The organism is Nitrobacter sp. TKz-YC02, assembly GCF_049852135.1.
In the GTDB taxonomy this organism is placed as follows: domain Bacteria; phylum Pseudomonadota; class Alphaproteobacteria; order Rhizobiales; family Xanthobacteraceae; genus Nitrobacter; species Nitrobacter vulgaris.
In genome coordinates, this window is record NZ_CP180728.1 from 3,753,608 (window position 1) to 3,811,278 (window position 57,671).

Below are 57,671 nucleotides of genomic sequence, written 5' to 3' on the forward strand. Positions count from 1 at the left end.
ACGGCACTATCGCGTGGCCTTCGGCACCACGACGCTGCGGTGGGAGCAGCATTCCGAATTTACGACCTACACTTGGGAATTGCACTCTCCTGCCGAGGGCATTCCGTTTCACCCGCCCGCCGCCGCGCTGGCTGCCCCAATGCAACTTGTGCCGCAGCCGGGGCCGTTGCTTGTGGCGATCGACATGCATGTGCTCGCCGACGGGCCCGCTGTTCAGCCGCCAGAGCGACTGTTCGAGCGAACCAGTCTGGCGCTTGCCGAAAACAACGATGGCGCAGCGATTTACGCCACGGACTTTCAGCCCGACCCGTCCGGATTCGTGAAAATCCTGGTGGTCGACCGCAAGCTCAATCCCGATCGCGCCGGCGCGCTGGCGCAACGCGTGATCGAGATCGAAACCTATCGCACGCTCGCTTTGCTCGGCCTGCCCGAGGCGCAGCGGCTCGCACCTTCGATCAGCGAGGTCGAGCAGCGTCTAGCCGAAGTGACCGACAAGATGCGCAATAACGGCAATCTCGCGGACAACCGCCACTTGCTCGACGAACTGACGGCGCTGGCCGCGGAAGTGGAGGCCGGCGCAGCGGCGAGCGTGTTTCGTTTCGGCGCCAGCCGCGCCTATTACGAGATCGTTCAGCAGCGGCTGACGACCATCGGCGAGCGAAAGGTGTCCGGTCTGCCGACATGGACGTCGTTTCTGGCGCGGCGAATGGCGCCGGCGATGCGAACCTGCGTGACCACCGAGGCGCGTCAGGAGACCCTGTCGTTCAAGCTGTCGCGTGCGGCAAACCTGCTGCGCACGCGGGTCGATGTCGAACTCGAACAGCAGAATCAGGAACTGCTAAAATCGATGAACGCCCGTACCCGGATGCAACTGCGGCTGCAGACCACCGTTGAGGGGCTGTCGGTTGCGGCCATCACCTATTATGTGGTCAGCCTGTTCGGCTACGTCGCCAAGGCGCTCCATGAGTCCGGAACGGTCGCGATCGAGCCGGGCTATCTGACGGCGGGCTTCATTCCGGTAGCGGCGTTAACGATCTGGTCGATCGTGCGCCGCATTCGCCACAAGCACATTGGTCACGACAGCTAAGTTTTCGAAAGCGCCAAGGCCACAGCCGATTCTCGAATTCGCTAAGCCATAGCCATTTTGCCGTCGAGCAAACCTGTCAGCCGCTGGCGGATGATGCGCTCTGCACCGCCCATGATGCGATCGATCAGCTCCTTGCAGCTCGGCACGTCGTCGATCAAACCAGCCGTCATGCCGCAGCTCCAGGCGCCGGCATCCAAGTCGCCTTCGACCATTACCTTGGGATAGATGCCGGCGACTTCCTCGATAATGTCGCCGATCTTGAGACTCTCGCCTTTCTCCCGCTCGATCTCCATAAGCCTCTCGACCTTGCGGTTATTCAATACACGCTCAGTGTTGCGCAGCGCGCGCATGATCAGCCGGGTATCGCGCTCGGAGGCCGCGACCAGCGCCTTCTTCACGTTGCCATGCACCGGCGCCTCTTTCGTCGCTATGAAGCGCGTGCCCATGTTCATGCCGTCGGCACCGAGCGCCAACGCGGCGACCAAGCTGCGCGCATCTGCCATGCCGCCCGACGCCACGAACGGAATCTTGAGTTCGTCGGCTGCGCGCGGCAGCAGAATCATATTGGGGATGTCGTCCTCGCCGGGGTGACCGCCGCACTCGAAGCCGTCGACGCTGACCGCATCGCAACCGATCTGTTCCGCTTTCAGCGCGTGTCTCACCGAGGTGCATTTGTGGATCACCTTGATGCCGGCAGCCTTGAGCGCGGCCATGTACTGCTCCGGATTGCGGCCCGCCGTCTCGACGATCCTGACGCCGCCTTCCACGATCGCCTGGATATATTCAGGGTATGGCGGCGCGGTGAACGCGGGGAGAAACGTCAGATTCACACCGAACGGCTTGTCGGTCATGCCACGGCAACGCGCGATTTCCTTCGCCAGCAGGTCCGGCGTCTTTTGGGTCAATCCGGTGATGATGCCGAGACCGCCCGCATTCGAGACCGCGGAGGCAAGCTCGGCGAAGCCGACATAATGCATACCGCCCTGGATGATCGGATGCTGGATGCCGAATAGTTTTGTAATGGCCGTTTTCACACATAGCTCCCGGTTCGCTTGCGGTGGCAGACGCTCCGGCAAGGTCCCATTCTGTCATCAATCCGACAAGCGCGTTCCGCGCTGCTGACTACGCAAGGGCAGGCAGACCCTTAGACCCTTCATATGGGATCACTTGACAGGCCGCTTTGCGTCGGTTTCACTTGCCCTCATAGACCATTCCGTGGCCTGCCTGTCGTAATGAGGCAGCGTATTGCTGATCGTGACGCCGCTCTGAAACAGCACCAGCGACTTTCTCCGCGCCGGAAAAAGCGCGGGGCCGGGAAATGAGCAACGCAAAAAGAACCGAACAGCGATCAATCAAAACAAGAATTCAAGACATGGCTGATGCAGAAGAGGGAACGATGGAGCGGCGCCCTGCTCCCCAAATTTCTGCCGAGCATACGGACCCCGGCCTGAGGCCGATCGGGGTGGTGGCTTACGATGACGGTCTCGTCAGGGATGCTCTGATAGCTCAATGCGCTGCCGCTCTGATCGCTTCCAGTTACAAGCTCGGTGGCGTCGTCCAGTCAAACCCGCACCGGGAAGGCCGGCGTCGATGCGACATGTATGTCAAGGATCTGTTGTGCGGTGACGAGGTCAAGATCTCGCTGGACCGCGGTAACGAAGCAAGGGGCTGCCGGCTTGATCAGGACGCCTTCGCGCGCATCGACGCCTGGATCGAGCGCGCAGTGCTCGAACACGTCGATTTGGTGGTCATCAACAAGTTTGGCAGGGAAGAAGCGCACGGCCGGGGGCTGCGAGCGGTCATTGCCGAGGCCCTGATTGCCGATATCCCGCTTCTCATCGGTGTTTCCACGCAAAACCTCGGTGACTTTCTGGCTTTCGCCGGAGATTCAGCCACGCGTCTGAAACCTGAGATCGAGACAATAACGGCCTGGTGCCGGAACGCGATTGAACGCCGGGCTCACGATCGATGCGAGCCGGGACTTCCGTCGGTGGGAGCCTAGTCAAAAGCCCGATTGCAATGGATCGGCAAAGAAAGAAAGGCTGCTGGCTGGATGAACTGGAAAAGGCTAGTCTCGAGTCTGGCGCACCTTTGTTAGAGAGCGGACGGCGCCATGCCACCACCGGCCCGCGCCCAGAACGACTCCAAAGGCTCCAAACGGCACCAGACAAACAGCAACCTCTAAATTCTCTGACGCAAACAGATGAAACGACGCAATGGATGATAAACAGATCCTCCAGAATGCAACTCGCAGTGCAGCCCAGGCGGGTATGATCACGCTTGTGTTCGAGAATTTTACCGCCCAACTGATCCGATATGTCCTCAGTGGGCACCTCCTCGATGATACGTCTCTCATGACACTCCGAGACAACTGCCTCCGCGACCTGAAGAACTCCACAATCACTGGAATGTCGTTGGAAGACGAGGCGGAGATCTTCAGGCAGGCCGTCGAAAACGCGGAGAAGCTACTCGACGCGGCGATCGCAAGGGGACGGGAGATCTAGCATCTGCGGCCGGTTCCAACCTCCATCCCGGTAACGGGGCGACTTATTAGCCAAGAGAATGGCCGTTGGTCGGAGGTCGCGCCCCGCCCGAACCGCAGCGGGCGTATCTCCTTTCCCTCGCCGTTCTGAATTCCAGCCTGGCCGGGCACGTTGACGCCATGGTTTCAAGCCCGTACAGACGCTGGAGCGCCGCCGGTCCGGACTTGAACACCTGCCGGCGGACACCGACTTTGTACGACGCATGCTCCCAGCGATCGTTCGAATGCGGACCATGCCGAGAGCTTTTCACGAGGCGCCAGTCAAGATCTTCGCGCCGGCGGTACGGCGCTTCGGCGCGAATTCGACGATCGTCTTTTTGGCGGATGTCGCGGCCAGGTCGGATTTGTCCGACTCCACGACGATGTTATAAATATAAACTAGTTGTTCAGTGAGGTTTCCACGATGTCGGTATCCGTTAGCAGCACGATCGAGGAGATGCAGGCGGAGCGCAACGTGCTCCAAAGCTTTGCCAACGATCGCGCACGCGACTTCGTCGGCAGGCAGTCGGTCCTTGCGCGCGTCACCGACCTCTGTCTCTCCCCTGCCAAGGAGCTTTCCCCCACGAGGGAAGGCGCGCCATGGGGGATCTGCATCACCGGCGATCCGGGCTCGGGCAAGAGCGCACTGTTCGGCGAGCTTCTCCGCCGCATGAAGGAAACCGATGCCTTCGTTCTCGCACATGCTGCGGAGGCGGCCCCGCGGGCTTCATCGATCGATGCCATGCTGCGCCGCTGGATTGCCGAACTCGGCAGCGCCCTCGGCGCCGGCGATGTTGACCTCGCCGCCAATATCGACCCGGAGATTGTCGAGCGGGCTTTCGCCTCCCTGCTCGCGCGGATGGCTTCGCAACGGCGCGTGATTATCCTGATCGACGCGATCGATCAGTTCAAGAAGACCTCGCGCGGGAAGTTTACCACCTGGTTGCCACGGCTTTGGCCGATCAATGCGCGCCTGGTCGCAACCGGCCTTGCCGGAGGCGCCTCCAAGGCGCTGGCCGAACGTTCAGGCGTGGAAGCGTTGACTCTACCGCCACTGGAGTCGCCCGAGGCGATCATCGACGCGGCATGCAAGCGCAACCAACGCAAACTGGCCTCACCTGTGATTGACGCGCTGCTCGCGAAAAAGCATGCGGGCGGGCCGGCTTGGGGCAGTCCGTTGTGGCTGGTGCTGGCCCTCGAGGAACTCGAACTGCTCGCTACCAGTGACTTTGCCGACATGCAGCGCGAATATACTGGCACTCCGGAGGAGCGTCGGCAGAATGCGATGCTGGATGCGGTCGGCGCCATGCCTACGGACATCCTGCTCCTCTATCGCGCAACATTCGATAGCGCGGCCGAGCTGTTGGGTCCGGCGATCGCGGCGGCGTTTATCGGTCTCCTTTCGGCAGGCCGGACTGGATGGCGAGAGAGTGATTTTCGTCAATTGTTGCCTCAGGTCAGCGGCGAAGCCTGGGACCAGAAGCGCTTTGCTGCGCTGCGCAACCTGTTCCGCGGCCAGATTCACCAGCATGGCGATCTTGCGCAACTGGATTTCAACCACGCTCAGGCGCGGGCTGCCGCCCGTTCGCGCCTTGCCGCGCTACGCGTCTCGAATCCCGAACTGCACCTGCTGATCGCAGATCATCTTCTGACGCTTGCACCCGGCGACCCGCTGCGGGTGTCTGAAACCATGATCCATCTTTTGGCAAGCAAGAACGACGTCCGTGCTGCCCGGTACTATGGCGATCCAGCGCTTGGCGAAAAGGAGCTGCGAGGCGCCACACAAGCGCTCGCTGATGCGATCATCTCGCCGGCTGCCGGCACTTCGGCGAGCGCGGCCCGAGAGATATGCCGTCTGCTTGAGAACCCCGATAATTCTGTCCGCGCAAGCGCGGCCGAGCGTTTGCTCGTCAGTTTTGACGATGTGGCGGGTCGGCACCTTCCTTCCGATGTTCGCCTGATCGTTCTGAATGCGATCGAACAAACGTTTCAGCAACTACTCCGCGCCGAACCCGACAATGCCGGCTGGCAGCGCAATCTGTCGGTTGCGCATGATCGTGCCGGCGACGTGCTGGTGGCGCAGGGCAAGCTGCCTGAAGCGCTCAAGTCGTTCCGTGAGGGACTTGCGATCCGAGAGCGGCTGACGAGCAAGACTCCCGACAATGCCGGGCTGCAACACGATTTATCAGTCTCGCACGAGAAGGTCGGCGACCTGCTTGCGGTGCAAGGCAAACTGGACGAGGCGCTGGAATCGATCCGCAAGCAGCTCGCCATTGTCGAACGGCTGGCGAACGGCGCCCCCAGCGACACCGATCTGCAGAGCGAGCTGTCGCTGTGTCACGAGAAGATCGGTGAAGCGCTGATGGCGCAAGGCAATCTTCCGGAGGCGCTGGGAGCGTTCCAAAACCAGCTCGAGATCACTGAGCGGCTGGCGCGCGGCGCCGACACCGACGACAACAAATGGCAACGCGATCGGACGCTCGCCTACGACCGCGTCGGCGACGTGCTGATGGCGCAGGGCAAGCTGCCGGAGTCTCTCGAATTTTTCCGCAACGGGCTCACGATCAAGGAGCGGGTCGCAAAGGCCCATCCCGATAACACGAGCTGGCAGCGCAGTCTGTCAATCTCTCATGATCGTATCGGGGATGTGCTGGTAGCGCAGGGCAAGCTGTTCGACGCGTTGAAATCCTTCCGCACAGGGCTTGAGATCGCGCAGCAGATGGCACGTACCGAGCCCGAGAATGTCGGCTGGCAGCGTGACCTGTCAGTGTCGCACGCCAAGATCGGCGACGTGCACGTGGCGCAGAGCAGTCTGCCCGACGCGTTGAAAGCCTTCCATGAAGGGATGACCATCAGGCAGCGTTTGGCAAACGCCGACCCCGACAATGTTGACTGGCAGCGCGGTCTGGCGGTGTCCTACGATCGCATCGGCGACGTGTTGATGGCTCAGGACAACATGGCCGATGCGCTGAAGGCCTTCGAGGATCAGTTCGCGATTGCCGAACGACTAGCGCGGATCGACCCGGGCAACGCCGGCTGGCAACGCGATCTGTCTGTATGCCATGAAAAAGTTGGCGACGTGCAGATGGCGCAAGGCAACCTGCCCGAGGCGTTGAAATCCTATCGCGCGGGACTCGCGATCAGAGAGCGGCTGGCGCGCAACGATCCCGATAACGTCAGCTGGCAACGCAGTTTGTCGGTGTCACACGATTGTATCGGCGACGTGTTGGAAGCACAGAGCGAAGTAGAGGAAGCGCTGAAAGCCTTCCGCGAAGGGCTTGAAATCAGGAAACGGCTGGCGCAGCGCAGTCCTGATAACGTCGGTTGGCTGCGCGATCTGACGGTATCTTACGATCGTATCGGCGAAGTGCTGGAAGCGCAGGGCAATGTGGACGAGGCCGAGAAATCCTTTCTTGAAGGGCTTGCGATTATGGAGCGGCTGTCGCTTGCCGATCCCGGCAACGTCGATCTGCAGCGCGGTGTTGCCGTGAGCCAGGGGCACTTGGCGGAGATGTATCGCCGGTCCAACAATCACAATAACGCGCTGGCTGCGCTGCGGCAGGGACAAGCTGCCATGGAACGGGTTGTCATGCGCGCACCCGACAATGCCGGCTGGAAAAAAGATCTGGACTGGTTCACCGAACAGATTGCGACCATGACCGAATAGTCGGTCTCTCTTCCCGATAAACGAAGATCAGCACGGCGCTTTGCAGCCGCGCTGGCGATCGCTTGCGCCTCGTTAAAAGCGCACAATGGTTCTGCCCGCGCGTGGGATTCTGCCCGCGCGCGTCGCGTTCGATTCGCGCGCGGCTACCCCGGCCTCGCCGTTGCACGATATACAGATATCTGATATGCATTTGAGTGATAACGGCGCTGCCTGAACGGGCGGTGATCGGAAAAATCAAATACACAGGGGGGAACGCAATGGCCGATTATGCGAACGCCAGCGTTGTGATCGAAACGGTGCCGCCGTCCGATATGGGCGCCGCGATTGCGGCGGATGCCGCCAAGAAAGCTAAGTTCGGTACCATTCACCTACTCATTCGCGGCTTCTTGTGTACGCCCTTTCTGGCCTATGGAGCCTGTGTGACCTTCGCCATGGTTGCAGCGGGCATACCGCTCGCGGTAGCCGGACTTGTCTTCCCGGCGGGCTACGTCACACTGAGCTTCCTCGGCCTGGAGATGGCGACGGGCAGCTTCGCGACGATGCCCATCGGCATGTACGCCGGGACGATTACGCCGTTCCAGTTAGTCCGTAACTGGACATGGACTATGGTGGGCAACCTTCTGGGAGGCATATTCTTCGGCTGGCTGCTGTGGTTCTCATTGACCAAAGGCGGGTCCATCGAGCCGGACAGCATGCTCAAAGTGATCGCCAAGACCGCCGAGAGCAAGGTGAGCTATATCCATTACGGCGCGATTGGCTGGTGCGCCGCCATTGGCAAAGGCGTCCTTTGTAACTGGCTGGTGAGCCTCGGGTCCGTCATGTCCAAAGCCACGCGCAGCACCCTGGGCCGGGTGGTGCTGATGTGGATCCCGATCGGGATGTTCTTCGCGCTGGGATTCGAGCACACCGTGGTCAACATGTGGCTGTTCCCAACCGCTATCCTCTCGGGTGCCAACGTGAGCATCTACGAGTGGTGGGTATGGAATCAGATCCCGGTCACCATCGGCAATATCCTGGGTGCGATGGTGCTCAACGGCACGCTGTGGTACTTCACGCATACCCTGCAGAGGGACTAGAGCTTTTCCGCTTCTGATTCCGATGGAATCAGAAGCGGAACTCTATCTTTATGTTTTGACGCGTTTTCTTTACGCGAACCGGCATCCACTTCGCTCGAAAACGCTATAGAACGATTGCCGATTGCATAGACCCGATCTGTGCTCTTGCAATATGCGCGGGGATGGCCGGTTCGAAGAACGATGTTGTTCGACCGCCTATGACCCGCGCATCCTGATAGTTCTCGAAAGAAGAATTGCGGGTTGAACCTGCAAGAACGGTTATCGAGTTTTTCCGTGAAGAGCGCTCTCGCAGCTAACGTCGTTAGTCGACACAGCATCGAGAAAGAAACTACGCCGTCCTTCTCGGCGGCGCCTTTCGGCAAGCTAAAAGTCCTGAGCCATGAGGTCTTGAGCTTCGGTCAGCGCCCAGACATCTTCTGATCAGAACAAGCTGCGAGCTATGGCTGCCTGTCTCCGATCCAGCAGACAGCTTGAATCAGATCACAAGCCCTTTGAAACTCATCAACGATTCAGTTCGCTCGGAAAAGGCTCTGGAGCTTTCAACAAGGTTGTCCATCTGAACTGGGCCGAGGAAGCTGAGGTTGCAAAGCTTCAATATCCCCGGAGAGCACACATCCACAAGAATGCGCCTCTGACGCCGAAAGGTCGAGCGGCGCTGGTGCCGGGCATGACCAAAGGCGGCCTCACAAAGGCCGCGGCCGCGCTCCGTTATGCCGCGATCGTCCCCACCAACCCGATCACTTCAAAGCGTCGCCGCGCCAGCTTCGTTTTACGCAAGGCTATTTCCTCGGCATCGCCGCACGGGCAAGGACATCCAGCAGTCCCTCCGTAGCATCCGCGTCGGCCTCCTTCTGCCTTTCCGCAACTCCGAGAGCCTGCCGCCAGCGGGTGACGCGCTCGCCGAGAGCCTTCAGACGATTTAGGACGGCATCGGCCCGATCACGATGCTGCTCAAGATAGGCGCGGCCTTCGTCCGTGATGGTGAAAAGTCTCGGGGGATCAGCAGATGAGGTCAGACAGCGCTCTTCCACAAGCTTGGCCAGCATCGGATGAACGACGTTGGGACCGGGTAAAAACCAGTCGGCCGTCATTTTCTCGATCGTTTGGATGACGTCGTAGCCGTGACGGGGCGCCTCGGAAATCAGTGAGAGCGCAATGAGACGCAGATCGTCTTCGGCCACACCCTTCGATGATGGAGCCGTCATTTCTATTCTCCGTGAAGATATCTTTGCTCGAAAGAAACCCATATTATGGTGTAACGCAAGATATTTCCTTAGCTATCCTGACTGCCCGGTCGCGTTCCGTGCCGGTTCCAACAACCGTCGGCGGTTCAGCTGCGCGCGGATGCGAACCTTTTGCGAAACCTTCGCCAATCCCGCACGGTCCACTGTGACAGCCGGATCAGCGCGGCACCGCCCTGACACTGCACGATCGGACTATTGCTTGCGCCTCTGAAAAGCCGACCGGAAAGAACTGTGTCAATCATGTCGCAGCCGAATCAGCAAACATGGGCCATTCTTGCCGCGTATGGCTGCAAACAAGGTAACGGCAGTACACAGGGCTGGACGACCTCCATAGCTCGCCTTTAGCCATTCCTGAAAGGGAATGGCTTTTTTCTTGATCCCCTTAAAACATCCGCGCACGAATTCTCCGCGTCGCCGGCACGTGAGCTTGACGCGAAACACGCAACCAGCATCACTTCGGCGTCTGCAACCCCGATGAATTTGCCCAGCCCTCTATATGGGCCGCAATGTCCGATAGACGGCGTTTCCTCAAGGCTTCATCTCCGCGCGCGTACGGAGGAAGTTCGTCGGTAGCCTTGCGGACACCTGCCACAAACTCGGCCAGACGATCTTTCAAGGACTTTAGCTGACGAGAACCACGTTGCACCCTCATGGCGTTGCTCCCTGCTTCAAAGGGGGCGGAGCGCGGGCAGCGTTCTCCGGAACCTTAAGAGTATGCACCTGGCGCTGTCGGAAAGCGAGTCGGTTTGTTCGGAAATGAGATCGTCCGTCCACCGCCCTGCGGGATCCGCTGGCGGTTCAGGTTCAGTGATGGCCCGCTGACAGACGTAGACGGCTGGACCGCAGTGACTGGTTATGGTTCGGAACTGCCTTGGCTTCCCTTGGCTTCGAGCGGCAGGTACAAGTTCGCTTGACACTCCTGCCCTGCATTCCCTAAATCGCGGCTTCGTCGCCGCGCCGGGTCGGATTCGACACCGAGGCCTGGAAATCCTTCACGGCAGATGACGATTCCGGGCGCATAGCTCAGCGGGAGAGCGTTCCCTTCACACGGGAGAGGTCCAAGGTTCGATCCCTTGTGCGCCCACCATTTTGGATTTAGCCACGCGGCGCGCCCTCATGGCCCCGCCCGATCAGTCACAACAATTTTGTTCGCGCGAACAAAGCTCGCAACGCATCGGTCGCCTTGCGGCTCAGCATCGCGTTGTCAGCGGCGGCCTCGAGCGCGGCGCACGCGTCTTCGTGCAGCGTATGAAACTCCACCCACTCGGCGGTGCTCAGGCGGGTAATGAAGTCGTAGGCCTGTCCGACCGTGGCGATGGCGACGGACTCGCCGTTCAGCGTGATGCGGAACGTCGCCTGCAGTTTCGTAACCGAGTTCGAGACCTTGTCCATTGCCACACGAAGACCTGCGCCGCGCGCAGCCGTCAAGATAAACCATCCGGCTATCCCACGAAACCGACCGTCTTCTTTTCCCAAAGGTATCCGAGAGGCGCGCGGTTCCAGCCTTAACCCTTTCAAAGCCGGAGTCACGAGATCCCTTGAGTCGAGCCATGAACGACGATGAAATCGACCGGCCCACCAGGAAATGCATCGTCGAACACGCCAGTCACGAGGCGGCCGGTTCGCCATGCCCTGGTGTCGAGATTGGTCCGGCCTTGGTACATTTCCGGTCCCTCAGCAAACGAGTTGTGTCCATGCACGACATGACGGCCCTCGAATCCGACCGCATCACCTGCGGGATAACGTTTCCAGAGCAGCGTGATTTCGGGCTGCGCGTCAAGTCCGACTCCGGGATCGAGCCCGGCATGAACATAGATGCGGTGCGCATCGATATGCATGAGCGGCAGCGCCTCGAGCCAGGCAATGTCCGCCTCCGGAATCACAAAGGGGTCGCTGCCGTAGGATTCCAGGACCGCATCGCCACCGTGCTCCAGCCAGCGCGTCATTTCCGCGGGGTCACGCCACGCCGCGACCATCATCGCATCGTGATTGCCCTTGAGCGGAACGAAGGTCCAGCCGTTCGGCATTCCGCGCCGCAAGCGGGCGATGACCTTGCTGCTGTCCGGCCCCTTGTCGACATAGTCGCCGAGCATGACGAGCGTCCCCCCATTGCCAGCGGCGTGGGCATGAACTCCGTGCAAGGCCTCGCTCAACAGATCGAAGCGGCCGTGGATGTCGGGAATGACATAGGTCAGGCTCATTAAGGCTCCCGCACCCGGGGCACCTCCCCGCCGCGCTCAGCGCATCGACCATCGTTGACGACTGCATCCTGCATCGTCGTCACATCTGTACTTCGATCAAGCGCGGCCCCTGCTCGGCCATGGCCTCGGCAAGCGCCTTGTTGAACTCGTCGGTTGTGGTCACGGCGCGGCCCTGCACTCCCATGCCCCTGCCAAGCGCTATCCAGTCGAGCGCGGGACGGTCGAGGCTCAGCATGTCCATCGCCTTCTTGCCAGGTTCGCCAGCGCCAACACCGTCGAATTCGCCTCGCAGAATTTGATACATGCGATTGGAAAAGACGATCGTAAGGACGTTGAGGCCTTCGCGGGCCTGCGTCCATAGCGATTGCAGCGTGAACATCGCACTGCCGTCGCCGACCATGCAGATCACTTTGCGTTCGGGGCAAGCCACCGCGGCGCCGATCGCCACCGGCGTCGAAAATCCGATCGAACCGCCCATGTTCTGCAGCCAGTCATGCGGCGCGGCGAAGGCTGTCGACGGAAAGAATTTACGGCCCGTCGTGATCGCCTCGTCGACGACGATGGCATTTTCCGGAATCGTCATCGCGATCGCCTGCGCGATGGACACGTGATCGAGCGGCCCCTTCGGCCACCCAATTTCCATTGACTGCTGCGGTTTCGCGTCTCGCAACCTGGCGCCGACAGCACCAGCCAGTGCTTCCAGCGCCGCTATCGAGTTTTCGCCATTCGCCGTCATGCGGTGCACATCGCAGCCCTCAGGCTTCAAGAAGCTCGGCTTGTCCGGATAGGCGAAGAAAGCAACGGGATCGTTGGCCTCAACCAGGATGATGGTCCTGAACGGCTTCAGAACGTGCAACGCCTGTTCGATCGGGTAGGGAATGCGATCCACGAAAAAGCGACCGCGACCGCGCGCCATGCGCGCGTTAAAGGTTTCTCCCATCACTTTGCAGCCTGTCTTGCCGGCGATGCCAGCAGCCAGCGCCAACCCCCTTTCAGTCAGCGCGTTACCGGCGAGTAGAAGCAGGGTCTCTCCGCTGCCGCGCAGGATCTTCGCTGTGCTCTCGATCGCCTGCGGCGAATAATCCGGGCGCTGCAACGTCTCGGTTACGTCGGCAACGTCATCGGCATCGCTCCATGCGGCTTCGGCGGGCAAGATCAGCGTTGCGATTTGCGGCGGCGAACTCTTGGCCGCGGCGACGGCCGCGGCACCATCTCGAGCGACCGATCTCGAATCCGGCGAGGTGCGGACCCAGGCCGACATCGGCCGGGCAAGCCCCTCGATATCCGACGTCAGCGGTGCGTTGCATTCGATATGGTGGAGCGCGTGCTGGCCGACAATATTAACGATGCCTGAGCTGGCCTTCTTGGCGTTGTGAAGGTTGGCAAGACCATTGGCGAGGCCCGGACCGAGATGAAGCAGGGTACAAGCCGGCACACCCTTCATACGGAAATAGCCGTCTGCCGCGCCGGTCACCACGCCTTCGAACAACCCGAGCACGCAGCGCATTCCCTCCACCCGGTCCAGCGCTGCGACAAAATGCATTTCCGACGTGCCAGGATTGGCGAAGCAAATATCCACGCCGTTTTTGATCAGCGTTCGGACCAGACTTTCGGCGCCGTTCATCGTTGCGCTCCGGTTTCATTTTTCGGTAACCCTGAGATCAACATTGTTCCCGCCACGTCCTTACCCGGGCTTGCCCTATGACTGTTGGCGGTCCCGCATAAACCAGGACTCGGAGCTGGTGCTTTTTCGCAAACGACGGCGGAGAAGGGGTATCCTTGCACGGCCGCGGCTTGCGAAATCGGGCGAATTATGGCCTGTTTCACAGTGAAATCGATTGATGCGAGGAAATAATGACGCGCATTCTGGCTCTTTTGATTGCCATCGTTTTTGTTTTCAATGGGAAGTCCGCTTTCGCCCAGTACGTTGATACGGGCGACTTCATGAATTTCGGCCCCAATTTTACATCCGCAAGTCCGGTCCCGCGACAGCTTGTCTATTTCCCGAGCCGGTATGCGCCGGGCACCATTGTCATAAGGACCGGGGAACGGAGGCTCTATCTCGTCCTCCCCCAAGGCCAGGCGCTGAGATACGGTATCGGCGTCGGCCGCGCCGGCTTCCGCTGGAGCGGCGTCCACCGCATCAGCGCCAAGAAGGAATGGCCGAGTTGGACCCCGCCCGCGCAAATGATCGCGCGTCGCCCCGATTTGCCGCGCCACATGAAGGGCGGAATCGAAAACCCTCTCGGCGCGCGCGCAATGTATCTCGGCTCCACGCTCTATCGCATCCACGGCTCCAACGAGCCAGAGACGATCGGTCAGGCGGTGTCCTCTGGTTGTTTCCGCATGACGAACGAGGACGTGGTGGACCTTTATAACCGCGTGCCAATTGGCACGACGGTCGTCGTCGTCAATAACTAGACTATCGCAACTAGACTACGCCCCGCGACACATGGATCGGAACGCGCGCGACGCGCTGAGTGTCGCGGCGCGGGCTGAGGAAGCGCGGGCGGAAAGCCACTGCGCCCTTTTCCTCATTCCGCTCTAGGCGCTCTTCTCGAACAGCTCGCGACCGATCAGCATGCGGCGGATTTCGCTGGTGCCGGCGCCGATTTCATAGAGCTTGGCATCGCGCAGCAGGCGGCCAGCCGGATAGTCGTTGATGTAACCATTCCCGCCCAGCAACTGGATCGCGTCCAGCGCGCATTGCGTCGCCTTCTCCGCGGAGTAAAGGATCGCTCCTGCCGCGTCCTCGCGCGTGATCTCGCCGCGATCGCACGCCTTTGCCACCGCATAGACATAGGCGCGGGAGGCATTCATGGTGACATACATGTCGGCAACCTTGCCTTGAACGAGCTGGAAGCTGCCGATCGGCTTCCCGAATTGCTTCCGCTCGTGCACATACGGCATCACGACATCCATGCAAGCCTGCATGATGCCGAGCGGACCGGCAGCGAGCACGGCGCGCTCGTAATCGAGACCGGACATCAGGACGTTGACGCCGCAGCCGGCTTCACCGAGGACGTTTTCCTCTGGCACCTCGCAATTCTCGAACACCAGTTCACAGGTGTCGGAGCCGCGCATGCCGAGCTTGTCGAGCTTCTGTGCAGTTGAGAATCCACTCATGCCTTTCTCAACGATAAAGGCGGTGATGCTTCGTGCGCCCGCGGCGGCATCGGTCTTGGCGTAGACCACGAGCGTTTCCGCGAGTGTCCCGTTAGTGATCCACATCTTGCTGCCATTAAGAACGTAGTGGTCACCTTTCCTGTCAGCACGCGTCCTCATTGAGACAACGTCCGAACCCGCGTCCGGCTCGGACATTGCCAGCGCGCCGACATTCTCGCCCGAAATCAGCTTCGGCAGATATTTGCGCTTCTGCGCGTCGCTGCCGTTGCGGCGCAATTGATTGATGCAGAGATTGGAGTGAGCACCGTAGGACAATCCGACCGAAGCCGAACCGCGCGAGATTTCCTCCATCGCAATGCAGTGTTCGAGGTAACCGAGACCGGCGCCACCATAATCTTCCTCGACAGTAATCCCGTGGAGACCGAGTGCGCCGAGCTTCGGCCAGAGATCGCGCGGGAACTGGTTGGACCTGTCGATCTCGGCAGCACGCGGCGCGATCTCATTCGCGGAAAAATCACGGACCATCTCGCGGATTGCATCGGCGGTTTCGCCGAGATCGAAATCGAAAGCACCAGGACTATTGGAAATGGCCACGCGAAGTCTCCCGCAGGCGCGACCGGAGACCGATCGCGTTCTGTCCCGGAAGCAACCATGCCATGGCGAGATGACGGAGAGAAGAGCCGGCGTGACGGCCTTTATACCAACGCTTATGCCACTGCGCGAGATGCGTCCTTGACTTTGCGGGTTGCGGCGTCGACGGACTGCGTGACGTGGGCTATCTCGCTCATGCTTGCCGTGATATCGGCAACGCTCTTGGCGGCGACCTGCATATTAGATGAGATACTTTGCGTCACAGACGCCTGTTCCTCGACCGACGCAGCGATCGCCGCAGATATTTCGTTGATCCGCGATATGGTCTGGGTGATGGCCTCGATGACGCCCACCGCGCTTCCGGTGGTGTTTTGCACTTCGGCAACCTGACCGCTGATTTCATCTGTCGCCTTGGCGGTTTGTGATGCCAGGCTCTTCACCTCCGACGCGACCACCGCAAAACCTCGACCGGCCTCGCCTGCGCGGGCCGCTTCGATCGTGGCGTTGAGCGCCAGCAGATTGGTCTGCTCGGCAATGCTGTTGATCAGCTTGACGACGTCGCCGATTTTCTGCGCGGCGGTCGCAAGCCCGGCAACGATGGTGCTGGTCTCGTTCGCCTGCGTGACCGCCTGCTGGGAGATAGCAAGCGCATCCGCTGCCTGCCGACTGATCTCACCGACCGACGCCGCAAGTTCTTCGGCACCAGCCGCGACAGCCTGCATGTTGGCGGACGCTTGCGTGGACGCATCGGCGGCTGAACTGACGCGCCCCGACGTCGCGGCAACGGACTCGGTGATCTGACCGAGGTCCGTATCGATGGATTTCTGCAAATCCGTACGACGCATACGGTCTTGGACTTGAGCTGTCACATCGGTCGCAAACTTGACCACCTTCATGACCGACCCCTCCGCATCCTGGATTGGATTGTAGGATGCTTGGATCCAGATCGCCCGGCCGCCTTTGCCGATCCGCTTGTACTCGGCGGCCTGATATTCACCGCGCCGGAGCATGTCCCAAAACACCTGATAAGCTACGCTGTCGCGCTCGTCCGGCTCGACGAACATCCGGTGATGGTGGCCCTGGATCTCGTTCAGACTGTAACCAACCGTCTTAAGGAAATTGTCGTTCGCTGTGATGATGCTGCCGTCAGGATTGAATTCGATCACGGCCTGCGACTTGTGGATCGCCTTCAGCTGACCTTCATAATCGGCATTGCGCAGCTTCTGCATCGTGATGTCGGTCGCAAACTTGACGACCTTGTAAGGCTTGCCTCGCGCGTTCATCAGAGGATTATAGGAAGCCTGAATCCACACCGTTCGCCCGCCCTTGGCGACTCGCTTAAACTCCTGCGCCTGATATTCGCCGCGACGCAACGAATCCCAAAATTCGCGATATTCAGCATTGTCACGACGTTCCTTGTCGACGAACATGCTGTGATGCTTGCCGCGGATTTCCTCGAGCGTATATCCCATCGCGTTGAGAAAATTCGCATTCGCGGTGATGATCGTCCCGTCGAGATTGAACTCGATGACAGCCTGAGATCTGCTCAGCGCGTCGAGTTTCGCGTTCGCATCGCGAGATGCCGGTAGAAAGCTCATGATTGTCGTCCCCAAATGCCCGAAAATACAATCTACGCGAGTAGTTAAACTTCTTTTACTACAACCGGATGGAGGGGAAATTTTACGAAAACGGAACACACAGCACGCCGAAGTGGTAAACTCATGCAGGACTGCCGAGATCGTCGATGTTGCGCTCGTATGAACAGCACACGCGGGCAACCGTTAGCAGCGCAAAGATGTCTGGGAGCTCAATCGCGACCATTTCGAGGAGTCGTCCGCGTCGTTCCACTCGCGCATAAGATGCACGGGCCAGGACGGGGTTCGATCACAGCCGTACAAGACAGGCGCCGCCAAGTTCTGAAGATCACGCCGCAGTCGTAGAGCGCCCGCGGGTCAACGAAACCTCAACCTAATTGATGTAGATCTTACGTGGATACGGAACTTGATTCAGGCTCGGCAGTCGCCACTTTCCGGTTGCCACAAACCATATGTGCGCCATTGCAGGCTTCATCACCGACATCACATCAATATGGCCGCCAGCTTTTCCGATATCTTTGAAGAAGCGCGCCTTTCGGCACGCGCGCTGCTGGACTACGGCGAAAACTTCTTCAATCCGACGATCAGGCTCGGCGTGACGGGCCTGTCACGCGCTGGCAAAACCGTGTTCATCACGGCCCTTGTGCATGGTCTGTCGCGTGGCGGCCGGTTTCCGGTTTTTGAATCTCTCGCCAGCGGTCGCATCGCCCGCGCGCAGCTTGCCCCACAGCCGGACGACGCCGTACCGCGATTTAGCTATGAACATCACGTCAACACCCTGATCGCGGAGCGGCGCTGGCCAAGCTCGACGGTCGACATCAGTGAATTGCGGCTCGTAATCGGCTATCAGCGGCAGAATGGTTTGGACCAAACGCTGACGCTGGATATTGTCGACTACCCCGGAGAATGGCTGCTCGATCTGCCGCTGCTCGACAAGAGTTATGAACAGTGGTCGGCGGAGAGCCTTGCGCTATCGCGGCAACAGCCACGAGCGCGCCTTGCACACGCATGGCACGATCATCTCGCAACGCTGCGGCCCTCGGCCCGCGAGGATGAACAGGCGACACTCGCCGCCGCCCGGCTGTTTACCGACTATCTTCGCGCGTGTCGGGACGAACGTTTCGCCATGAGCCTGCTGCCGCCCGGCCGTTTCCTGATGCCGGGCAACCTTGCAGGCTCGCCCGCGCTCACTTTCGCGCCGCTTGATTTGCCCTCCGGCGGAATCCCGATTGATGGATCGCTTTGGACGATGATGCGGCGGCGATACGAGGCCTACAAGGATCTCGTGGTGCGGCCGTTTTTCCGCGATCACTTTTCGCGGCTCGACCGCCAGATTGTGCTGGTCGATACACTCGCCGCCTTCAATTCGGGGCCGGAAGCCTTATATGATCTCGAGGCGGCACTTGCCGGAATCCTCGATTGCTATCGAGTCGGCCGCAGCACGTTACTCAGTACACTATTGCGGCCGCGGATCGATCGCATCCTGTTCGCCGCTACCAAGGCCGACCACTTGCATCACACCAGTCATGACCGGCTTGAGGCGATCCTTCGGCGCATTGTGGAACGCGCCGCCTCGCGGGCCGAAGTCGCCGGCGCCGCCATTGATGTCGTCGCCCTGGCAGCGGTCCGCGCCACGCGCGAGGCGCAGGTGCGATGCGGTCGGGAGAAACTGCCGTCCATACTCGGCACACCCCTTGCCGGCGAAGCCGCCAATGGCGAGACCTTCGACGGCAACACCGAAGTCGCAACATTTCCCGGAGACCTGCCCGAGGATGTCAAGGAACTTTTCAGCGGAAACGGCGCTTTCCGCGGGCTGTCGACATCCGCTATGGATCAGGCCGACTTTCGTTTTCTGCGCTTTCGTCCCCCGCGCCTCCAAAACGAAGGAACTGGCGAGCCATCGTTGCCCCACATCCGCCTCGACCGGGCGCTTCAGTTCCTGATCGGAGATCGACTGCAATGAGTGAGCGTTCCGGCCTGCGTCGTCCCGTTACCTTCAAGCTCGACGATCCGCACGTCATAGTCCTGGAGCACGACGAGGCCGCGAGCCGGGTTGCTCGCGGCAGCATCAGCATCAAGCCGGAAGCGGAACCCGAGCCTGAGCCCGTGCTCCTGCCGGAACCGGCGGAGATGCCTCCGGTTCCGGCGCGGAAGGGATTTCGCTGGGGAGTGCTGTTCTGGTCATCACTCGCCGGGCTCATCCTGCTCGGCACCGTACTCGGCGCCATCAACCTGATTGGTGACCTGTTCGCACGCAGCGAGGGGCTTGGTTTCCTCGGACTGATGCTGGCGGCGCTGTTTGTCGTCGCCTCGATCGTCATCGCGGCACGCGAGATCGCGGGCCTTGCCCGTCTCGCCACCATCGAAAATCTGCATCGGCGAGCGCTGGCTGCAATCGCGACTGACGATCGCAAGGAAGCCAATACGGTCGTGCACGATCTGGTGAAACTTGCCCACAACAACCCGCACCAAGCGCGGGCGCGGGCGATGCTGAGGAGCCATCGCACTGACATCATCGACGGCGCAGATCTGGTGCGGCTCGCCGAACGCGAACTGATGGCTCCGCTGGACCAAGAGGCGCGCCGACTCGTGTCGGTGGCGGCGCAGCGTGTGTCGATCGTCACCGCGGTCAGCCCCCGCGCCGTCGTGGATGTGTTGTTCGTATTTGCCGCAGCGATGCGGCTGGTGCGCCAGCTCGCGCGCCTTTATGGCGGGAGGCCAGGTACGCTCGGGATGATCCGGCTGATGCGCCATGTCATCGCGCATCTGGCAATCACCGGCGGCATGGCGGCGAGTGACACGCTGATCCAGCAGATGCTCGGTCAGGGCATCGCCGCGAAACTGTCGACGCGTTTGGGCGAAGGCGTCCTCAACGGATTGTTGACCGCCCGTCTCGGGCTGGCGGCGATCGACGTTACCCGGCCAATGCCGTTCACGGCACTGCCGCGGCCCGCGCTCGGCGACCTTGTAAAAGATCTGTTGCGCAAGCGAGACAGCGGCAACTGAGCTCACGCGTATTCCGCAAAAGTGAGTAGCGGTTTTCGGATAAGATCATCCTTTCTCACAAGGATGTGGCCAGAGTCTGATTCACTCCCGTTGAAATAGACCCTAGACGGCAAACCGCCCCGCCCTCGGCCAGTTGTCGCCATTTGTAAAATGGCGAGTCCGGTGGCGGCGAAAGCTCCGGCGTCCAGCCCGTCAGCTTTTCCAGCACATAGGTGGCCATGACCCGCCCCCGCCAGATCCGCTGGACCTGACCGAGGGGTGTGAGCACCGCCGCGGTCGAGGCCAGAATCGAGACATCATCCGGCTCTCGGGCGACATAGAGACCAGCATGCCCGGCAATCATGTCGCGACCCGGATCCCGAAAGCCCAAGAAACGGCTGCGCTCATTGATCTGGATCACCGGCACGCGATCCCTGAGATACCAGCGCAGCATCGCATAAACGCGGTAGTCGACTGTTGCGATCCAGGTTGCACCGGAGTTTTGCATTTCGCTTTCAGCGCGGCTCGCGAGCTGCGCGAAACCCGCCTCACCGCCGATCGGATCGGTCTTGCCGATGAAATTCCACGGACTGACGGTGTAATAAAGAAAGATCGCGACGACGAGACAGAGACCCGACACAATCGCGGCGTTGGCCCAGAACGTTGACCATTTCAGCATCCACGCCGGCCAGTTTTCGCGCCATCGCATTGCAATGTCGATCGCCGCAGCCGCGAAACCCAACGGCCAGATAAACATCGGCCAGGTGTCGCCGACCCGAAGCGTCAGCGATTTCCAGAGGAAATACCCGAACGGTACGAGTACGGCGGTAGACAACAGCACGGCGACCGGATCTCGGTGCCGGTAGCCACGCCATGCCGTGACACCTACCGCGAACAGCACCACAGGCAGCAGAATCGGTCCGACCTGACCGAACTGAAGGCCGATGTAATCGCCGAGCGTGCGAAGTGTAAGATCATGTGCCGACGTCGCGCGAACGAACTGAAACCTGAACGAGGCCCAGTCGTGCATCCCGTTCCAGATCAGGACCGGCGAGAACACCGCAATGGCGATCAACGCCGCGGTCCATGGGTACGGACTGCGTAGCCAGCGCCAACGCCAATCCGGCACGAGGATGAAGGCGGCAATGGCGGGAACCAGCATCAAAGCAGTCAGCTTCGACAACAGCGAGAGCCCCCCGAAAACACCGGCCGCGAGCCACCAGCGCGCGTCGCCGCTCTCCGTGAGCCTCACCAGCGACCAGACCATCGCCAGTTCAAACGGAATCAGCGCAATGTCGGGCGCGACCTTCGCCATCAGCAGGCCGTAGTACAGCGCCGCTTCCATCATCAGAACCGCCAGCATGGCGGCACGGATGTCGTGCGTAACGCGGCGGACGATGTCGGCAAGCAGCAATTGTGAGATCGGCATCGCCAGCAGCCCGGCAAACCTGACGCCGAAATTTGTATCGCCGAAAATGGCAGTACCTAAACGAATGAACCACGCGATCATCGGGGGATGATCGAGGAAGGACAGCGCGCTTTCCTTCGACCAAGTCCAGTAATAGGCCTCGTCGGTGCGCAAATCCAGCGTGCCGGCAAAGACGCATCGCATCGCGGTCATCACAGCGATCAATGCCGCGACCCAAAGCAGCGACGAAAGCGCGGGACGCTCCGGTGGCAACGCGGGTTTATCGGACTGTGCGATTGTCATCTGGATGTCGAGGATTACACCTGTCGCGCGTCCTTGCATGGTTCTCCGGCAGCTTCCTCGCGTTTCTTGACCACCCGGTCCTCGGTGTCAATCTAGGGCGAGGTCGGCCCGTCGCCGCTTGGTTCACGCATATTTTTCAGCGGCATTCGCACCGTGTGAGATTTCACACACGCATAGGGCTCGAAACCCCGCTTGTCTGAACGTCCATTCAGAAAAATGTCGGACTCACCCCGCCGGATTCTTCGAACCGCCTTTTCAAAGCAAGCGACGAACTTGCGACGGGCAAGAGCGAGACCAGGCAAGAGCCCTCAACTCGAAACTGAAAATCGCTTTGAACCTGAAACCCGCGCATCACGCGCTTCATCTAAAAGGAGAACGACCATGTTTCGTAAGATTGCTCTCGGGCTTGTTGCCGCAGCATCCCTCAGCGCGATGGCGCTGTCTCCGACCGCCGCTTCGGCTCACGGTTGGCATGGCGGAGGACACGGTGGATGGCATCACGGCCACCACTTCGGCCACAGCCATTTCGGCCACAGTTTCGGCGTTGCCTATATCGGCGGTTACGACGACGGCTGCTACGTCGTGCGCCGCGTGCCGACCCCGTTCGGCTTCCGCCTGCGGACCATCAACGTCTGCGACTGATCGCACCTTCCTGTCCGGTCAAAAAGCCCCGGCCGCCCAGCGGCCGGGGCTTTTGCGTTGAGAGCAACGGGCTGTTGTCATACCGCCGCATCAAAATCTCGCGATCCGATCCATCGATCGCATCGAACGGCATATTCGGAGCTCGTCGATTGACTTGCCGCTGTCCGGTGACAAACTTGCAGAGCTGTGACCCGTGATGACGGGCCAGGTCAATAAAGCTTCGGAGGAAGCCAATGCTCGACAGACGAGAAATGCTGAAACGCATCGGCGCTGGACTGACGCTTAGCATCGGCCTGACCCCTTTCAAAGCCTTGGCGCTCGACAGCGTGACGATGCCCTTCGACAACGGCGAACGTCCGCTGGTCAAATATCCACAGAAGCGTCCGATGATCGGAATCACCAGCCGGCCACCACAACTCGAAACACCGTTCTCGGTTTTCAACGAAGGCCCAATCACGCCGAACGACGCCTTCTTTGTCCGCTATCATCTTGCCGACATCCCGCTCAACATCGATCCCGACACCTTCACGCTCGAGATCAAGGGCAAGGTTGATCGTCCACTCAAGCTGTCGCTTAAGGACATCAAAAAGATGAAGCAGACGGAGATCGTCGCGGTCAATCAGTGCTCGGGCAACAGCCGCGGGTTAGTCAATCCCCGCGTCGCAGGCGGCCAGCTCGGTCACGGAGCGATGGGCAACGCACGCTGGCGCGGCGTTTCGCTCAAGACCCTGCTCGATCAGGCCGGCATACAGCACGATGCCAAGCAACTGGTTTTCGGGGGCATGGATGGCCCCGTCAGCGACAAGACCCCGGATTTTGCCAAGGCGCTTGATGTCGATCACGCACGCGACGGCGAAGTTATGCTGGCCTATTTGATGAACGGAAGAGACCTGCCGTTTCTCAACGGCTTTCCGCTTCGGCTCGTCGTTCCCGGATATTACGGCACCTACTGGATAAAGCATCTCAATGAGATCACCGTCATCGACAGCATCTATGACAATTTCTGGATGAAGACGGCCTATCGCATTCCCGACAATGCCTGCGCCTGCGTCGAACCGGGCACCACGCCGACAGCGACGGTCCCCATCAACAGGCTCAATGTCCGCTCCTTCATCACCAACGTCACCGAGGGCGCGCAACTCAGGCGCGGCGGAAAAATTCTGAAGGGAATCGCGTTCGATGGCGGCACGGGTATCAAGAATGTCGAGGTTTCAGTCGACGGCGGCAAGACCTGGAAGAGCGCGCGGCTCGGCCGGAACTACGGTAAATACTCGTTCCGCGAATGGAAGGTTCCGGTCAAGCTTACTGCCGGTCCACACGAATTGAAGGTGCGCGCGACCAGCGATGGCGGTCAGGTGCAGCCGTCTGATGCCACGTGGAATCCGGCCGGTTACATGCGCAACGTCACCGAGACTGTTCGCGTCTCGGTCTCTTGAGGGAGAGGCTCATGACGCGTTCAGTTGTTCTTGCCCTCGCGACCGGCATCGGACTGGCCGCGAGCGCCTGCGCCTACGAGTCGACGGGGGCCATCGCCGAACCGCTTTCCTACAAGCTCCCGCGCGAAACGATCGAATTCAAACCAGGACTCAATGTCGACGTCGTAAAGAACAATTGCCTGGCCTGCCATTCGGCGGATTACATCGCGATCCAACCACGCGGCCCGAAATTCAAAAAGGATTTTTGGCAGGCGGAAGTGAACAAGATGATCAAAGTGTACGGTGCGCAGATCGATGAGCCCGACATCAGCAAGATCGTCGACTATCTCACTGCTACGTATTGACGTCGCAAGGGTATTCGCCGAGAGCCCCCCGGAAAGCTTGGGACACCGGCCGCTGCGATCCCCCGGCGCTACCCCGGTCGGGCGAGCCCCCTTGTACTTGGCGGTCTGAGGCCTCTCAGAATTGTGGCAAAATGGTACCGGCCTTCATGTTTGATCTATCAAGCCGGACCGAGACCGCGTATCTTGTGCGCCGTCGGACAAGCCGGTTCCGGGGGCCGACGACTGTTTCAATCCTGCGGAGACTTGGGAATGGCTAAGGGTACTGTGAAGTGGTTCAACCCGACCAAAGGTTATGGTTTCATCCAGCCGGCCGGGGGTGGCAAGGATGTGTTCGTCCATATTTCAGCCGTGGAAAGAGCAGGTCTTTCGACCCTCAACGAGGGGCAGACGGTTGAGTTCGAAGAAGTTGCCAATCGAGGCAAAACTTCGGCCGAAAACCTGAAGGTTTGACGCGGCGACGCGATCCTTCAGGCTCGGATAAAAGCGCGTCCTGACAGGCGCGATCCATTCCGGGCGAACGACATGGGCTCCGCCGACGCCATCAGGTTTACGCTATCCGCGCAGACTGAATCCGCCGGCGACGACGATCGGTAATCTTCTGGGCAAAGTCGCGCAGGAAAGCATTGCCTCAATCCTGCTTGATCCATTGATTTACGGTCATGACATCGGGCAGTTGCGCAAAGCCGCGCGTCCACATGTCAATGGCCCACTCGACACCCGTGGTGCGCTCCACCAGCACCGCGGTGTTATGCGGGGTCTGCAAGACAAGCGCGTTGCCGCGATAATGCGGATCTCCCACGGTGTGAAATTTGAGAAGCCTCCAGCCCTGCAGGACTAGCAACAGGCTCGTCACGTTGCGCGTCGTGTCCCAGCAATCGAAATTATGCTTGTCATCGCCGGCGCGGAAATCAGCCCGCGCCACACGCCTGTCGGTTCCCAGGATCGATCCCATGTGGCGATCGAACCAGACCACCGCATTCTGGACAGCCCGGCGTTCCGCAGCGGCCGATGAGCGGCCGGCCGCCAGAACTCGCCCTAACGCAGCACGGTCGGCGGACGTGAAGTCAAGACTTTCGCGGCGCCGGCAGACGAAACCGTAGCAGACCGTCATGGATTCCGCGGTCGGGGGATTGATCGAAACCGAGGTATAAAGCTGCGAGATTCCCGGACTGAGTTCTGCGGCTTCGACAGGATGATCCACGCCGTTAGCCATGAGCAGCATCGCGCCCACCACAAGCAGACGAGACAGGCGGCGCACGCGGGCGCGGTCATGTTGTCGTTCCGGAAAGCCCGCCATCGTCCCTCGACCTGATATCCGATCCCGGACTGAGATTAGCCTGTTCGCGCGGAGAGAGGGTCGCGCAGGCGCAACAGCGATCCTATTTATCGATGACGCGTGCCGCTCACATGCTGCTACCAGAACCGGAAAGTTTGTGCACGGAACTTAGCGGGACCGCTCCCGCTCAAAAATCGGGGAATCGATCACGTTCGTGATTTTGCATCGATTCAATCCAGAATCATCGTGATCAGGAATCGCCGATGTCGCCCCAGCTTCCACTGCCGTTCTCGGTTCCCTACGCTCCGGATGACCAGCCAATCGCGGAGCGGCTGCTCGCCGAGGCTCGGCTGACACCTGAGCGGGAAACGCGGATCGATCGAACGGCGCGACGCCTGATCGATGCGATCAGGCAAAACGACGACCCACTCGGCGGCGTCGAGGATATGCTGCGCGAGTTTGCACTATCGACCAAGGAAGGCCTCGCGCTGATGGTGCTCGCCGAGGCGCTACTGCGGGTGCCCGATGCCGAGACCGCGGACAGATTCATCGAGGACAGGCTCGGGCAAGGCAATTTCATCCACCACGAGACCAAATCCAGCGCCTTTCTTGTCAACGCGTCCGCGTGGGCGCTCGGGTTGTCGGCGCGGGTCATCCAACCGGGCGAGACGCCGCAGGGAACCATCGGGCGGCTCGCGAAACGGCTCGGCGTTCCGGCGATTCGCGCGGCGACGCGGCAGGCGATGCGGCTGATGGGCAGTCACTTCGTACTGGGCGAAACCATTGAGGCTGCGCTCGAGCGGGCGCGCGCGCATTCCGCGGGATGCACCCGCTACTCCTTCGACATGCTCGGCGAGGGCGCGCGCACCGCTGCGGATGCGGACCGCTATTTCAGTTCCTACGCCGCCGCCATTGAGGCGATCGGCCACGGCGCGGGCGACAGGCCCCTGCCCGACCGCCCCGGCATTTCCGTCAAGCTGTCGGCGCTGCATCCGCGCTTTGAGGCAGTGAGCCGAGGGCGGGTGATGGCGGAGTTGGTTCCGCGCGCCATCGATCTTGCCAAGCGCGCCAAAGCGCTCAATCTCGCCTTCACGGTCGATGCGGAGGAAGCGGATCGGCTGGAGCTTACGCTCGATGTGATCGCCGCCATTGCCGCCGACCGCTCGCTCGCTGGCTGGAGCGGCTTCGGCCTCGCCGTCCAGGCCTATCAGAAGCGCGCCGGCGCCGTGATCGACTATATCGACGACCTCGCAAGAGCCCTGAACCGGCGGATGATGGTTCGTCTGGTGAAGGGCGCGTATTGGGACACTGAGATCAAGCGCGCGCAGGAGCGCGGGCTCGACGGCTATCCCGTGTTCACCCGCAAGGCGATGACCGACCTGAACTACATCGCCTGCGCGAAAAAACTGCTGACGCTGCGGCCGCGCCTGTTTCCGCAGTTCGCAACCCACAATGCCCTCACTGTCGCAACGCTTCTCGAACTGACGGACAGAGAGACCGGCTTTGAATTCCAACGCCTGCACGGCATGGGCGAAGCCCTCTACACCACGCTCTGCAAGGATCGCCCCGGGATCGCTTGCCGCATCTATGCGCCGGTCGGCAGTCACCGCGACCTGCTCGCTTATCTGGTGCGCCGCCTGATCGAGAACGGAGCCAACTCCTCCTTCGTCGCGACGGTCTCCGATCCCAATATGCCGCTAGACACGCTGCTGCGCAGACCGGTCGATATCATAGGAAGCGCCGACAGCGCCGAGTACGCGAAGATTTCACTACCGCGCGACCTTTTCCAGCCGGAGCGCATCAATTCGCGCGGAGTCGAATTCGGCGAGCGCGCCGCGGTGAACCGGCTGGTTGCCGAGGTCGCGGCTGAGCACGTCTCAATCATGCCGGTGAACGATAGCGGCCCGGACGACGTGAACCGTGCCGTTGCCGCGGCGCGCAGCGGGTTTTCATCGTGGAGCCGCGCATCCGCGGCTGTGCGAGCCGCCGCCCTGGATCGCGCAGCCCACCTGTTGGAACAACGATCGGCGCGTTTCATCGCGCTCTTACAACGGGAAGGCGGCAAGACGCTGGACGATTGTGTGTCGGAGGTCCGCGAAGCCGCCGACTTCTGCCGCTACTATGCCACGGAAGGGCGCAAGCTGTTCGGCGAGGCGCAGCCGTTGCCCGGGCCGACCGGCGAACGCAACACGCTGCGGCTGCGCGGGCGCGGCGTTTTTGCCGCGATCTCGCCCTGGAATTTTCCGCTGGCTATCTTCTCGGGGCAGGTGACGGCGGCGCTGATGGCCGGAAATACCGTGGTTGCGAAACCGGCTGAACAAACGCCGAGGATCGCCACGGAAGTTGTGCGCCTGCTGCATCAAGCCGGGATTCCGGAGGCGGCGCTTCACCTCATTCAGGGCGACGGACACATCGGGGCTGCGCTTGTCGCGCATCGCGACATCGCGGGCGTGGTCTTCACCGGCTCAACAGAAGTGGCGCGATCGATCAACCGCACGCTCGCCGCCAAGGACGGCCCGATCGTGCCGCTGATCGCCGAGACCGGCGGCATCAACGCCATGATCGCCGACGCCACCGCGCTGCCCGAGCAGGTCGCCGACGATGTCATGACTTCGGCATTTCGCTCGGCCGGGCAGCGTTGCTCCGCGCTGCGGCTTCTGTTCGTGCAGGAGGACGTGGCCGACCGCATGATCGAGATGATCGTTGGCGCAGCGCGCGAATTGAGGATCGGCGATCCGTCCGATCCCGCCACCCACGTCGGCCCGGTGATCGACCGCGAGGCAAAGGATCGGCTCGATGCGCATATCGCGCGCATGACGCGCGAGGCTCGGGTACATTTCGCAGGACTTGCCCCGTCATCAGGCAATTTCGTCGCGCCGCATATCTTCGAGCTGGACAACGCGCGGCAACTGACCGAAGAGGTGTTCGGACCGATCCTCCACATCGTGCGCTATAGCGCCTCCGGTCTCGATGGGGTTTTGGACTCCATTGCCGACACCGGCTATGGCCTGACGCTCGGCATCCACTCGCGCATTGACGATACGATCGAGATGGTCGCTGACCGGCTTCAGGTCGGCAACATCTACGTCAACCGCAACATGATTGGCGCTGTGGTCGGAGCGCAGCCATTCGGCGGCCATAGGCTGTCAGGGACAGGACCCAAAGCCGGCGGCCCTCACTATCTCACCCGGTTTGCAAGCGAACAGACCTTAACGGTAAATACCGCAGCCGCCGGCGGCAATGCCGCATTGATGACCGAAGTAGGCTAGAGCTTTTTGATCAGGCGCGTTTTCTTCACGCGAACCGGATTCCACTTCGCTCAAAAACGCTATAGTGACAGCAGGACAAGCCGCGCCGTCTCACGCTTTGCGAAGCCCTCAGACGTGCAACGACCATTATCGATTCAACCCTGGCCGCCCGAGGCCTCTGCTTGGGATTGCAGGCTGGCGCCAGCGACGATGGGCACTGCGCGGTTCGCTTGCGGTTTTCCGATAATCGCTCAAGCGCGGGGAGGTCGCCCGAACGCAAACCGGCCCGAACATCATGCATCGGGGCCACTGCTAGGCGGGCGATCAGCGGAATTAAGTAGTTGGTCAGGCTGCTAGTGTTGCGAGGCCCGCCACTTTCAAAAGCGCTGCGAGTTGTTTGCGGGCATAGAACATACGGGTCTTCACGGTGCTTGGCGGAATGCCGATGATCTCGCCGGCTTCTTCGACCGTCTTCTCGTGATAGTAAACGAGATGGATGATCTCGCGATGAGCCGGGGACAGCTTGGCGATGCAGGCTCGCAGAATTTCGCTGACGTTGCTGCGATCGAGCGACGCCTCGGGCGTATCGGCGCCATCGGCGATTTCCCGGACATTCTCCTGGTCGATATCCTCATGCCGGCGCTGGCGCATCGTGGTCAGCGTTTTGAACCGGGCGATCGAAAGCAACCACGTTGATACCCGTGAGCGGCCTTCGAACTGGCCGGCAGTACGCCAAACATCCAGGAATACCTGGCTGACAATATCTTCGGCCGCCGTCGTGTCGCGCAAGCTGCGGAGCACGAAGCGATAGACCCGGACGTTATGCCGCAAATATAGGGTATGCATCGCCGCCCGGTCGCCGTGGGCGATCCGCTCAAGAAGCATCTCATCTGTGGTTGCCTGGGCAGCGATAATGCCTTGGCAAGCGGCTGCGTTAATCGCGATGACATTTTGCATGACGGCTCCCCTTATCGTTGGGCAGAATATTAGCCGTCTCACGTTTCAGAACGCCTGCACGGAAAGCAGAAAATGGTTTCGCGGGAAGGTGCAATTGTTTCGTCCCCTCCCTAGCGATGAAACAATCAGCGAAACCCAGCGTATACTCCGCAAAAAAATGCATACCGGTTCTGTGGCGCAAACTGTTGAATATTAAGGTATTTTTGTCAGTTTCGACTGAGCTGGGAAAGCACTGTTCGTTGGAACGTCGTTAGACTTAGCCGTTGGAGCAACTCAGGATTTGTCGCCGGAAGGTGAAAACAGATAACCGCCACCCCGGATGGTCCGAATCACCGCGGGCTTTGCGGGGTCGGGCTCGATCTTCCGCCGGATCCGCATGATTCGCAGATCAATCGCCCGATCAAAGGCTTCGCTGTCGCGTGCATTGGCCAGTTCCAGCAGCCGCTCGCGCGACAGAACCCGTTTCGGATTGGCGGCGAAGACCTTCAACAGACCAAACTCCGACGCCGTAAGCGGATGTTCGTTGCCTTCGTCGTCCCGCAAGGCCTGAGCCTCCAAATCGAGCCATTTGGTGCCGAAGCGAACGAGTCGACCTGCCGGCGTGGCGGCGACGACATCGGGCGCGCCCTCCATTTTTGGCGCACTTCGCCGCAGCACCGAGCGGATACGCGCCATCAGTTCGCGCAACTCACAGGGTTTTGCCACGTAGTCGTCGGCGCCGAGTTCGAGGCCGACCACACGATCAATCGGGCTGGCCGTCGCCGTCAGCATGATCACCGGAATGTTGGTGCGGCTCTTGAGATCGCGGATGATCGAAAGGCCGTCCTCCTCCGGCATGTTCAGATCGAGTACTACGAGATCTGGCGTTGTCCTGCCGATCGCGTCGCGCAAACTTCGGCCGCCGTCGCACAACGTGATGGCGAAGCCATGCATCTTGAGATAGTCACCCACCATCTCCCGGGCAGGCGCCTCGTCGTCAACCACAATGATATACGGATTCCTGTTCATGTCAGATTGTCGTAGGCAAGATGATGGTGAAGGTCGATCCCTGTCCGGGGCCACCACTATCGGCTTTGATCTGACCATCATGCATTTCGACGATCCGTTTCACGATCGACAGGCCAAGGCCGGTGGAGCTTTCACCGGCGGTGGGTTTTGCGGACAATCGCTGGAAACGGCCGAACAGTCGTCCTAGATCCTCGGGCGACAGGCCGGCGCCCTCGTCCGTGACGCGGATGATTGTGTGGTCCGCGTCCTGGCCGACCAGCAGCGTGATTCTGCCCCCCACCGGACTGTACTTGATGGCGTTGCTGACGAGATTGTCGATCGCCTCGCGCATCCGGTCTTGGTCGCAGATCGTGACGTGCCCGGTGGGCGCCGACACGGCGATGGTTTGCTGCTTGTTAACCGCTGATAGCTGATTGGCCTCGGAGACCTCGGCGACCAGCGCCGCGATATCGACCGGCTCGCGCTTTATAGTGATATCGAAGGCGTCGGCCATGGCGTCTGAAATCAGGTGATCGACCATCGTAATCAGGCGCTTGGTGGCGTCGCGAATGTGATCGACCTGCACGGTGACGGTGTCCCCGTACGAGCCTGCGCTGACAAGTTCGGCGAGCATTTCGGTCCGCCCCAGGATGACGCCGAGAGGATTCTTCAGGTCGTGCGCCACGGTTCCCAGAATCTCATTCTTGAACCCGTTGGCCCGCTGCAACCGCAGCCATTGCACGGAAAGCCTGCGATTGGCTTGCATCAACGCGCGCGTGCGCTGCGCCACGCGGTCTTCGAGCTGCGCGTTGGCGTCCTGCAATTGCTCATAGAGGATCACGTTGTCGAATGCGATCGACAGCCGGCTGCCGAAGATCTCCACGAGGGACCGATCAGTATCCGATAGATCGCGCTCGGCCTGTAACAACACCACGACTTCGCGTCCACTGCCGGTGCGGATATAGAGGACCGAACGGTGATCGGCGAATTCGTGCTTACGCCGCCTGAAGGCGTCCTCGACCGTCTGCTTGAGATCGGAATCGAGCGATGCCTGGCCGTCGACCCCGCTGAAGCAGCTGTAACAGCCGGACCCCGCAAGAACCGCAAAGTCATCATCGACCGCGCCGCCGTCGCGCAACACCAGAATGCCCGCACAGTCGATGTTCAAAAGCGACGCGATCTGCGTCAGGACGCCTTCGGCCAAACGCTGCATCGACTTAAAATCGTAGAGCGTGGAAGCCGCATCTATGATGATCTCGAGGCCGCGACGGGTCTGCACCATCCGTTCGAGCTGCTGATTGCTGCGCAGCGCCGCGGTCAAGGAGGTGAACAGTTTGTCGGCGGTGAGTTCCGTTTTGGCCTTGTAATCGTTGATGTCGTAGTCGACAATAACGCTACGCTCCGGCGCTTGTCCCGGTTGCCCGGTGCGCAGGATGATGCGCACGGTTTCGTTCCGCAGCTCGTTACGGATGAATTCGACGAGATCGAGGCCGGCTTCGTCGGTCTCCATGATTACATCGAGGAGCACCGCGGCGATGTCAGGGTGCGCGCGCATCAGCTCACGTCCCTCGGCAGCCGAATAGGCCGACAGAATCTCCAGCGTCTGTCCGTTAAGACTGTAATCACTCAGCGCAAAGCGCGTACCTTCATGCACCGCCCGATCGTCGTCGATCACGGCGACCTTCCACTTGCGGACCGTCGACGCCCCGGGGCGATCAGCTCCAGAATCGTCGATCAGGTCGAGGAGATCATCCTGGTAGGCCATTGTACTGCCCCGCTGTCTGTTTCCGTGCCAGCGCCGGCGCCGGATCGCGGCATGATAATGCGAAAAGTTGTTCCTTGTCCCAGCCCTGATTCCACCGTCATCCGACCGCCAAGTTGCTGTGTGACAAGGTTGTAGACAATGTGAAGCCCAAGGCCGGTGCCACCCTCGTTGCGGCGTGTGGTAAAGAAGGGCTCGAACGCCTGCCGCTGGACGTCCGGTGTCATGCCGATACCATTGTCGGAAAAAATGATCTCGATGTCATCATTGGTGCGCAGGCTCGCCGCGATGGAAATCGTACCCGACTGCCCATTCGGGAACGCGTGATTGGCAGCGTTGAGAAAAAGATTAGTCAAAATCTGCCCGTACAAGCCGGGAAACCCATCGATAATCAGACCTTCCGGGACATCGACAGCGATGTTTATCGGGGATCGCTTCAGCACCGGACGGAGGCTGGCGACGATCTGGCCGGTGGATTCACTCAAGCTGAACTGGCGGCGCTCAGCGTGAGATCGATCGACGGCAACCTGCTTGAAGGACTGGATCAGTTCGCCGGCCCGGTGCAGATTTGCAACCAGCTGACGAGCTGCATCGCGACAGGTGCTCACGAATTCCTCAAGCTGCGAGCGCTTCAGTGGCGTCTTGGATCTCAATTCGGCGTCGAATGTGTCGGCGCGCCACGCGAAACTCGAAGCAACCGTGAGGCTGATGCCGATCGGATTGTTCACCTCGTGCGCGACGCCCGCGACCAGCCCCCCGAGCACTGCAAGCCGCTCAGCGTCGATCAGATTGCGCTGCACCGCGTTCAATTCTAGCAAAGCATTCTCGGCCCTCTGCTTCGATGCCCGCAATTCGTCCTCCGCCGCGCGCTTGGCGATGGCGTTCCTACGGAACATCTCGACCGCGCGCGCCATAGTGCCGATTTCATCCCGCGCGACGGTGCCGGCGACTCTGCGGCTGTAGTCGCCAGACATGATCGCGCGCATCGACCTCATGAGCTGCCGCAGGGGCAGACGGATGCTGAGCGCGATGACAACGCCGGCAATCACAATGATGGCGAGAAAGATCGCGGCGATCGACAGCATCTTGCGGGAGATGCTTGTGAGAGTGTGGTCAAACGTCAACTGCGCATTCTGCTCACGCTGACGCATCTTGACCGACAAGCCGTCGATCGCGGCGATGGTCTCAGCCTGGCTGACGTCGATGGAGTTACGCGAAAGATCAGTTCGCTTGGTGAGCAGATCGGACAGGTTCGCGATCCCATCATGCAGCGCAGATGTTCGTGTTTTGAGCCGCTGCAATGCGTCGTGCTGGAGATCGTTTTCGGCAAAATCGATCATCGCAGGGATCGTGCGCGCGATCGCATCGATATTCTTTCGGACTTCGTCCGCACTGGTTGACGCGGGCGCGAGGTAGTAGGCGTTCGCGGCCACCAGCATCGCCGTGAATGCCTCGCGTGATTTGCCAAGTGTCGGCCATATCCGCGCGTCGCGGCGACTGGTCGCACCCTCGATGATCGAATAGAGGCCGGCCATGTCCTTGGTAGGCGCCAGGATTTGGTTCTCATAGGTCTTGGCAATCGTCGTCTGCAATGCGCGCAATTCCCTGAAACCGCTGAGAAAGCGTTCGCTGGCGCGTTCCAATTCGTCGACCGTACCCAGCAATATCGGGTCAGTCGAAGCGCGCGCTCTCAAGGTGCCGAGGACAGCCTCGCGCAACAGCAAGATTTCCGCAAACAGATCGGGACCGGGCTGATTGACGTAGCGATGGATCAGGTTTTGCAGTCGACCGGTCTCGCTCTCGAGAACCGCAAGGATCTTATCGGAGTCCCTGACCTGACGTACGTCGTCCCATGCCGACCCCAGGGTCTTGGCACCGCTCCATATCAACAGCGCAAGAACCAGCACGGCCGCAGAATTCAAAGCCGTGATCGAGAAAATGCGCCAGCGGATCGGAATAGCACGAACCAGGCCGACAATGCCCGAGCGGCCCTCGTGCTGCTCTGCGGCTATGCCGTTCTGGGTCTCGGCTGGAACCAAATGGGGCTACCTTGCGGATTCGTTCGCTGCGGCTTTCCCGACGACAGCAGCTTCAAACGACAGCCTGGCGACGATTGTAGCGCACGGCAAGCCCCATCGGTCGATGCGAGCTGGCCTGCCTCGAAGTCACAAACTGACGGCGCGCACGGCACACCGACGCGTGACCCCTTTGTGAGAGTCATCCATCTCAAGAAAAGGTTCAACGCGAGGAAATACCAATCTGGCGCTTGATGGACTGGGACGGGCAGGCCGCCCCGGTCGTCAATCGGAGGCCGCGAGGGGTCTTGTCAGGCAATGACCGCGGAGTTCGGCCCCGCCGGGGCAGAGGCGCACACGATGCAAGTACGAGCATGGAGACTGCGCTGCAATTCTGCATGAGCCGAAATCCCCTTGGATTCCCGGTCAGCGGCCTCAGCGTCATCTGGTCGACCCTGATCGCGGACCCGAACACCTACTCCTTCTTCGGCTCTTTCGACATCCGTTCCAGGCGGTCCTGCATCTCCTTCATCTGCTGACGAAGATCTTCGATATTGTCGCCGGGATCGGGAGTGTCAGGCGTTTTCTCCGGCTCGGGCGCGGCGGTCCCGTTGCGCGGCGGCACGAATGGCTTGAACATCGAGAACGTGCGCTCGAAAAGCTCCATGTTGCGGCGGACATGCTCCTCGAGCGGCGCGAACGGAGTGCCGCTGAAGCTACTTGTCATCTGCTTGCGAAACTTCTCCTGCTCGCGGGTCAGCATGTCGATCGATCGTTCGAGATATTTCGGCACCACCATCTGCATGCTATCGCCGTAGAAACGGATCAGCTGCCGCAGGAAGGTGGTCGGGAGCAGGTTCTGCCCCGTTTTGTTTTCCTGTTCGAAAATGATCTGCGCCAGCACTGAACGGGTGATGTCGTCTCCAGTCTTTGCATCGAAGACAAGGAAATCCTCGCCCTGCTTGACCATCCCCGCGAGATCTTCGAGCGTCACATAGGTGCTGGTGCCGGTATTATAGAGCCGCCGGTTCGCATATTTCTTGATTGTCGTCGGTGTCTCTGATTTCGCCATAGATCCCACACGTCCCTGCCGAGGACAAGAAACCCCGCCGGCATCCACGATGGGGTTAACACGTAACGCATTGCAGCAAAGTAAGCACTTTCAGCCCGCTTCGGCTACCGTTTTATAAAAAACAGTTAATGCCAATGCATAGAAAGTGCTCACGATCATGTACGGGTGCAACTTCCAGCCATTGGCGTGATTGACACACTCTCGTGAGGTCAACAGGATATATATCTGAGTAGATCACGGACCGCCGGTACGGCCTGTCATCATCGAATTTTCAAGTCACTCAAGCCCCAGCAAGTCACTTAAGCTCCAGGAGGTGTCCATGTCAGACGATGTCGTCATCGTCAGCGCCGCCCGCACTCCAGTGGGAAGTTTCAACGGTGCGCTTGCCACGACGCCCGCCCACGCCCTCGGTGCTATCGCCATCAAGGCTGCGCTGGAGCGGGCGGGAATCGAGCCCGGACGGGTCTCCGAGGTCATCATGGGCCAGATTCTGACTGCGGCGCAGGGCCAGAATCCGGCACGTCAAGCGTCGATCGCCGCCGGCATTCCTGTGGAAAGCCCGGCCTGGGGCGTCAACCAGCTCTGCGGTTCGGGCCTGCGCACTGTCGCGCTCGGCTATCAGGCCATCCTGAACGGGGATTCGGATATCGTCGTCGCGGGCGGACAGGAATCCATGAGCATGGCGCCGCATGCGCAGCACCTGCGCGGCGGCGTGAAGATGGGCGGCCTCGAACTGATCGACACCATGATCAAGGACGGGCTGTGGGATGCGTTCAACGGTTACCACATGGGAAACACCGCCGAGAACGTCGCCCGTGAGTACCAGATCACCCGCCAGCAGCAGGACGAATTCGCCGCCGGCTCGCAGAACAAGGCGGAGGCCGCGCAGAAAGCGGGCCGATTCAAGGACGAGATCGTGCCCGTCACCGTCAAGAGCCGCAAAGGCGATGTTGTGGTCGACACGGACGAATATCCGAAGGCTGGCGTGACGGTCGACGCCATCGCCAAACTGCGACCCGCTTTTGAAAAGGACGGCACTGTGACCGCGGCCAACGCGTCGGGGATCAACGACGGCGCCGCGGCCGTCGTCCTGATGTCGGCCGCGCGGGCGGCGAAAGAGGGCAAGACCCCCCTCGCCCGCATCGTTTCCTGGGCCCATGCCGGCGTCGACCCGAAGATCATGGGCACCGGCCCGATTCCGGCCTCCCGTGCCGCGCTGAAAAAAGCAGGCTGGACGATCGGCGACCTCGACCTGATCGAAGCCAATGAAGCCTTTGCCGCACAGGCCTGCGCCGTCAACAAGGACCTCGGCTGGGATACCTCAAAGGTCAACGTCAATGGCGGCGCGATCGCCATCGGCCATCCGGTCGGCGCCTCGGGCGCGCGCGTGCTGGTGACCCTGTTGCACGAAATGCAGAAGCGAAACGTCAAGAAGGGCCTTGCCACGCTATGCATCGGCGGCGGCATGGGAATCGCCATGTGCGTTGAGCGCGGTTGAGCGGATGAAGGCGGCGAAAATGGACATTGAGTCGCGCTGACAACCAAATGCTCGGCCTCGTGCCGAGCATTTTTATCTAGTGGAGTGAATTTGACATTCGCGACCCACCTAACCGCGAGTTTCGGGCGCGAACGTCAAATTCAGAACTCCACTAGCAACTTAAATTTGCGAGTGGTCCTTCCATTCTAACATTCGCAAGAAGGCTCGCTGCGACGGGATGCGAAGGTTAGAATCGGACCACTAGAAAGCTTTTTGTTTCAACGATCAGGATAAATCCGGCTTTCCGTAGCGTTTACGAGCGAAGTGGGCACCGGTTCGCGTCAAGAAGCGCGTCAAAACAAAAGCTGGAACTCCAGGAGGACGACGCATGGCAAGAGTGGCATTGGTGACGGGGGGAACGCGAGGCATCGGCGGCGCGATCAGCAGAGCGCTGAAAGCGGCCGGATACAACGTCGCGGCGAGCTACGCCGGCAACGACGCTGCGGCGGAAAAATTCAAGGCGGAAACCGGCATTCCTGTTTACAAGTGGGATGTCGCTTCCTTCGATGCCTGCGCTGGCGGCATCAAGCAGGTCGAAGCGGACCTCGGCCCCATCGAGGTGCTCGTGAATAATGCCGGCATCACCAAAGACGGTGCCTTCCACAAGATGACGCTCGAGCAGTGGAGCGCCGTCATCAACACCAATCTCGGCTCGCTGTTCAACATGACGCGCCCGGTGATCGAGGGAATGCGCGCGCGCAAGTTCGGCCGCATCATCAACATCTCTTCGATCAATGGCCAGAAAGGCCAGTTCGGACAGGTGAACTATTCGGCGGCGAAGGCCGGAGACATCGGTTTCACCAAGGCGCTGGCACTGGAGAACGCCAAGAACGGAATCACCGTGAATGCGATCTGCCCGGGATACATCAACACGGAAATGGTGCAGGCCGTGCCCAAGGACGTCATCGAGAAAAACATCCTGCCGCAGATTCCGGTGACCCGCCTCGGTGAGCCCGATGAGATCGCGCGCGCGGTGATATTCCTCGCCGCCGACGATGCCGGCTTCATCACGGGATCGACGCTGAGCATCAACGGCGGCCAGTATCAAGCGTGATGAATAGTGCATAGGGTGGACATGCCGCTTCTTTCCTTTTCCCAAGAGAGGAGAAGGAAGAAATCATGACCTCCCGGACCGCCACACTCATCGGCCTCGCCGCCATCCTGATGTGGTCGCTGCTCGCGGTCATGACGGTCGCAACCGGGCACATTCCCGCGTTTCAACTCGCGGCCATGACGTTTGCGATTGGTGGTCTTGCCGGCTGCACGAGCTGGCTGTTCCGCCCCGAAGGCGTCAGCGCGTTGCGACAGCCGGCGGTTGTATGGCTCGTGGGGGTGGGAGGGCTGTTCGGCTATCATGCGTTGTATTTCATCGCGCTGCGACAGGCGCCGCCCGCCGAAGCGGGTCTCCTGAATTATCTCTGGCCGCTGTTGATCGTGCTGTTCTCCTCGATGCTGCCAGGCGAGCGGCTGGCGCCGCATCATCTGATCGGCTCGATCCTCGGGCTGGCCGGGACGGTTTTGCTGTTTGCGGGCGGTACTTCGATTGTGTTCGAACGCGCTGAGATGTCCGGTCTTGCGGCGGCGTTCATGGCGGCGTTTGTCTGGGCAGCGTATTCGGTGCTGTCGCGACGCCTGGCCTCGGTTCCAACCGACGCGGTCGCGGGCTTTTGCCTAGCGACGGCTGCACTAGCGGGGGTTGCGCATCTGCTCATGGAACAGACGGTGTGGCCGGACAGCGCGGCACAGTGGCTCGCGATCGCCGCGCTCGGCATCGGTCCCGTCGGCCTTGCCTTTTATGTCTGGGATATCGGCATGAAGCGCGGCGACATTCGCGTGCTCGGCGCGGCCGCCTATGCGACGCCGCTGCTTTCGACCGCGTTCCTGATCCTGGCGGGTTTCGCGAAGCCGACTGCGGCGCTCGCCGTCGCGACCGTGCTGATCGCGGGCGGCGGGTTGATCGCGGCGAAAGACATGATCTGGAAATAGCGTTTTCGAGCGAAGCCTATCCTCGGGCCTGACCCGAGGATAGGTACCGATTCGCCCACACCGTTTACGCCTGCAGCGTCGCAAAGTGCCCGCGCCGCTGCAGCCAGGCCAGCAGGATCAGGCTCGGCAACGCCGCCAACATGCAGATCGCGAAGAACAGCGGCCATCCCGTCGCCTCGGCGACGAACCCGGCGCTGGCGGACAGATAGGTTCGGCCGACCGCGGCGAGCGCCGTGAGAAGCGCATATTGGGTCGCGGTGTGCAACGGATTGCGGCACATCGCCGACAGATAGGCGACGAAGATCACCGTGCCGATAGCGCTGGTGAAATTCTCCGCTGTGATAGCGAGAGCCAGCGCCCATTGATTGACGCCGACCAGCGCAAGCCATGAGAACGACAGGTTGGCGACGGCCTGCAAAATGCCGCCGATCCACAGGCTCGTCGCCAGTGAATAGCGCCGCGCCACGAAGCCGCCGGCAAAACCGCCGATCAGCGTCGCGGCAAGACCGACGCCTTTGACGATGGCGGCGTAGTCGTTGCGGGTGAAGCCCAGATCGATGACGAACGGTGCGGTCATCGTGCCGGAGAACGCGTCGGTGAATTTGAACAGCACGATGAAGGCGAGCGCGGCGAGAGCGTCCTTACGGCTCAGAAATTCAGAGAATGCGCCGACCGCGGCATTCATGACCCGCGCGAAACCGCCCTTAGCCCGCGTCGTCAGTTCGGCGCGCACGGATTGCTCGGGCTCGGTGGCGGCCAGCGCTGTGACGGTGCCGATCAGAACCATCACCGCCATGCTAATGTAGCCCCACGCCCACGCCGAGGCGCGGACCAGGCCTGTCCCTTCGAATGCGCTGACTAGGAAGAGAGCTCCAGCGGTCGAGACCAGCATGCCGATGCGATAGGCGGCGACATAGCCCGCCATGCCGGCAGCCTGCTCGCTTTCCGGCAGGCTCTCGACGCGAAAGGCATCAACCACGATGTCCTGCGTCGCCGACGTCGCCGCCACGAGCACCGCGCCGAGCGCGACAAACCACGGCGCTTTCACTGGATCGGTCGAGGCCAGCAACAGGATTGCCGCGATCAGAAGCAGTTGTGAAAAGACGAGCCAACCGCGACGGCGGCCGAACCGCCGCGTCAGCAGCGGAATATGCAGGGCATCGACCAGCGGCGCCCACAGAAACTTCAGCGTATAGGGTGTGCCAACGAGAACAAACAGACCGATATCGTGCAGATCGATGCCGGATTCTTTCATCCAGATCTGCAGCGTCGAGCCCGACAGCGCCAGCGGCAGGCCGGACGAGAAGCCGAGCATCATGACAATGAGGACGCGCGGTTGCAGATAGACCGCCATGCTCTCGCGCCAAGACGCGCGGGAGGTAGCCTCGGATACGGTTGGGGCGACGTCCGGAGCGCTCATGCCGCAGTGCTAGCAGATTCGGTCAGTTCCGCCCTCCTCTTACTCACCCGCCTGGATCTTGCGGGCGAACTGCGGCGGAAACACCGTCGGTTCGACGGGCTCGACGATCCGTGGCGTCTCCGCAGCCGCCTCGTCCTTGCTGAAATCGAGTTCCTCGATCCTCGTAGCCCGTTTGCCGATCTTGCCGGCCGAGATCAGGACCTGCCTGACATCCTCGCTGACCTGATCGAAATGGCTGCCGAGCCTGCTGACCCGGTCGCGCAGGCGCTCGACGTCACCCATCATGTTCATGACCTCGATCCGTACCTGATCCGCAGCATCGCGCATCCGCGCGTCCTTGAGAAGCTGCTGCATCACCTGAATCGCCAGCATCAAGAGTGACGGCGATACCAGCACGATCCGGGCGCGATAGGCCTTCTGGATCACATCGTCGAAGCTGTCGTAAATCTCGGCATAGACCGATTCCGACGGCACGAACATCAGCGCGGTGTCCTGGGTCTCGCCCGGGATCAGATATTTTCCGGCGATGTCGGTGACGTGCCGCATGACGTCGGCGCGCAGCCGCTGGGTTCCGAGTTTCCTTTCGTCGTCGGTTCGGGCGTCGCGCAGCGCCGTCATCGCCTCAAGCGGAAATTTCGCATCGATGCAAAGCGGGCGCTGATCGGGGAGGAAGATTACGCAATCCGGCCGCTTGCCGTTTGGCAGCGTGTACTGAAAGGCGAACGAGCCTTTCGGCATTCCGTCCTGCACAATCGCCTCCATCCGCGCCTGACCGAACGCGCCGCGCGACTGCTTGTTGGCGAGCACATCGCGCAGCGTCGTCACCTGCGTCGTCAGTTCGGTCAGGTTCTGGTGCGCGTTATCGATAATTCCGAGCCGTTCGTGCAGCACCCGCAGACTGTCCATGGTGTTGCGCGTGGTCTGCTCCATCGACTGGCCGACGCGGTGGGTGACCGCGTCCAGCCGATCGCTGACCGCCCGCGCCATCTCCGCCTGTCGCCCTGCGAGCGCCTTGCCCATGGCGTCGACACGGCCGGCGGCCTCGGCCTGAGCCCGCATCATATCGTTGAGGCGGTCCTCCAGCTCGTCCGCGCGGCTTGCTTGCGCGGTGGCCATGTCGGTTCCCCGGCGTCCCGAGCGCGCGATCACAATGGCGATGATCAGCAATAATACAAGCGCCAGCGCACCGAACCCGATCAGCACGGCGCTGGTCCGCACTGGCACGTCACCCAGTATGAAAAGGATCTCGTTCATCTGGATCTTGTAGCCGATTCGGCCGTGTTCGCGAACGAAGAGCGAACACACTGAGTTAACGAAAGCTCAACGTGCCTGCTCATGACGGCCGGACGGTCAGTGCAGCTCGCGGATTGACCCGGACAGACTCGGGGATTACATCGCCGACATGGCCATTCGCGAAATCATCATTGTGCCGGACAAGCAATTGCGCCTGGTTTCCAGGCCGATCGAAAAAGTCACGCCGGAAATCCGCAAGCTTGCCGACGACATGTTCGAGACCATGTACGACGCGCCGGGCATCGGGCTCGCCGGCATCCAGATTGCGCAGCCTGTCCGCATCGTCACCATGGACCTCGCCAAACGCGATGAGGAAGGAGAGACGAAACCGCGGCCGCGTGTCTTCATCAATCCGGAAATCCTCTCGGCTTCGGAGGAACTGTCGGTCTATGAAGAAGGCTGCCTGTCGATCCCCGAATATTACGAGGAGGTCGAGCGGCCGGCGCGCGTGCGGATTCGCTTCACCGATCTCGACGGCAAGGTTCACGAGGAGGATGCCGACGGTCTTTTCGCCACCTGCATCCAGCATGAGATCGACCATCTCAATGGCGTGCTGTTTGTCGATCACCTCTCGAAACTGAAACGCGACCGTGTGATGAAAAAATTCACCAAGGCCGCGAAGCTCGCCGCGAGATAAAGCGGCTTCTTGCCGCGCAGAAATCAATCAGATGCCGCTTCGCCTGATTTTCATGGGCACCCCCGAATTTGCGGTGCCGACCCTCCTGCAACTCGTTGCCCATGGCCATGAGATCGCAGCCGTATACAGCCGCGAGGCGAGGCCCGCCGGCCGTGGCATGAAGCTGCAGCCGAGCCCGGTGGCGCGGGAAGCGCAGCGCCTAGGCCTCCCCGTGCTGACTCCGAAAACACTCAAGGCGCCGGAAGCGCTGGATCAATTCCGCTCGCATGGAGCGGACGCCGCTGTCGTCGTTGCCTACGGCATGATCCTGCCGCAGGCGATTCTCGATGCGCCGCGATCTGGTTGCTACAATCTGCACGCATCGTTGCTGCCGCGCTGGCGCGGCGCTGCACCGATCAACCGCGCCATCATGGCCAGCGACGCCGAAAGCGGCGTCATGGTCATGAAGATGGATGCCGGCCTCGACACCGGCGACGTCGCCATGGCCGAGCGGATCACCATCACCAATGCGATGACAGCGTCGGATCTTCATGACGCGCTGGCGCCGCTTGGGGCTGATCTGATGGTGCGTGCGATGGCCTCGCTGTCGCGCGACGGCCTGCAATTGACGAAGCAAAGCGAACAAGGCGTCACCTACGCCGCCAAGATCGACAAGGCCGAGGCGCGCATCGACTGGAACAGGCGTTCGCGCGATGTGCTCCGCCACATTCATGGCCTGTCGCCGTTTCCGGGCGCCTGGTGCGAGATGCCGGTGGATGGCGAGCCGGTCCGCGTCAAGCTCCTGCGGTGTGAGCTGGCCGAAGGCGCGGGATCGCCGGGGAGCCTCCTCGACGACCGTCTAACGATCGCCTGCGGCGAAGGCGCGATCCGCATCCTTGAATTGCAACGCGCCGGGAAGCCACCGCTGAAGGCCGACGCCTTTCTGAACGGCACGCCGCTGACGCCGCCGCTGCGGCTCGTCTGATGCCCCGCTACAAGCTGACCATCGAATATGACGGAGGTCCCTTCTGCGGCTGGCAGTACCAGGACAACGGCCCCTCGGTACAGGGCGCGCTGGAGGCGGCAGTGAAGGCGATTTGCGGTGATTGCGTCCGCGTGCACGGCGCGGGCCGCACCGATGCCGGCGTCCATGCGCTGGCGCAGGTTGCCCATTGCGACATCGCGAAGCACTTCGTGCCGAATCGATTGCGTGACGGACTCAACGCGCACCTGCGCCCGCATCCGATCGGCGTGCTCGAAGCCGAGATCGTGCCCGACAGCTTCGAGGCGCGCTTCTCAGCACGCCGGCGACATTACATCTATCGCATCGCCAATCGGCGCGCGAACCTCGCCATCGATGTCGGCCATGTCTGGCGCGTGCCGCGATCGCTCGATGCGGAGGCGATGCACACGGCGGCACAGCGGCTCATAGGAAAGCACGACTTCACGACATTTCGCGACACCGAATGTCAGGCGAAATCGCCGGAGAAAACGCTCGATCAACTCGACGTCGTCAGGACCGGCGACAACGTCAACATCATCACGTCGGCGCGCTCGTACCTGCACAGCCAGGTGCGCTCGATGGTGGGATCACTGGTGTGGGTCGGGCATGGCCGCTGGAGCGCCGATGACCTGTCCAACGCGTTAGACGCGCGGCGGCGTGAAGCGTGCGGGCCGGTGGCTCCGCCCGACGGATTGTATCTTGTGCGGGTGGATTACTAAGAGCGAATCCGTTCCAGCGCATCCCAGAACAGGCCCTCGCCATCCTTCACATTGGCGGTCCAGTCCTGATGCGCGAGGTCGTTGGCGTCGTCGGTGATGAACTTGAACGCACGCCACGGCAGGCCGTGCCGCCGGCACACCTGCGCCACTGCGAACAGCTCCATGTCGACGATGTCGATGTTGTTCTCGATCAGCCACGGGTCGGAGCTTGTGACAAAGCTATCGCCGGTACCGCAGACGACACCGCCCTGGCCTGAAGTCAACAGATCAAGCTCGGGGGCGAACGGCGTGCGTCCGCGCGGCGCCAGCGGCATCGCCATCATGTCGCGCTGGACGACGTTTGAGACCTCCACGAGACCCTGGAGCGTCTCATTGATCTTTCCCGCGGTCCCGTAATTGATGACAAGTGACGGGTGCATCGTCAGCAGCGCCAGCGTGGTTGCGCTGGCGGCATTGATCTTGCCAACGCCGGTGTAGATCACCCGGACGCCATCGGGCGCGCGCGCCTTGTCGAGTTCGTCGTCGATGGCGGTGAGGACGAGGATTTTGTCGTTCATGCGAAGTAGCGATCCAGCACGCCGCGGTAGATACGGGTCAGCCTTTCGAGATCGGCCACCGGCGTGCGCTCGTCGATCTGGTGCATGGTCTGCCCGACCAAACCAAACTCGATCACCGGGCAATAGTCCTTGATAAAGCGCGCATCCGAGGTGCCGCCGCCGGTGCTGAGCTCCGGTTTGCGGCCGGTGACCTCCTCTATGGCTGCGACCAGGAGATCGGTGAAGGGGCCGGGCTCGGTCAGGAACACGTCGGCATTCGAGGGCTCCCACACGATGCGGGTCGCAATGCGATTGCCTGAGATCTCGGCGACGCGCGCCTCGATCAGCGTACGCAGCGATTCCTGACTGTGATGGTCGTTGAAGCGGATGTTGAACTTCGCGCGCGCCTGTCCCGGAATCACATTGGCCGCCGGATTGCCGACATCGACCGAGGTGAATTCCAGATTGGAGGGCTGAAACTGAGCACTCCCCCGGTCCAGCGGATCACTGACGAGCGCCGTAATCAACGCGGCGATGTCCGGAATCGGATTTGACGCGCGATGCGGATAAGCGACGTGGCCCTGCACGCCATCGACATATAGCGTGCCAGACTGTGAGCCCCGGCGGCCGATCTTGATGCAATCGCCGAGCTCCTCGATATTGCTGGGCTCGCCGAGCACGCAGTGATCGAATTTTTCGCCGCGCGCGGCGGCCCATTGCATCAGCTTGACAGTGCCGTTGACGGCGATGTCTTCCTCGTCCCCGGTGATCAGGAACGAGATCGAGCCGTCGCCGTCTTTCCCCGGCTGGCCGCCATGCTCCGCGAGATAGTCAAGCGCGGCAGCGACGCTGCAGGCGATTCCGCCCTTCATGTCGACCGTACCGCGCCCATAGAGGAAACCATCAACCACGTCGCCTGAGAACGCGCCACGGGTCCAGGCGCCCTCATCGCCTGGAGGCACGACGTCGGTATGGCCGGCGAACGCGATATGAGGGCCGGTCGTGCCGATACGGGAATAGAGATTGTCGATGTCAGCGGCGCCCGGTTCGCTGAAGGTGATGCGGTGGACATCAAATCCCGCACCCTTGAGCAACGTCTCAAGTACATTCAGCGCGCCTGCATCCGCCGGCGTCACCGACGGGCAACGGACGAGATCGCGAGCGATGGAGAGCGCGTCAGACGGCATCATTGGGGCGACGCTTCAAGTGGATCAGCGCCGAAGCGGTTTGGCCCTTGCGTGCCGCGCAGGCAGCCGAGTTCGATGATGATCCAGACGGTCACCGCGAAATTCCCGACGTCAAGGATGAACTTGCTGCTGGGCGTCGTGGCAGTCTCTTGCAGCAAGTCGACGATGGCACCGACTCCCCAAAACACGAGCATCCACCATCCGCTTTGGTCTCGATCACGCAAACGCTTAATTCCCGCGGCAGTGTTTGACCAAATCATCAACAGACCGACGACAGCGGAGATCGCAATAAACAAGTAGTTCACCGGCGCGTCGGTCCAAGGAGTAGCGTTCGAAATTTCACGCCCTATGAGAGCTAAGGCAAATACCAAGCAGGCGGTAAAAATGGCAAGATTGATCAGCACTACCCACCAGTATCTGGCTCGATTGATCCGGCCCTGAAAGCTGAACAGCAGCGTCGTCAGTTTCATGAGCGGTCTCCGGGAGGCTTAATCCCGCAGCAGTTCATTGATCCCGGTCTTGGAGCGAGTGCGTTCGTCGACGCGCTTGACGATGACCGCGCAGGCCGTGGACGGCCCCGGCTGGCCGTTCTTCAACGGCTTGCCCGGCAGAGCGCCCGGCACCACCACCGCATATTCCGGCACTTCGCCCATGAATATCTCGCCGGTTGCGCGGTCGACGATTTTGGTCGAGGCGCCGAGGAAAACGCCCATCGATAGCACCGCGCCCTTGCGTACGATGACGCCTTCCGCCACTTCCGAGCGCGCACCGATGAAGCAATCGTCCTCGATGATCACAGGTCCGGCTTGCAGCGGCTCCAATACGCCACCGATGCCCGCGCCGCCGGAGATGTGGACCCGCTTGCCGATCTGGGCACAGGAGCCGACCGTGCACCAGGTGTCGACCATGGTGCTTTCGTCAACATAGGCGCCAAGATTGACGAACGACGGCATCAACACAGCGTTCTTTGCGATGAAGGCGGAGCGACGCACAATCGCACCCGGCACGGCCCGAAAGCCCGCGTTACGAAACCGGTTCTCGTCCCAGCCCTCGAACTTCGACGGCACTTTGTCCCACCACACGGCGTTGCCGGGACCGCCGGGAATAACGCTCATGTCGTTGAGGCGAAACGACAGCAGCACAGCCTTCTTGAGCCACTGATTGACGATCCACTTGCCGTCAGCCGCGCGCTCGGCGACGCGTACCTCGCCCTTGTCGAGCAGGTCGAGCGCATGATCCACCGCCTCGCGCACCTCGCCCTTAGTCGCGGGGGTGACGGTGTCGCGCGCGTCGAACGCGCCGTTGATGGTGGTCTCGAGAGAAGCGAGCGACATCGGATTTCCTGCGGCTTTACTACGCGAATGCGGTTTGTCAACGCGGTGTTCTCTGGGACGGAGGCAGACATGTCAAGCCGAGCGCGCCGTCAGCCCCGCCAGAAATCCGGAGAGGTCGTCGGTCACATGGTGGACATGCGGTGCGCCGCGACCTTCCATTTCCCATTCCTCCCGCACAACCTCGCGCGTCCCGTCCGGCACGACCAGCACGGTCGTCATCCCCAGTTCATGCGGGACGACGAGATTGCGCGCCAGATCCTCGAACATCGCGCTTTTCGCGGCATCGACGTGATGCCGTTCGAGAAAGCGACGATAGGTCAGCGGCGACGGCTTCGGCTCCATCTCTGCGGCAATGATGTCGAACACGGCCTCGAAGTGGTGGCCGAAACCAAGCCGCTCTAGCACCTTACCGGCATGGGCGGTCGAACCGTTGGTCAGAATCAGCTTGCGGCCCGGAAGCCTTTCGATCGCCGCGCCCATCGCCGGATTGGGGTCGAGCGGCGAGTGGTCGATCTGATGGACGTAGGCGAGATAGTCGTCGGCTGAGACGCCGTGCTCGGTCATCATGCCGCGCATGCTTGTGCCGAAGCGCTTGTAGTAATCCTTCTGGATGCGCCGCGCCTCGACGGGATCGACGTTGAGGAACTGGCCGATGTATTCACCGATCCGTGCGTCAACCTGCTGCCAGAGGTTGACGTGATGCGGATACAGCGTGTTGTCGAGATCGAACACCCACGTGTCGATGTGACTGAAGCCGCGGTGTGGATGTCGCTGCGCGTCGATCACTTGTGAATCAGCGTTCCCGTGCCCTGATCGGTAAAGAGCTCCAGGAGAACCGCGTGAGGAGTCTTTCCGTCGATGATGACGACGCCGCCGACGCCCTGTTCGAGCGCGTAAATGCAGGTTTCGACCTTCGGGATCATGCCACCCGAAATAGTCCCGTCGGCGATCAGCTTGCGCGCGTCGCTGATCGAGAGCTCCGGAATGAGCTTCTTCGACTTGTCGAGCACGCCTGGAACGTCCGTGAGAAGCAAGAGACGTTTGGCCTTCAGCGCGCCTGCCACTGCCCCGGCGAAAATATCGGCATTGACGTTGAATGTCTGGCCGCCTTTTGAGGTGGCCAGCGGCGCCAGAACCGGAATCAGCTCGTGACCGATCAACTGATTCAGAAGCGTCAGATCGACGTGTTCGGGTTCGCCTACAAAGCCGAGATCGACGACCTTCTCGATGTTCGAATCCGGGTCCGCCAACGTTCGCGTGGCCTTCAAGGCGGTAACCATGTTGCCGTCCTTGCCGCAAAGTCCGACGGCCTTGCCGCCAGCCTCGTTGATGTAGCCAACCAGTTGCTTGTTGATCGAACCGGCGAGCACCATCTCGACGATTTCAATCGTCGCGGCATCGGTAATACGCAGTCCGGCGGCGAATTCGGATTTTATCCCGAGCCGTTGCAGCATGGCCGCGATCTGAGGACCCCCGCCATGCACCACCACCGGATTGATCGCGGTCTGCTCGAGCAGCACGATGTCGCGGGCAAACTGGCGGGCGACCTCCTCTGAGCCCATGGCATGGCCGCCGTACTTGATGACGATCGTCTCCTCGTCATATCGCTGCATGTGCGGCAGCGCCTCGGACAGGATGCGCGCCTGATCGAGCGGGCTGATGCGGGAGTCATCGGACATGACGCTGATCTCTCGAGACTGATCTCTTGGCCGGCGGGATAAAACGGGTTCTAACCGATCGGCGGCGGGACCGCAAAGCCGCTTCGGGTCAGTATCCGGACTGCTCGGAACGGGACGCCGCACGAGGCCAGAGGGCGGCGATCGCGAGCAAGAACCAACCCAGAATCATCAGCGTTCCGCCGGTCGGAGCAGCTCTCGGGAAAAGGTGGTGATCGAGGAATTGCCGCACCGTCAAGTCCGCGCTGAACAGGATCGCGCCTGCGACAAAGCAGCCGGCGGTCGCGAGACCGAGACGTGGGCGAATAATCTGCCGATCCGCCAGAAGCACCGCCAGCAACGCGGCGGGAGCATGAAACAACAGCATCGACGAGGCCGAGAGCAGAAGTGTGCCGCCCGTCTTGTGCGCCGCGACCGCAGCCAGGATGACGCCGGCGGCGCCCATCAGCCCCGCCGCAAAAACGACGATCCGAAAACAGCAGAACTGCGTCATCGCTGAAGCTCTCCGATCAGGCGGGCCATGGCGGCGCGCAACTCCGGTACTCCGTAGCCCGTGCGCGACGACGTGACCAGCACGTCCGGAAACGCTGCAGGATGTTTGGCGAGCAGCGCCCTGGTCGCTTCGGTACGCTCCACCATCTCGGCGGCCTTGACCTCGTCCGCCTTGGTCAGCACGATCTGGTAGCTCACCGCGGACCTGTCGAGCGTGGTTAGGATATCCTGGTCAGTATCCTTGATGCCGTGGCGCGCGTCGATCAGGACATAGACGCGCGCAAGCGTCGCCCGGCCGAGCAGAAATTGGTGGATCAGAGACGTCCACGACGCGATTTTGGCCTTCGGCGCCGACGCGAAGCCGTATCCTGGCATGTCGACCAGCCGGACGTCGGCACCCTTGGGACCCTCGAAGAAGATCAGCTCCTGGGTTCGTCCCGGCGTGCGTGACGTTCGGGCCAGCGCGCTGCGACCCGTCAGCGCGTTGATCAGGCTCGACTTGCCGACGTTGGAGCGTCCGGCGAATGCAACCTCGAGGCCAGCCATGGGCGGCAACGTTTCGATCGACGGCGACGCCCAGATGAATTGCCAGTCCCCTGCAAACAGTCTTCGGCCTTGCTCGATCAACTCCGTATCAAGGCCGGTTGTCATGCGAAGAGGCCTTCCCGACTTGGCAGCACGCATTCGCGGCAAGATCAGCCGATTTTGCGCGGAGCGACGGAATCAGAAACGTTCCCGCCGATCATTGGACGGCTTCGTCCGTAATGCTCCCCCGCAACGATCGCAAGGCGGCGATCAGTCTATGTGGTCTTCGCCGGCTTGTCGGAGGATTTGCGGCGGAAGGTCGATTTCACGTTATCAAACAGTTCTACTTTCACGCCGTTGCGGCGCATGATGTAGCTCTGCTGGATCACCGACAGCGTGTTATTCCACGCCCAATAGATCACGAGACCAGCCGGGAAAGACGCGAGCATGAAGGTGAAGATCACCGGCATCCAGTCGAAGATGATCTTCTGAGTCGGATCCGGCGGTGTCGGATTCAGCTTCATCTGGAACCACATCGTGATGCCCATGATGATCGGCCACGCACCGAGCGCCAGATAGGGCCCGAGCAGTGGCACCACAGAGGGATCGTATGGCAGCAGTCCGAACAGGTTGAAAATGTGGGTCGGATCGGGTGCGGACAGATCCTTGATCCAGGAGAAGAATGGTGCGTGACGCATTTCGATGGTCACGAACAGCACCTTGTACAGCGAGAAGAACACGGGAATCTGCAGGAGGACCGGAAGACAGCCCGAGATCGGGTTGATCTTCTCCTTCTTGTAGATCTCCATCATCTCCTGCTGCAGCTTCATCTTGTCGTCAGGGAAGCGTTCCTTCAGTGCGTTGATCTGAGGCTGGACCGCCTTCATCTTTGCCATCGAGGCGTAGGACTTGTTGGCGAGCGGGAAGAAAATCAGCTTGACCAGTACGGTCACGACCAGAATCGCGACACCGAAGTTGCCGAACACATGAAAGAAGAAATCCAGCGCAAGGAACATCGGTTTGGTGATGAAGTGGAACCAACCCCAATCGATCAACAAGTCAAAATGGTTGAGGCCGAGTTGTTTGTTGTAGCCACCAAGCTCCACGAACGGAAAATTGAGGCCAACAACACCGGCTTCCTTGGCGCCAGCGAAAAGGCGCGTGTTTACCGAACCTGTGCCGCCGGCCGGGATCGTCCGCGCATCCTCCAGATAATCGGTTTGGTAGGTCCTGACTGAACCCGCCAGATCGGATGAGAAGCGCGCCTGCAACCGCGCGCTGGTGTCAGGCAGCAGGGCCGCGGCCCAGTACTTGTCGGTGATGCCGAGCCAGCCGTTGGTGAAATTGAAGGTCACCGATTTGGCTTCGTCGATCTTCTTGTATGTATATTCCTGCAGCTTCTGATCGCCGAGAAAGCCGATAAGGCCTTCGTGCAGAATGTAGTAGCCGGAGACCGCCGGAGTGCCGTGGCGTGAAATCAGTGCGAACGGGTACAGCGTCACCGGCGCGCTGCCGGCGTTTGTGACCTCATCCTTGATCGTGAACAGATAGTGCTCGTCCACCGAAATGCTGCGACGGAACGTCAGCCCTTCGCCATTGTCATACTTCAGCGTGACCGGCGTGGACTGCGTCAGCGCCCCCGACCCTTCCTGCACCCAAGCCGTGTTCTTGTCTGGAACCCGGGCGGTCGATCCGGTGGCGGGAACCCATCCAAATTCGGCATAATACGGATTGGCCGTACCGGAGGGCGAAAACAGCTCGATCGCGGGCGACGCGGGATCGACCGTCTCGCGATACTTGGTCAGCAGGAGGTCATCGATACGCGCGCCAGTCAGCGAAAGGCTTCCGCTCAGGCGAGGGGTGCTGATCTTGACGCGAGGCTTGGACGCGATGGCCGCATCCCGGGCAACCACCGCGGTTTCAGCCGCGGGTTGAGCGGGCGTGGGGGAATTCGGCGCCGCCTCGGTCTGAGACTTGTTCTGAGACTTGGCAAGCTCGCTTTGCGCCTGGTGCGCGGCGCGATCCTTTTCCATCTGCGGAATGTTGTAGAAGTACTGCCAGGCGATCAGCACGAGAGCCGACAGAACGATAGCGATGATGGTATTGCGGTTCTCAGACATCGTTCAGGATCTCGTCACTCAATTCGAATTGCGGCTGTATACACCGTTGATGTCGTCGATTTGACGCCGCGTTCATCCTGGATGCCGGCGGTCGAGGCGATGAAACGCCGAACGCAAATCATCAAGCATCACGGCGTAACGGCGGTTGAGCGCAGCACGGCGGCCGATTATCACATAATCGCTGTGCGGTCGCATGGATACGGCGTCCAAGCGCTTCACCAATTCGCGAAGTCTGCGGCGGATGCGGTTTCGCTCGGTCGCGGTGCCATTTTTTTTTGTCACCGTGAAGCCGATCCTGATCGGACCGCCATCGTTGCGGCGACGATTTTGTACCACGAAGGCAGGGGTGCTCACCCGCGGCCCATTGGCAACGGCGAGGAAGTCCGCCCGCTGCCTCAACCGGTCCATGATGGTTCTCGGGACGATCCGCTCAGGCACTCAGGCGCTTGCGGCCCCGTGCGCGGCGCGCGGCAAGAACCTTCCGGCCGCCGGTGGTCGCGAGGCGGGCACGAAAGCCGTGGCGGCGCTTGCGCACCAATTTGCTGGGTTGATAAGTCCGTTTCACGGGAGTCTCCGCTGACCGGGCACGTCGCCTGATGTTGAGGTTAAGTCCGGTAATACCGACCTGAACCGAGCCTTTTTCGGCTCGAACAAGCCGTCCCGATCGAAACCGAGCCGTCACGGACAATTGGCGCGGCTTATACGGGAGCGGCCTCTTTTCGTCAATCTTGCCCTGTACCGTTTCCCAGCCCGGCCGAATTGGCCAAAATCTCGCGCCGACATATATTACGCATGTGTTCCGGCAGTGGTTCATGGGGCCGGCGTGATCCATTTCAGGAGCGCGGATCACGGTCAGTTTGCCGCAGGCCCTTCAGAGGACAACCGTGTCACAGGCGATCGAACAGCTCCGGATTCGGGCCTCACGTCTCTCATTGCGCGGCCGGCTCGGCCTGTCCGGCAAGCTCCTGCTGCTGACGATTCCGCTGGTAATGATTGCCGAAATACTGATCTACGTCCCCGCGATCGCCAATTTTCGGTTGAATCGACTCAACGATCGCCTGGCGGCCGCGAACACCGCAGCGCTGGTACTTGATGCAGCTCCCTCGGGCATGGTGCCCGACTCGCTCGCAAGGCAGATTCTCAGCAGCATCGGCGCCCGTGCGGTCGCCATCAAGATGGGTCAACAGCGACGGCTGCTCGCCAGTGCCGATCTGCCGGCGGCGATCGATCATGATATCGACATGCGCACCATGACTCCGTGGTCGGCCATTGTCGGTTCATTCGAAACCATGCTGGAGAGCGGCAACCAGGCGATCCGCATCATCGGACCAGGGTCGCGCGGCGCGCAGTTCATCGAGGTCGTCACCGACGAGGAGCCGCTGCGCCAGTCGATGTACCGCTTTTCGCGCAACCTGTTGCTGGTCTCGCTGGCGATAGCGATTTTGACTGCCGCTTTGGTCTATCTGGCGCTGCACTACCTGTTCGTCCGCCCGATGCGGCGCCTGACCGCGAATCTCGTAGGCTTTCACCAGAATCCCGAAAGCTCGGCGCGGATCATCGCGCCGTCGCAGCGCGGCGACGAAATCGGCGTCGCCGAGCGTGAACTCTCCGACATGCAGCGTGACCTCGTGTCGATGCTGCATCAGAAGAGCCGGCTGGCTGCGCTTGGTCTCGCCGTTTCGAAGATCAATCACGACCTTCGCAATCTGCTGGCGTCCTCGCAGCTGCTCTCCGATCAACTGGCCAGCGTGCCCGATCCCCGGGTGCAGCGGTTCGCGCCAAAGCTGATGCGCTCGCTGGAACGCGCCATCGCGTTCTGCCAGTCGACGTTGTCTTATGGACGGGCGCAGGAGGCCGCCCCCGACCGGCGGCTGATGGCGATTGAGCCTATAGTCAACGAAGTGCGGGAGTCGGCGGGACTGGCGCCGGACGGATCCATCACCTGGATCAACGCGATCGAGCGCGGCCTTACCATCGACGCGGATCCGGATCAGCTTTTCCGTATTCTGCTCAATCTCGTGCGCAACGCCGCACAGGCTTTGGAGAGCCAACCGCGAAACGACGCTGATGCTGCGACCCGGCAAATCCGGGTTACCGGCCGCCGCGAGGGCGCGGTGGCGATCATCGAGGTTTCCGACACCGGACCAGGCGTTCCGCAACAGGCGCGCAACCACCTGTTCGAGGCCTTCCAGGGATCGGCACGCCCCGGCGGCAGCGGTCTCGGCCTTGCGATCGCGGCAGAACTGGTGCGCGCGCACGGCGGCGACATTGCCCTGGTGGAAGGCACCATAGGCGCAACGTTCCGGATTACGATCCCGGATCGTCCCGTGGAGCTGCAAACGATCCGTAACGAACGCGCCCGAGCCTGATCGATTTCAAGATTGTGGCTGCTCCATGTGGCTGGATTTCGATTTCTTGCCATTATAGCGTTTTCGAGCCGAAGCGGATGCCGGTTCGCGTGAAGAAAACACATAAGATCAAAATCTGAGAGCCACACTTCTGATTCCTACAGAAGCGGAAAGCCCTAGGTTGCAAGCAGCCTTGTCGCGCCCTTCATCGCGAATCATCATATGCGCTGCCGGTGCAGCCGCACCGCTTGCAAAGCCGACCGGGAGCCGTTAGCAATGGCGCGCCTTCGGGACGCTGGTTCCCGAAACGCAAGCACTGTGAATTTCAGCGATTTTTGCCGACAAACGCGCCCGTAGCTCAGCTGGATAGAGCACCAGACTACGAATCTGGGGGTCAGGAGTTCGAATCTCTTCGGGCGCGCCATCCATGTTATTGATTGGCATCGCTTTTCCCTTTCTTGCTGTTGACCGCGCGAGCGACGGTTTGCAGTTGGTTTGCAAACTTTGTTCGCGGTGAGTTCTCGAAGTTGAGGATGGCGGCGTCGGACAGATGCTTCGTTCGCGCCAAATACTTTTCGATGATCTGATGAATTGTCTTGATGGTGTGGCCTGTCACCGTCGCGATCTGCTGTGGCGTGTTGCCAGCCTCAGATAGCATCGTTATCGCCGTGCCGCGTAGATCATGGAAGTGCAGGTCGACTAGCTTTGCGTCCGTCGCGGCCTTTTCCCACTGCTCGGCGAAGTAGCGCTTCTTGAACGGGCGCCCGGTCTTTGTGCTGAGAACCAACAGGCCTGTGCGCGGCAGTCCGTCGAGCATCCGGCGCAGCGTCGCCGTGCACCTGATGGTGATCGGAGCGGCCTTCACGCCTTTGCGTGTGGCCTTCCCTTGCCGGAGTGTATCACAGACATCATCGAAGCGGTTTCGGACGTTATCCGTCACCATCCGCGCTGGGCGAATCTGGGTCTTGAATGGCTGGCCGCCTTCGACAAGATCTCGCTGATCGAACTGAGATGCAAAATAAAGGCTGCGAGTGTGAGGCCTTTGAAAGCGGGAATCGCAACGCTGATTTGCGTCGAGCTGGAAAAGATCCTCGGACCGTCGGTGTTGCCGAAACCGGTGAAGGCAAAGGCCGAACCGAAACCGCCAGCCTCGCTTGCCCGCGTTCCCGGCGTCGAGAGGAATATCCGGGCGATCGCCGTCATTTTGTGGGCCCTGACATCGTCACTGGCCGCGGCAGTTGTTGCGCGGCCCTGATCAAAAGCATTGCGCGGTCTTCTTCCGACATGGCGCCGAGACCGGCGACGAGTTCGTCCTCACTCGCTTGCCTTTTCTGTAAGCCAGCACCGCTGGCATCTTCCTCTTTCGAGATGGCGAAAAGTCCAGCAGTCTTCGGCGGCATGGGCTCAGCGAGCAATTCCTCGATTCGCTTGTTGAGGCGGTCGATCTCATCATCCTTCGCCTGGATTATCTTGAGGATGGTGTCACTGCCATCGGGTTGCCGGACCTTTGCGATTGCCGCATTCGCCGCGTCGATCATAGCGTTCGCCCCGCCGACAGGGTCAGTCAGATCAGCACCCGCGGCCTTCCAAACATCAAAGCGCGCCTCTGGGTTGGACGGACGGTCGACCAACGAGATCTCGTTGAGCGCGATCTTGGTGATGATCTTCTTGTTGTCTTTGTCGCGGCCGAGCACTTTGCCGCCGATCGAGAACCCCTTGTAGATACCGCTAGTCACCTTGCCCCATGCGGTGTCGTCGACAATCTTGGCACCGATGTAGAGACCCTTGTCGTCGACGCTGGCCTCTTCGGTGGTGCCGACAGCAGACAACGCGTGCATCTCGCGAATATTGGCGAATTCCATGTAGTCATCGAGCGCGGCTTCGATCGCACTCTTGAGCACAGTTTCGCCTTGCGCATCGATGGCTTCTGTGGAGGCATAGGCCGGAGAGCGGCAAGGATCTCAACGTCAGGGCTGGCACTGTCATCGCCTTGCCAGAAGGCGATCTCGTCACAGAGGGCGGCAACCAACGTGTATCCACGAACGCTGCGGAAATTCGCGGTGCTGATCTCGATAGAGATGCCATTGCAGAGATCGATTCGATCTTGCGTAATCTCGCCGACGACCATGGCCGCGATCATCGGCGTCTCGGTAATCAACGCGGTGATGTAGCGGAAGATGACGCGAGCCTGCCGACGATCAGCGGCGATGACGAGCACGGTGCCACGTTCGCCGGGCACCAAACGGTCCGACCAGACCTTGAACACGGCGAGATAGACCGCAATCAACGCGAGGATGAGCGATTTGCCTCCGCGGCGACCGACTATCAGCCAGGCCTCGATGTAGCCCGAAGCTAATGGCGCGGTGCGGCCGGTGCACGTCTTGAAGATCTCCAGCTGAGCGGGGTCAAGGGGAAGGCCGAACAGCGCCGACAAGAGAACACACCAACAGGCGAAGCTAACAGGATCCCTGAACCAGCGGGCAAACAGGTCATGATGGCGCATCGCGTCCAGGATGGTCACGATGGGTTGCGCTGAATGGCTGGCTGGAGTGCTCATTCAGCAGCCTCTGCAGGCCGCGGTGCCTGCGCAGCGAGCCATTCCGTAATAGACGGGGCCGCCGGCTTGTTCTTCGTGGCTTTCGCTTTTAGTCGAAGGAGAATTCGCCTGGACTCGCTGGTCAGTCTGATTGCCTCGTCGGCGTCGACGGGGCCGCCGGCCACGATGGCCTCGCGAATTTGTTCGCTGCGAAGCGCCAGGGCGGCAGCTTGAGCCACCAACTCTTTGTCGATCGCCGAAAGTGGTCCGCCAACTTCCGCCGCCAACTCCTCGAGCAATGCGCGATATCGCCGGGACGAGCGCGTGCGCGCGTCAAATCGCGGCAGGCTGATTCCAGAAGTGGTCTTGCGGGTTGATCGTCGGGCAGCGGTAGGCATCTTCGTCCTGAAAATGGACTGGAGCCTGGCACTGCCTTCCCCGAGCGGCGCATGTCGGGGACGGGGTGCGCACTACATCGGGCGCACATCTGGTGAGAATCAGTACATGCAACGGGCTAACATTTCAATAATCAGTCGCCCAGGCGAACGCCCTCGAAATCGAAGCCGGCGCCAAGCGCCGCCTTGCTCGATGAAAAGCTAGCTTGGCCGCGCCCACCGCGCCGTGCAAGCGCTTGCCGGCGTGGGGCGCGGAGGCTGATGCTCGCTTTCTCTGGCCGCAGAAACACTGGCACTGTCGGCACTGGCCCGGCCGGGCACTGGCACTGTAGGCGCTGGTCGCTACGGAGTTGGGGCGCGAGAGACCGGTTCGATCAACCCACCGACGACATAGTCCCGCGCAGG

At 60.9% G+C, this 57,671-nt stretch carries 52 protein-coding genes and 2 tRNA genes (1 of these 54 cut by a window edge); 24 read left to right on the plus strand and 30 right to left on the minus strand.

Translation table 11 applies throughout. From position 1 onward, the window contains the following. Positions 1 to 1,087, plus strand: the 3' portion of a protein-coding gene (locus ACM561_RS18045; RefSeq protein ID WP_425906915.1) for a DUF3422 family protein. 230 nt of this gene lie to the left of the window's left edge; 1,087 of the gene's 1,317 nt are visible here — the last part of the coding sequence; its start codon lies beyond the left edge, outside the window; the stop codon is at positions 1,085 to 1,087. A 41-nt stretch (positions 1,088 to 1,128) separates the two neighbouring features. Here ACM561_RS18045 and ACM561_RS18050 read toward each other — a convergent pair whose 3' ends face one another. Further along, positions 1,129 to 2,121 (minus strand): NAD(P)H-dependent flavin oxidoreductase, encoded by a 993-nt coding sequence (locus ACM561_RS18050; RefSeq protein WP_425906916.1) that lies wholly within the window; start codon positions 2,119 to 2,121, stop codon positions 1,129 to 1,131. 338 nt (positions 2,122 to 2,459) lie between these two features. Here ACM561_RS18050 and ACM561_RS18055 point away from each other — a divergent pair, with 338 nt between their 5' ends. From ACM561_RS18055 to ACM561_RS18070, 4 genes are all read left to right on the plus strand, one after another. Further along, positions 2,460 to 3,089 carry a DUF2478 domain-containing protein gene (locus ACM561_RS18055; protein ID WP_425906918.1) on the plus strand — a complete coding sequence of 210 codons (630 nt, stop codon included), beginning with the start codon at positions 2,460 to 2,462 and terminating at the stop codon, positions 3,087 to 3,089. A 214-nt stretch (positions 3,090 to 3,303) separates the two neighbouring features. After that, positions 3,304 to 3,591 (plus strand): hypothetical protein, encoded by a 288-nt coding sequence (locus tag ACM561_RS18060; RefSeq protein WP_079445861.1) that lies wholly within the window; start codon positions 3,304 to 3,306, stop codon positions 3,589 to 3,591. Between the two features lie 441 nt (positions 3,592 to 4,032). Further along, complete coding sequence (locus ACM561_RS18065; RefSeq protein WP_425906920.1) at positions 4,033 to 7,275, plus strand: AAA family ATPase; 3,243 nt, start codon at positions 4,033 to 4,035, stop codon at positions 7,273 to 7,275. 257 nt (positions 7,276 to 7,532) lie between these two features. Further along, complete coding sequence (locus ACM561_RS18070) at positions 7,533 to 8,351, plus strand: formate/nitrite transporter family protein (RefSeq protein ID WP_079445860.1); 819 nt, start codon at positions 7,533 to 7,535, stop codon at positions 8,349 to 8,351. Between the two features lie 779 nt (positions 8,352 to 9,130). On the opposite strand, the gene ACM561_RS18075 is transcribed toward ACM561_RS18070, so the two are convergent. Then, entirely contained in the window at positions 9,131 to 9,556 is a 426-nt protein-coding gene (locus tag ACM561_RS18075) for a PadR family transcriptional regulator (protein WP_425906923.1), read from the minus strand. Between the two features lie 1,051 nt (positions 9,557 to 10,607). On the opposite strand from ACM561_RS18075, the gene ACM561_RS18080 reads away from it, so the two are divergent. After that, positions 10,608 to 10,682, plus strand: a tRNA-Val gene (locus ACM561_RS18080). A 47-nt stretch (positions 10,683 to 10,729) separates the two neighbouring features. Here ACM561_RS18080 and ACM561_RS18085 read toward each other — a convergent pair. From ACM561_RS18085 to ACM561_RS18095, 3 genes are all read right to left on the minus strand, one after another. Continuing rightward, the gene (locus tag ACM561_RS18085) at positions 10,730 to 10,987 is read right to left on the minus strand and encodes a hypothetical protein (RefSeq protein ID WP_425906924.1); all 258 of its coding nucleotides are present in this window, start codon (positions 10,985 to 10,987) and stop codon (positions 10,730 to 10,732) included. A 134-nt stretch (positions 10,988 to 11,121) separates the two neighbouring features. Further along, positions 11,122 to 11,796: a metallophosphoesterase gene (locus tag ACM561_RS18090; protein ID WP_425906926.1), complete on the minus strand. Its 675-nt coding sequence runs from the start codon at positions 11,794 to 11,796 to the stop codon at positions 11,122 to 11,124. A gap of 79 nt (positions 11,797 to 11,875) precedes the next feature. After that, positions 11,876 to 13,420: an acetolactate synthase large subunit gene (locus tag ACM561_RS18095; RefSeq protein ID WP_425906928.1), complete on the minus strand. Its 1,545-nt coding sequence runs from the start codon at positions 13,418 to 13,420 to the stop codon at positions 11,876 to 11,878. 230 nt (positions 13,421 to 13,650) lie between these two features. Here ACM561_RS18095 and ACM561_RS18100 point away from each other — a divergent pair, with 230 nt between their 5' ends. After that, complete coding sequence (locus ACM561_RS18100; protein WP_425906930.1) at positions 13,651 to 14,217, plus strand: L,D-transpeptidase; 567 nt, start codon at positions 13,651 to 13,653, stop codon at positions 14,215 to 14,217. A gap of 123 nt (positions 14,218 to 14,340) precedes the next feature. Here the strand turns inward: ACM561_RS18100 and ACM561_RS18105 are convergent, their stop codons facing one another. Together ACM561_RS18105 and ACM561_RS18110 are read right to left on the minus strand one after the other, a co-directional pair. Continuing rightward, positions 14,341 to 15,516: an isovaleryl-CoA dehydrogenase gene (locus ACM561_RS18105; protein WP_425906932.1), complete on the minus strand. Its 1,176-nt coding sequence runs from the start codon at positions 15,514 to 15,516 to the stop codon at positions 14,341 to 14,343. Positions 15,517 to 15,629: 113 nt separating this feature from the next. Further along, positions 15,630 to 17,111, minus strand: coding sequence for a methyl-accepting chemotaxis protein (locus ACM561_RS18110; protein ID WP_425906934.1), 1,482 nt, complete (start codon positions 17,109 to 17,111; stop codon positions 15,630 to 15,632). Positions 17,112 to 17,601: 490 nt separating this feature from the next. Here ACM561_RS18110 and ACM561_RS18115 point away from each other — a divergent pair, with 490 nt between their 5' ends. Together ACM561_RS18115 and ACM561_RS18120 are read left to right on the plus strand one after the other, a co-directional pair. Beyond that, positions 17,602 to 19,071, plus strand: coding sequence for a YcjX family protein (locus ACM561_RS18115; RefSeq protein ID WP_425906936.1), 1,470 nt, complete (start codon positions 17,602 to 17,604; stop codon positions 19,069 to 19,071). Next, on the plus strand, positions 19,068 to 20,114 hold the full coding sequence (locus ACM561_RS18120) for a YcjF family protein (protein WP_425906937.1): 1,047 nt from the start codon (positions 19,068 to 19,070) through the stop codon (positions 20,112 to 20,114). Before ACM561_RS18115 ends, ACM561_RS18120 begins: the two co-directional genes overlap by 4 nt. 55 nt (positions 20,115 to 20,169) lie before the next feature. On the opposite strand, the gene ACM561_RS18125 is transcribed toward ACM561_RS18120, so the two are convergent. Further along, on the minus strand, positions 20,170 to 21,843 hold the full coding sequence (locus ACM561_RS18125; protein WP_425906938.1) for a glycosyltransferase family 39 protein: 1,674 nt from the start codon (positions 21,841 to 21,843) through the stop codon (positions 20,170 to 20,172). Between the two features lie 342 nt (positions 21,844 to 22,185). Between ACM561_RS18125 and ACM561_RS18130 the strand changes: the two genes are divergently transcribed. The 4 genes from ACM561_RS18130 to ACM561_RS18145 all read left to right on the plus strand — a co-directional run bounded on the left by ACM561_RS18130 (position 22,186) and on the right by ACM561_RS18145 (position 24,676). Beyond that, a complete protein-coding gene (locus ACM561_RS18130; RefSeq protein ID WP_425906940.1) occupies positions 22,186 to 22,446 on the plus strand; it encodes a hypothetical protein in 261 nt (86 codons plus the stop codon). Positions 22,447 to 22,679: 233 nt separating this feature from the next. After that, a complete protein-coding gene (locus tag ACM561_RS18135; protein WP_425906942.1) occupies positions 22,680 to 23,882 on the plus strand; it encodes a molybdopterin-dependent oxidoreductase in 1,203 nt (400 codons plus the stop codon). 11 nt (positions 23,883 to 23,893) lie between these two features. Then, the gene (locus tag ACM561_RS18140) at positions 23,894 to 24,226 is read left to right on the plus strand and encodes a c-type cytochrome (RefSeq protein ID WP_425906944.1); all 333 of its coding nucleotides are present in this window, start codon (positions 23,894 to 23,896) and stop codon (positions 24,224 to 24,226) included. A gap of 249 nt (positions 24,227 to 24,475) precedes the next feature. Continuing rightward, a complete protein-coding gene (locus ACM561_RS18145) occupies positions 24,476 to 24,676 on the plus strand; it encodes a cold-shock protein (RefSeq protein ID WP_011316219.1) in 201 nt (66 codons plus the stop codon). A 178-nt stretch (positions 24,677 to 24,854) separates the two neighbouring features. Here ACM561_RS18145 and ACM561_RS18150 read toward each other — a convergent pair whose 3' ends face one another. Next, positions 24,855 to 25,448, minus strand: a complete 594-nt coding sequence (locus ACM561_RS18150; RefSeq protein WP_425909819.1) for a hypothetical protein — start codon at positions 25,446 to 25,448, stop codon at positions 24,855 to 24,857. A gap of 317 nt (positions 25,449 to 25,765) precedes the next feature. Between ACM561_RS18150 and putA the strand changes: the two genes are divergently transcribed. Next, positions 25,766 to 28,771 carry a bifunctional proline dehydrogenase/L-glutamate gamma-semialdehyde dehydrogenase PutA gene (gene putA, locus ACM561_RS18155; RefSeq protein WP_425906946.1) on the plus strand — a complete coding sequence of 1,002 codons (3,006 nt, stop codon included), beginning with the start codon at positions 25,766 to 25,768 and terminating at the stop codon, positions 28,769 to 28,771. 324 nt (positions 28,772 to 29,095) lie between these two features. Here putA and ACM561_RS18160 read toward each other — a convergent pair whose 3' ends face one another. From ACM561_RS18160 to phaR, 5 genes are all read right to left on the minus strand, one after another. Further along, positions 29,096 to 29,707: a sigma-70 family RNA polymerase sigma factor gene (locus ACM561_RS18160; protein ID WP_425906948.1), complete on the minus strand. Its 612-nt coding sequence runs from the start codon at positions 29,705 to 29,707 to the stop codon at positions 29,096 to 29,098. 273 nt (positions 29,708 to 29,980) lie between these two features. Next, complete coding sequence (locus ACM561_RS18165; RefSeq protein WP_425906950.1) at positions 29,981 to 30,715, minus strand: response regulator; 735 nt, start codon at positions 30,713 to 30,715, stop codon at positions 29,981 to 29,983. A 1-nt stretch (position 30,716) separates the two neighbouring features. Beyond that, positions 30,717 to 32,459, minus strand: a complete 1,743-nt coding sequence (locus tag ACM561_RS18170) for an ATP-binding response regulator (RefSeq protein ID WP_425906952.1) — start codon at positions 32,457 to 32,459, stop codon at positions 30,717 to 30,719. Continuing rightward, positions 32,429 to 34,468, minus strand: coding sequence for an ATP-binding protein (locus tag ACM561_RS18175; protein WP_425909821.1), 2,040 nt, complete (start codon positions 34,466 to 34,468; stop codon positions 32,429 to 32,431). Before ACM561_RS18175 ends, ACM561_RS18170 begins: the two co-directional genes overlap by 31 nt. A 478-nt stretch (positions 34,469 to 34,946) precedes the next feature. Beyond that, positions 34,947 to 35,543: a polyhydroxyalkanoate synthesis repressor PhaR gene (phaR, locus tag ACM561_RS18180; protein WP_309774110.1), complete on the minus strand. Its 597-nt coding sequence runs from the start codon at positions 35,541 to 35,543 to the stop codon at positions 34,947 to 34,949. 319 nt (positions 35,544 to 35,862) lie between these two features. Between phaR and ACM561_RS18185 the strand changes: the two genes are divergently transcribed. The 3 genes from ACM561_RS18185 (at position 35,863) to ACM561_RS18195 (ending at position 39,066) form a co-directional block, all read left to right on the plus strand. Beyond that, positions 35,863 to 37,041, plus strand: coding sequence for an acetyl-CoA C-acetyltransferase (locus tag ACM561_RS18185; protein WP_425906954.1), 1,179 nt, complete (start codon positions 35,863 to 35,865; stop codon positions 37,039 to 37,041). Between the two features lie 367 nt (positions 37,042 to 37,408). After that, positions 37,409 to 38,134 carry an acetoacetyl-CoA reductase gene (gene phbB, locus ACM561_RS18190; RefSeq protein WP_309774108.1) on the plus strand — a complete coding sequence of 242 codons (726 nt, stop codon included), beginning with the start codon at positions 37,409 to 37,411 and terminating at the stop codon, positions 38,132 to 38,134. A gap of 65 nt (positions 38,135 to 38,199) precedes the next feature. After that, the gene (locus ACM561_RS18195; protein ID WP_425906957.1) at positions 38,200 to 39,066 is read left to right on the plus strand and encodes a DMT family transporter; all 867 of its coding nucleotides are present in this window, start codon (positions 38,200 to 38,202) and stop codon (positions 39,064 to 39,066) included. A 64-nt stretch (positions 39,067 to 39,130) separates the two neighbouring features. On the opposite strand, the gene ACM561_RS18200 is transcribed toward ACM561_RS18195, so the two are convergent. Continuing rightward, positions 39,131 to 40,486: an AmpG family muropeptide MFS transporter gene (locus ACM561_RS18200; protein ID WP_425906959.1), complete on the minus strand. Its 1,356-nt coding sequence runs from the start codon at positions 40,484 to 40,486 to the stop codon at positions 39,131 to 39,133. Between the two features lie 39 nt (positions 40,487 to 40,525). Beyond that, on the minus strand, positions 40,526 to 41,740 hold the full coding sequence (locus tag ACM561_RS18205; protein ID WP_425906960.1) for a DNA recombination protein RmuC: 1,215 nt from the start codon (positions 41,738 to 41,740) through the stop codon (positions 40,526 to 40,528). 148 nt (positions 41,741 to 41,888) lie between these two features. Between ACM561_RS18205 and def the strand changes: the two genes are divergently transcribed. From def to truA, 3 genes are read left to right on the plus strand one after another with little or no spacing between them, the layout of a single operon-like run. Further along, positions 41,889 to 42,416, plus strand: coding sequence for a peptide deformylase (def, locus tag ACM561_RS18210; protein ID WP_425906961.1), 528 nt, complete (start codon positions 41,889 to 41,891; stop codon positions 42,414 to 42,416). 31 nt (positions 42,417 to 42,447) lie between these two features. After that, positions 42,448 to 43,380: a methionyl-tRNA formyltransferase gene (fmt, locus tag ACM561_RS18215; protein ID WP_425906963.1), complete on the plus strand. Its 933-nt coding sequence runs from the start codon at positions 42,448 to 42,450 to the stop codon at positions 43,378 to 43,380. Then, positions 43,380 to 44,117, plus strand: a complete 738-nt coding sequence (gene truA / locus ACM561_RS18220) for a tRNA pseudouridine(38-40) synthase TruA (protein ID WP_425906965.1) — start codon at positions 43,380 to 43,382, stop codon at positions 44,115 to 44,117. Before fmt ends, truA begins: the two co-directional genes overlap by 1 nt. Here the strand turns inward: truA and ACM561_RS18225 are convergent. From ACM561_RS18225 to rpmH, 11 genes are all read right to left on the minus strand, one after another. Next, a complete protein-coding gene (locus ACM561_RS18225; RefSeq protein WP_079448165.1) occupies positions 44,114 to 44,674 on the minus strand; it encodes a 5'-methylthioadenosine nucleosidase in 561 nt (186 codons plus the stop codon). The genes truA and ACM561_RS18225 overlap by 4 nt on opposite strands. Beyond that, positions 44,671 to 45,840: a succinyl-diaminopimelate desuccinylase gene (gene dapE, locus ACM561_RS18230; RefSeq protein ID WP_425909822.1), complete on the minus strand. Its 1,170-nt coding sequence runs from the start codon at positions 45,838 to 45,840 to the stop codon at positions 44,671 to 44,673. Before dapE ends, ACM561_RS18225 begins: the two co-directional genes overlap by 4 nt. After that, positions 45,840 to 46,310: a DUF805 domain-containing protein gene (locus tag ACM561_RS18235; protein ID WP_425906967.1), complete on the minus strand. Its 471-nt coding sequence runs from the start codon at positions 46,308 to 46,310 to the stop codon at positions 45,840 to 45,842. Before ACM561_RS18235 ends, dapE begins: the two co-directional genes overlap by 1 nt. A gap of 18 nt (positions 46,311 to 46,328) precedes the next feature. Further along, positions 46,329 to 47,174: a 2,3,4,5-tetrahydropyridine-2,6-dicarboxylate N-succinyltransferase gene (gene dapD, locus ACM561_RS18240; RefSeq protein WP_425906969.1), complete on the minus strand. Its 846-nt coding sequence runs from the start codon at positions 47,172 to 47,174 to the stop codon at positions 46,329 to 46,331. 72 nt (positions 47,175 to 47,246) lie between these two features. Further along, on the minus strand, positions 47,247 to 47,960 hold the full coding sequence (locus ACM561_RS18245; protein ID WP_425906971.1) for a pyrimidine 5'-nucleotidase: 714 nt from the start codon (positions 47,958 to 47,960) through the stop codon (positions 47,247 to 47,249). Then, entirely contained in the window at positions 47,957 to 48,853 is an 897-nt protein-coding gene (argB, locus tag ACM561_RS18250) for an acetylglutamate kinase (protein ID WP_425906973.1), read from the minus strand. Before argB ends, ACM561_RS18245 begins: the two co-directional genes overlap by 4 nt. Positions 48,854 to 48,941: 88 nt before the next feature. Further along, a complete protein-coding gene (locus ACM561_RS18255; RefSeq protein WP_425906975.1) occupies positions 48,942 to 49,343 on the minus strand; it encodes a DUF423 domain-containing protein in 402 nt (133 codons plus the stop codon). Continuing rightward, positions 49,340 to 49,993, minus strand: coding sequence for a ribosome biogenesis GTP-binding protein YihA/YsxC (yihA, locus tag ACM561_RS18260; RefSeq protein WP_425906977.1), 654 nt, complete (start codon positions 49,991 to 49,993; stop codon positions 49,340 to 49,342). Before yihA ends, ACM561_RS18255 begins: the two co-directional genes overlap by 4 nt. Before the next feature lie 149 nt (positions 49,994 to 50,142). Further along, positions 50,143 to 51,987 carry a membrane protein insertase YidC gene (gene yidC, locus ACM561_RS18265; protein ID WP_425906978.1) on the minus strand — a complete coding sequence of 615 codons (1,845 nt, stop codon included), beginning with the start codon at positions 51,985 to 51,987 and terminating at the stop codon, positions 50,143 to 50,145. A gap of 72 nt (positions 51,988 to 52,059) precedes the next feature. Next, complete coding sequence (rnpA, locus tag ACM561_RS18270) at positions 52,060 to 52,395, minus strand: ribonuclease P protein component (RefSeq protein ID WP_079448172.1); 336 nt, start codon at positions 52,393 to 52,395, stop codon at positions 52,060 to 52,062. A 22-nt stretch (positions 52,396 to 52,417) separates the two neighbouring features. Beyond that, positions 52,418 to 52,552 (minus strand): 50S ribosomal protein L34, encoded by a 135-nt coding sequence (rpmH, locus tag ACM561_RS18275; RefSeq protein WP_006609582.1) that lies wholly within the window; start codon positions 52,550 to 52,552, stop codon positions 52,418 to 52,420. A 319-nt stretch (positions 52,553 to 52,871) separates the two neighbouring features. Here rpmH and ACM561_RS18280 point away from each other — a divergent pair, with 319 nt between their 5' ends. Both ACM561_RS18280 and ACM561_RS18285 read left to right on the plus strand, forming a co-directional pair. Then, entirely contained in the window at positions 52,872 to 54,356 is a 1,485-nt protein-coding gene (locus ACM561_RS18280) for an ATP-binding protein (RefSeq protein WP_425906981.1), read from the plus strand. Between the two features lie 326 nt (positions 54,357 to 54,682). Beyond that, positions 54,683 to 54,759, plus strand: a tRNA-Arg gene (locus ACM561_RS18285). Positions 54,760 to 54,765: 6 nt separating this feature from the next. Here the strand turns inward: ACM561_RS18285 and ACM561_RS18290 are convergent. Next, entirely contained in the window at positions 54,766 to 55,200 is a 435-nt protein-coding gene (locus tag ACM561_RS18290; protein ID WP_425906982.1) for a tyrosine-type recombinase/integrase, read from the minus strand. 21 nt (positions 55,201 to 55,221) lie between these two features. Here ACM561_RS18290 and ACM561_RS18295 point away from each other — a divergent pair, with 21 nt between their 5' ends. Continuing rightward, a complete protein-coding gene (locus ACM561_RS18295; protein WP_425906984.1) occupies positions 55,222 to 55,590 on the plus strand; it encodes a hypothetical protein in 369 nt (122 codons plus the stop codon). On the opposite strand, the gene ACM561_RS18300 is transcribed toward ACM561_RS18295, so the two are convergent. Next, positions 55,535 to 56,257 (minus strand): HK97 family phage prohead protease, encoded by a 723-nt coding sequence (locus ACM561_RS18300; RefSeq protein WP_425909824.1) that lies wholly within the window; start codon positions 56,255 to 56,257, stop codon positions 55,535 to 55,537. The two genes, ACM561_RS18295 and ACM561_RS18300, sit on opposite strands and share 56 nt — an antisense overlap. Before the next feature lie 68 nt (positions 56,258 to 56,325). On the opposite strand from ACM561_RS18300, the gene ACM561_RS18305 reads away from it, so the two are divergent. Further along, positions 56,326 to 56,691, plus strand: a complete 366-nt coding sequence (locus tag ACM561_RS18305; RefSeq protein WP_425906986.1) for a hypothetical protein — start codon at positions 56,326 to 56,328, stop codon at positions 56,689 to 56,691. A 197-nt stretch (positions 56,692 to 56,888) separates the two neighbouring features. Here the strand turns inward: ACM561_RS18305 and ACM561_RS18310 are convergent, their stop codons facing one another. After that, a complete protein-coding gene (locus ACM561_RS18310; RefSeq protein ID WP_425906987.1) occupies positions 56,889 to 57,269 on the minus strand; it encodes a hypothetical protein in 381 nt (126 codons plus the stop codon). Positions 57,270 to 57,671: the final 402 nt, after the last annotated feature.

Coding starts and splice junctions, on each gene's coding strand:
- dapE (WP_425909822.1), bottom strand. CDS start 45,840: ATGCCGTCTGACGCGCTCTCCATCGCTCGCGATCTCGTCCGTTGCCCG.
- phbB (WP_309774108.1), top strand. CDS start 37,409: ATGGCAAGAGTGGCATTGGTGACGGGGGGAACGCGAGGCATCGGCGGC.
- ACM561_RS18075 (WP_425906923.1), bottom strand. CDS start 9,556: ATGACGGCTCCATCATCGAAGGGTGTGGCCGAAGACGATCTGCGTCTC.
- ACM561_RS18065 (WP_425906920.1), top strand. CDS start 4,033: ATGTCGGTATCCGTTAGCAGCACGATCGAGGAGATGCAGGCGGAGCGC.
- putA (WP_425906946.1), top strand. CDS start 25,766: ATGTCGCCCCAGCTTCCACTGCCGTTCTCGGTTCCCTACGCTCCGGAT.
- dapD (WP_425906969.1), bottom strand. CDS start 47,174: ATGTCGCTCGCTTCTCTCGAGACCACCATCAACGGCGCGTTCGACGCG.
- ACM561_RS18070 (WP_079445860.1), top strand. CDS start 7,533: ATGGCCGATTATGCGAACGCCAGCGTTGTGATCGAAACGGTGCCGCCG.
- ACM561_RS18235 (WP_425906967.1), bottom strand. CDS start 46,310: ATGAAACTGACGACGCTGCTGTTCAGCTTTCAGGGCCGGATCAATCGA.
- ACM561_RS18150 (WP_425909819.1), bottom strand. CDS start 25,448: ATGCTGCTCATGGCTAACGGCGTGGATCATCCTGTCGAAGCCGCAGAA.
- ACM561_RS18195 (WP_425906957.1), top strand. CDS start 38,200: ATGACCTCCCGGACCGCCACACTCATCGGCCTCGCCGCCATCCTGATG.
- fmt (WP_425906963.1), top strand. CDS start 42,448: ATGCCGCTTCGCCTGATTTTCATGGGCACCCCCGAATTTGCGGTGCCG.
- truA (WP_425906965.1), top strand. CDS start 43,380: ATGCCCCGCTACAAGCTGACCATCGAATATGACGGAGGTCCCTTCTGC.
- argB (WP_425906973.1), bottom strand. CDS start 48,853: ATGTCCGATGACTCCCGCATCAGCCCGCTCGATCAGGCGCGCATCCTG.
- ACM561_RS18130 (WP_425906940.1), top strand. CDS start 22,186: ATGTTTCGTAAGATTGCTCTCGGGCTTGTTGCCGCAGCATCCCTCAGC.
- ACM561_RS18090 (WP_425906926.1), bottom strand. CDS start 11,796: ATGAGCCTGACCTATGTCATTCCCGACATCCACGGCCGCTTCGATCTG.
- yihA (WP_425906977.1), bottom strand. CDS start 49,993: ATGACAACCGGCCTTGATACGGAGTTGATCGAGCAAGGCCGAAGACTG.
- ACM561_RS18095 (WP_425906928.1), bottom strand. CDS start 13,420: ATGAACGGCGCCGAAAGTCTGGTCCGAACGCTGATCAAAAACGGCGTG.
- ACM561_RS18135 (WP_425906942.1), top strand. CDS start 22,680: ATGCTCGACAGACGAGAAATGCTGAAACGCATCGGCGCTGGACTGACG.
- ACM561_RS18100 (WP_425906930.1), top strand. CDS start 13,651: ATGACGCGCATTCTGGCTCTTTTGATTGCCATCGTTTTTGTTTTCAAT.
- ACM561_RS18160 (WP_425906948.1), bottom strand. CDS start 29,707: ATGCAAAATGTCATCGCGATTAACGCAGCCGCTTGCCAAGGCATTATC.
- ACM561_RS18225 (WP_079448165.1), bottom strand. CDS start 44,674: ATGAACGACAAAATCCTCGTCCTCACCGCCATCGACGACGAACTCGAC.
- ACM561_RS18165 (WP_425906950.1), bottom strand. CDS start 30,715: ATGAACAGGAATCCGTATATCATTGTGGTTGACGACGAGGCGCCTGCC.
- ACM561_RS18085 (WP_425906924.1), bottom strand. CDS start 10,987: ATGGACAAGGTCTCGAACTCGGTTACGAAACTGCAGGCGACGTTCCGC.
- phaR (WP_309774110.1), bottom strand. CDS start 35,543: ATGGCGAAATCAGAGACACCGACGACAATCAAGAAATATGCGAACCGG.
- ACM561_RS18185 (WP_425906954.1), top strand. CDS start 35,863: ATGTCAGACGATGTCGTCATCGTCAGCGCCGCCCGCACTCCAGTGGGA.
- rnpA (WP_079448172.1), bottom strand. CDS start 52,395: ATGGACCGGTTGAGGCAGCGGGCGGACTTCCTCGCCGTTGCCAATGGG.
- ACM561_RS18255 (WP_425906975.1), bottom strand. CDS start 49,343: ATGACGCAGTTCTGCTGTTTTCGGATCGTCGTTTTTGCGGCGGGGCTG.
- ACM561_RS18115 (WP_425906936.1), top strand. CDS start 17,602: ATGGCCGCCAGCTTTTCCGATATCTTTGAAGAAGCGCGCCTTTCGGCA.
- ACM561_RS18145 (WP_011316219.1), top strand. CDS start 24,476: ATGGCTAAGGGTACTGTGAAGTGGTTCAACCCGACCAAAGGTTATGGT.
- ACM561_RS18120 (WP_425906937.1), top strand. CDS start 19,068: ATGAGTGAGCGTTCCGGCCTGCGTCGTCCCGTTACCTTCAAGCTCGAC.
- ACM561_RS18170 (WP_425906952.1), bottom strand. CDS start 32,459: ATGGCCTACCAGGATGATCTCCTCGACCTGATCGACGATTCTGGAGCT.
- ACM561_RS18140 (WP_425906944.1), top strand. CDS start 23,894: ATGACGCGTTCAGTTGTTCTTGCCCTCGCGACCGGCATCGGACTGGCC.
- ACM561_RS18205 (WP_425906960.1), bottom strand. CDS start 41,740: ATGAACGAGATCCTTTTCATACTGGGTGACGTGCCAGTGCGGACCAGC.
- ACM561_RS18110 (WP_425906934.1), bottom strand. CDS start 17,111: ATGAGCTTTCTACCGGCATCTCGCGATGCGAACGCGAAACTCGACGCG.
- def (WP_425906961.1), top strand. CDS start 41,889: ATGGCCATTCGCGAAATCATCATTGTGCCGGACAAGCAATTGCGCCTG.
- ACM561_RS18060 (WP_079445861.1), top strand. CDS start 3,304: ATGGATGATAAACAGATCCTCCAGAATGCAACTCGCAGTGCAGCCCAG.
- ACM561_RS18125 (WP_425906938.1), bottom strand. CDS start 21,843: ATGCAAGGACGCGCGACAGGTGTAATCCTCGACATCCAGATGACAATC.
- ACM561_RS18310 (WP_425906987.1), bottom strand. CDS start 57,269: ATGCCTACCGCTGCCCGACGATCAACCCGCAAGACCACTTCTGGAATC.
- yidC (WP_425906978.1), bottom strand. CDS start 51,987: ATGTCTGAGAACCGCAATACCATCATCGCTATCGTTCTGTCGGCTCTC.
- ACM561_RS18200 (WP_425906959.1), bottom strand. CDS start 40,486: ATGAGCGCTCCGGACGTCGCCCCAACCGTATCCGAGGCTACCTCCCGC.
- ACM561_RS18055 (WP_425906918.1), top strand. CDS start 2,460: ATGGCTGATGCAGAAGAGGGAACGATGGAGCGGCGCCCTGCTCCCCAA.